Raw genomic sequence first — 44,542 nt, forward strand, 5'->3', positions numbered from 1 at the left:
CGCTAATTTTTTTTATAATACACAGTTCCCCAACACCCACACCCCGGGTCGGGGGCGGGGCCCGGACACCACTGGTGTCCGGGCCCCTCCTCGTACCGTGCGTGACGCGTGGTTACGCGGTCTGCTCCTGCTGCTTGCGCCAGCGGATGCCGGCCTCCAGGAAGCCGTCGATCTCGCCGTCGAGCACCGCCTGCGGGTTGCCGACCTCGAACTCCGTGCGCAGGTCCTTGACCATCTGGTACGGGTGCAGGACGTAGGACCGCATCTGGTTGCCCCAGGAGCTGCCGCCGTCCTTGAGGGCGTCCATCCTGGCCTGCTCCTCCTGGCGGCGCCGCTCCAGCAGCTTGGCCTGGAGGACGTTCATGGCGCTGGCCTTGTTCTGGATCTGCGAGCGCTCGTTCTGGCAGGAGACGACGATGCCGGTCGGCAGGTGCGTGATGCGCACCGCCGAGTCGGTGGTGTTGACGCCCTGGCCGCCGGGGCCGGAGGCGCGGTAGACGTCCACGCGCAGCTCGGTCTCGTCGATCTCGACGTGGTCGCTGGTCTCGACGACCGGCAGCACCTCGACGCCCGCGAAGGAGGTCTGGCGGCGGCCCTGGTTGTCGAAGGGGGAGATGCGCACCAGGCGGTGCGTGCCCTGCTCGACGGAGAGGGTGCCGTAGGCGTACGGGGCCTTGACGACGAAGGTGGTCGACTTGATGCCGGCCTCTTCCGCGTACGAGGTCTCGTACACCTCCGTGGGGTAGCCGTGCCGCTCGGCCCAGCGCAGGTACATGCGCTGCAGGCGCTCGGCGAAGTCGGAGGCGTCGACGCCGCCGGCCTCGGCGCGGATGTTGACGAGGGCCTCGCGCTCGGCGTACTCGCCGGACAGGAGGGTCCGGACCTCCATCTCCTCCAGCGCCTTGCGGACGGCGACCAGCTCGGTCTCCGCCTCCGCGAGGGTGTCCGCGTCCTCCATCTCCTGCGCGAGCTCGAAGAGGACCGCGAGGTCGTCGATGCGGCTGCGCAGGCTCTCGGTCTTGCGGACCTCGGCCTGGAGGTGCGAAAGCTTGCTCGTGATCTTCTGAGCGGCGTCCGGGTCGTCCCACAGGGACGGCGCGGCGGCCTGCTCTTCGAGCACGGCGATTTCCCCCCTCAGCTTGTCGAGGTCCAGGACGGCCTCGATCGACCCCATGGTCGAGGAGAGGGACTTCAGCTCTTCGGAAACATCGACGACTGCCACGGGTCCAGCGTAGCCGGTCCCCGGACGGCGCCGTCCGGGGCGGCCGGTTCACCCGTACTGATGGACGGTCGTACGGGCGTACCCTCGCCGTATGACTGTTCGCCTCGTCAAGCGCCGCCATGTGGACCACATGCGTGTCACGACGACGAGCTGTCGGCCGCCGGACCATCCCCAAGCCTGATCCACCCCGATCCGACTTGGTCCTGTACGCGGCTCATCCGGTCCCGGCGCCATCCCTGCCGGCGGCCCCTCCCACCCGCGTCCCCGCCATCTCAGGGGAACAGGACCCCGTGACATCCGAAACGGAGCCGTCATGCCGTCCGCGCACTCCCTCCCCGTCCTGGACCTCTCCCAGGCCGACGACCCGGCCCAGCGGGCCGACTTCCTGAAGAAGCTGCACGCGGCAGCCCGGGACACCGGTTTCCTGCACCTCACCGGCCACGGCGTCAGCCCGGCCGAGACCGCCCGCATCCTGGATCTGACCAGGGCTTTCTTCGCCCTCCCGGAGGCCGACCGGCTGGCCGTGAGCAACCTGAACTCGCCGCACTTCCGCGGCTACACCCGGATAGGCCACGAGCTGACCGGCGGGGCCACCGACTGGCGGGACCAGCTGGACGTCGGCGCCGAGCGGCCCGCGCCGGAGCTGGGGCCGGACGACCCGGCCTACCTCTGGCTGGAGGGCCCCAACCAGTGGCCCGAGGCCCTTCCGGAGCTGCGGACGGCGGTCCTGGAGTGGCAGTCGCGGCTGGCGGCGGTGGCCCACCGGCTCCTCCAGGAGCTGCTGGCCTCGATCGGCGCCCCTGCGGACTTCTTCGACGAGGCCTTCGCGGACCGGCCCCACCTGCACACCAAGCTGATCCGCTACCCCGGGTCCGCCCCCTCCGGCGCGGACCAGGGGGTCGGCGCGCACAAGGACTACGGCTTCCTGACGCTCCTGCTCCAGGACTCGGTGGGCGGGCTCCAGGTGGTCCGGGACGACGGGTACGTGGACGTGCCGCCGATGCCGGGGGCCTTCGTGGTGAACCTGGGCGAGCTGCTGGAGATCGCGACCGAGGGCTACCTGACGGCGACCGACCACCGGGTGGTCAGCCCGCCGGGGTCGGTGGAGCGGTACTCGGTCCCGTTCTTCTACAACCCGCGGCTCGACGCGGTGGTGGAGACCGTCCCGGGCGACTACCTGCGGTCCGCGCCGGGCGTCGCGCACGACGCGACGAACCCGCTGCACGCGGAGTACGGGCGCAACGAGCTGAAGGGCTGGGTCCGCGCCCACCCCGCGGTGGCGCGGCGCTGGCATCCGGAGCTGGTGGGCGCGTAGCCCGGCCGGGGAAGGCGGGGCCGAGCCGCACCGGGCCGCGCCCGCCAGGGCGTGGCCGAAGCGGCGGCGGGGTCCGGGGCGGAGCCACAGCAGCGGCGCCGCAGGGCAGATGCGCGGTCCCGGCAGGGGCTACGGGGTGCGGGGGCTCGACTGTTTGGTGTCCTGGGGGGTGGCAGGGGTGTCGCCGCCGGACACGGCGAGCCACGTGCCCACCCCGGCCGCAGCGGCCAGCGCCACGGCGGAGACGGACAGGACCAGTCTCCGCTTGCGCGCGGCCTCGGCCCGGTGCCGGGCGGAGCCCGGGCGGTGGCCGCCGGCCGGCCGGGGCACCCGCGCGGTGCCCAGCGCGCCGCCCGCCAGCTCGTCCGGCGCCGGCACCCGCATGGAGGTGTGGGTGTCCCGGTTGGAGTCGGTCGCGGAGCCCGGCACCAGCGGGACCACGCCCCGCCGCCGGACCGGATCGGCGGCCGTCTCCTCCGCCGGCTCGGGCTCCGGCTCGGCGTCGTCCGGCTCGTCGACGTCCAGCGGCGGCATCCCCGCCAGCAGCGGCAGCAGGTCCCGCAGGCGGGCCGACAGCTCGGAGGCCCGCAGCCGTGACGCGGGAGCCTTGGCCAGGCACTGCACGATCAGCTGCCACAGCTCGTCGGGGATCCCGGGCAGCGGGACGACGGTCTCCGTGACGTGCCGGCGCAGCACCGCACCCGGGTGGCCGCCGCCGAAGGGGGTGAAACCGGCCAGCAGCTCGTACAGGACGGTGGCCAGGGCATATATGTCCACCGCCGCCCGCGGCGGGAGCCCCTCCACGATCTCGGGGGCCAGGTAGTCCGGCGTGCCGATGATCCGGGTCGTCGGGGCGGAGGCCCGGCCGGCCGAGGCCCGGCGCGGGGAGTCGATCAGCTTGGCCACGCCGAAGTCGGTCAGCAGCGCCGGGTGTGCGCCGCCGGGGCCGAGCGGTCCCTGCATGTCCAGCAGGACGTTCTCGGGCTTGACGTCCCGGTGCACGACCCCCGCCGCGTGGGCCGCCGCGAGCGCGTCGGCCACGTCCGCGACGATCGCCACGGCCGCCTCGGGGGCCAGCCGCCGCTCGCGGTCCAGGCGCGTGCGCAGGTCCGTACCGCGGACGAGGTCCATGACGAGGGCGAGGTCGTTGCCGTCGACGACGAGGTCGCGGACGGAGACCACGTGCGGATGGTCCAGGCCGAGCAGCGCGCTGCGCTCCTGGACGAACCGCCCGACCAGCTCCTGGTCGGACGCGAGGTCCTCGCGCAGCAGTTTGACGGCGACGGGCCCGTCCGGCCCCTCACCCAGCCACACCGTGCCCGCGCTGCCGCGCCCCAGGATCTGGTGCGCGGTGTACCGGCTGCCGATCTTCCGTGCCACGACTGCTCCCTCAGCGGCTGGCGTACGCACCAAAGCTACGCGGCCGGGTCGGGGTTGGCGGCCAGTAGGGGGCCCGATTCGCGGCGACCTTCACTTCTGCGGGCGAAATCACGTCCCAGAAGTCGACAAATCCACGAACTCGCCGCTACGGGAGCCGGTTCAGGGCTGTGTCCCGCCCGTCGAGTCGCCGACGGAACCGATCCAGTCGGCGACGCCGGTGCCCCAGCTCCACACCTGGTCCCACCAGCCCTTGCCGGTGCCGACCCATTCCTGGAGCGGGGTCAGCTCCCAGATCAGCCAGCCCGCCACGAAGAACAGCAGGATCATGACCAGGCAGCCCTTCAGGCAGCCGAGGCCGGGGATGCGCACCGGGTTGGCGCTGCGGCGGCGCGGCTCGCGCGGCGGCCGGGGAGCCTGCTGCTGCGGCGGCGGACCCTGCGGGGGCTGCTGCTGCTGCGGCTGGGACTGCTGCCGGTACTGGGGCTGCTGCGGCTGCTGGTACTGCTGCGGCTGATGCTGCTGGTGCTGCGGCTGGTAGTGCTGCGGCGGCGGGGGCGCGTACTGCTGCGGGTACGGGGGCTGCTGCGGCTGCTGGTACTGCTGCGGCGGCGGTCCCTGCCGGTACGGCTGCTGCTGCTGGGGGCGCTGCTGGGGCCGGCGCGGCTGCTGCTGCGGCGGCGGGGGCGCCTGGCGCTGCGGACGGCGGCGCAGCGGGTCCTCGTCCGGGTCGAGGTACTGGATCTGCGTCTGCTCGTTGCGGTCGCGGACGGCCCGCATCTGCGACTGCCACGGGTGCGGGGAGTCCGGCTGCTGCACGGGCGGCAGGACCGAGGTCGGGTCGGCCCCGGGGGCCCCCGTACTCGGCAGCACCGAGGTGGCGTCGGCCGCGCCCACCGGCGGCATGACGCTGGTCATGGCGTTCGGGTCGTAGGCACCCATCGGCGACGGGCCCTGGCCCGCGCGACCGGGCAGCACCTGGGTGGGGTCCGCGACGCCCGGGGTCTCGGGGACCGGGGCGGGCGAGGGGTCGGGGGCGAGCAGGGCGCCGACCCCGAACGCGGCCTCCACCTCGGCGGACGTGGAGTGCACGCCGATGCCGGAGGCGACCACGCGCAGCCCGCGGGCCAGGCTCACGGCGCTGGGGCGCTCGCCGGGCTCCTTGCGCAGGCAGCGCTCGATGACGGTCCACAGCGGCTCGGGCACGGTCGAGGGGCGCTGCGGCTCCTCGCTGAGGTGGCGGTGGAGCACTTCGAGCGCGGTGCCGCCGGCGAACGGGGGCCGGCCGGTGAGCAGTTCGTAGAGCAGGATGCCCGCGCCGTAGATGTCGACGGCGGAGGTCTGCGGGCGGCCCTCGGCGGACTCGGGGGCGACGTAGGCCGGGGTGCCGACGAACTCGTGGGTGCGGGTCAGGCCCGGGGAGTCGGCGAGGCGGGCGATGCCGAAGTCGGTGAGCATCGGCTTCATCTGGCCGCCGCGCTCGTCGAGCAGCACGTTGGCGGGCTTCAGGTCGCGGTGGACCACGCCGTCGGCGTGGCTGGCGGCGAGCGCGTCCGCGATCTGGGCGGTCAGCAGGCTCGCGGCGACCGGGGTGAAGGGCCCGTTCTGGCGGAGGTACTTGTGCAGGTCCGGGCCCTCGATCAGGTCCATGACCAGGGCCAGCAGGTCGCCCTCGACGACGAGGTCGCGGGTGCGGACGATGTTGGGGTGCGTCAGGCGCAGCAGCACCGAGCGCTCGCGCAGGAAGCGCATGACGATGTCCGCGTCCTGGGCCAGCTCCTCCTTGAGGACCTTGATGGCCACGGTCTCGCCGGGCTGCCCGGCGACGGCTGCCTCCGCGCCGGCGGTCTCCCGCTGGCGGGCACGCCAGACGGTGCCCGTGGCGCCGCGACCGAGCGGCTCCTCGAGCAGATATTTGCTGCCGACTGGCCGCACGTCCCGCGCTCCCCTGCTGTCGCTTCCGCTGCCAAAATGCATCGTTCGTTTCCGGCCCACTCTAGGGGGTGTCCCGAGGGAAGACGCCGGACGCCGGAGGTTGGTTGCCGCACACGTGTACGCAGGGTGATGTCCGTCGGGTATGCCGGAGGCGATTTTCCCCGGCTTCCCCCGCCCTTCGCCACGTCGCTGTCCGGATCCGTACGGAGCCGCGGCCGATCAAGATCAATTGTTGGCGGGTGCCGGGCGTGTTGTCGGCGACAGGTGCGAGGATGCACCCGTACGGAACGGCACGGGACGGGAGCCCCGCCTTCCGGCAGACCTGACCGGACGACGCGTCCGTGCCGGGCGGGGGGCGATCGGGCGGGCACGTCCCGGACCTTCCCTGCGCGGCGCACACACCGCGCACCGCGCAGAAGGGACCGCTGACGGCGATGCAGATCCGGCTGACCGTCCTTGGGTCGCGCAGCGGCCACCAGCCCGCGACCGCACCCGCGAGTTGTGACGTACTCGTCACGGCGCCCGCCGGTACCGTCCTCGCCGCGGTCGCCTCCGGGCTCGCGGCCACCGTGGGCGGACCCGACACCGGGGGCACGGTCGTGCTGTACGCCGGTGCCGAGCGGCTGGACCTCCAGCGCCGGGTGCTGGGCGAGCCCCCGCTGGTGGACGGCGCCGTGCTGGCGCTGCACGGTCCGGTGCCGGACGTCCTGCCCGAGGAGGGCCCCGGCGCGCCCCAGCTGCACGTGGTGGCCGGACCCGACGCGGGCGGCGTGCACCTGCTGCACAGCGGCCAGATCCGGGTGGGCCGCTCCGCCGACGCCGACGTCCCGCTCGACGACCCCGACGTGTCCCGGCTGCACTGCGCGGTGACGGTGATGCGGGACGGCCGGGTCGCGGTGGCCGACCTGGACTCGACCAACGGCACCACCCTGGACGGCGCCCCCGTGGGCCCCCAGCCGGTCCCCCTGCCGCCGGGGGCGCTGCTGCGCGTCGGCGAATCGACCCTCCGCCTGGCGCCCGCCGGCTCCGCCGCGCCCCTGTCCGTGACCCCCGACCTGGAGGGCCACCTCGCCCTCCCGGGCCGCGCCCCCGGCGAGGACGCGTCCGCCACCACCGCGCCGCCGCGGACCCCGGCCGGACCGGGCCGACCCGGCGGCGGTCCCGGCGCGCCTGCCGGAACACGCCCCGCGATGCCCGGCGCCGGCTGGACCGGCACCCCCGGCTCGGCACCGGACGCCCACGGCACGGCCGCGGCCGACGCCGCCCGCGCCGCGGGCCCGGACGCCGCCCCGCCCGGCGCGGCCCCCGCCCCCGCGGGCCGCCGCAAGGGCCTCGGCGCCTGGGCCCGCAAGTGGGTCCGGGGCGAGGAGGCCGCGGAGCAGCCCCTGCCCGAGCCGGAGGCCCCGGTCACCACCGCCGCCCCGCCCGGGCCGGACGACCCCGCCACGCTGCTGCTGGCCGCCCTGGGACCCACCGAACGGCTCTGGTCCCGCGGTCCCGGGCACCCCGCGGTGCTCGACGTGGGCCTGGGCGCCGGGAGCCGGGTGGCCCTGCGCACCTCCGGCTCGCTCGGCGTCGCCGGGCCCCGGGCCAGGCTGGCCGGGGTCGCGCGCTGGCTGGTGGCCCAGGCGGCGGGCCTGCACGGGCCGGGCCGGCTGGAGATCGTGCTCGTCTCCACCGACCGGGCCCGCACCCTCGCCGAACGGCGCCGCGACTGGGGCTGGCTGGGCTGGCTCCCGCACGTCCGGCCCGGACACGGCCAGGACTGCCGGCTGCTCCTGGCCTACGACCGCGACCAGGCCGCCGCCCGGACCGGCGAGCTGACCCGGCGGCTGGACGAGGGGCCGCTCGGCATCCACTGGGCCGCCGCCGACCCCGAGGGCGTCCGGCAGGCGGCCCGGGTCCACGAGGGCCCGTACACCCTGCTCGTCGTCGACGGCGACCCCGGCACCGGGGCCCTGCGGGACGTCACCGGGCGGCTCGCCTCGCACGGTCCGGCCGCCGGCATCCACGTGCTCGCCCTCGCGGAGGCCCCGGCCGCCACCCCCGCCTCCCCCGTCACCGACACCTACGAGGCCGCCTGCGCGGCCAACCCGGCCTTCCGGGACTGCGGTGCGGCGGCCCTGCTCAGCGGCGACGTGGCCACGACCGTACGGACCTTCGCGGTCAGCGGCGGCCGTCCCGTCCCGTCCGGTGCCACCGCCACCGCCGACGCCGTGTCCGTGGCCTGGGCCGAGCGGTTCGCCCGGGCCCTGGCCCCGCTGCGCGCCGACGGGGGCCCCGCGGAGGCGCACCGCCCCACGGCCGCCGCGCTGCCGCCCACGGCGCGGCTGCTCGACGAGCTGGGGCTGGCCCGCGCCACCCCGGCCTCCCTGATGGCCCGCTGGGCCGCCGCCACCGACCACGGGCACGGCACGGGCGGCCTGGCCGAGGTCGTGCTGGGCAGCGGACGGCGCGGGGCCGTCGGGGCCGAGCTGGTCCACGACGGCCCGCACCTGCTCGTCCAGGGGCCGGCGGGCAGCGGCCGGACGGAGCTGCTGCGGTCGGTGGCGGCCTCCCTGTCCGCGGCGGCCCGGCCCGACCGGCTCGGGCTGCTCCTCCTCGACGGGGCCGGCGGCGAGCGCGGGGACGGGCTGGCGCCCTGTACCGAACTGCCCCACGTGTCCGCCCACCTCGTCGCCACCGATCCCGTACGCATGCGGGAGTTCGCCCAGGCGCTCGGCGCGGAGCTCAAGCGCCGCTCCGAACTGCTGGACGGGGTGCCCTTCGCCGAGTGGCACGGCAGCCACGAGGTCGCCGAGCGGCTGGTCTCGCCCCGCCGGCCCGGGCCCGGGGAGCAGCGCGGCGACGGCGACCCCTCCTCCGGCCCACCCGGCTGGGGGGAGCCCGTACGGTCGGGCACGCTGCGGCTGCGCGCCGCGGCGACCCGGACCCCTGCGGCGGGGCCCAGTCCGCTGCCCCGTCTGGTGGTCCTCGTCGACGACCTCGACGCGCTCGTCACGCCGGGGCTCGGCAACACGGGCCGCCCCGCCGCCGGCTCGGTGGTCCGGGCACTGGAGGCGGTGGCCCGCGACGGCGCCCGGCTCGGGGTGCACCTGGTGGCCGCCACCGCCCACCCGGACCGGACGGCCGACACCGGGCCGGCCCGGCTGGCCACGCTGCGGGTGGAACTCGCAGCCCCCGACCAGCCGGGCCCCGGCCGCGGCCTGCTCCGGTACGCCGACGGCCGGGCGGTGCCGTTCCAGGCCGGCCGGGTCACCGGCCGGATCCCGCGCACGGCGACCCTGAGGCCGACCGTGGTCCCGGTGGAGTGGGAGCGGATGGGCGACCCGCCGGCCCGCCGCCCCGTACGGGAGCTGGGCAACGGGCCCACCGACCTCGCGCTGCTGGCCAGCGCCCTGGAGCGGGCCTCCCACCTGGTCTCGGCGGTACCGGTGCTGTTCCCGCCGTCCCCCTGAACCGGCCCCCGCCGCGCGGCGTGTCCTGGGGGACGCGGTATTGCGGGGGCGGGCGGGTCGGGCGTAGACCTGTGGTCCGGGACACACCATGAACCTCGGGGGCACAGCCATGCGCAAGCACGGAACGAGCCGTACGACGATCAGCTGGGCGGCCCTGGCGGCCGCGGGCGCACTCGCACTCACCGCGTGCGGGGGTGACCCGGCGCCGGAGGCGGGCCCGGACCGGAGCGGGAGCCCGGCGGGGCCGACCGTCGAACTACCCCGGCTGACCGGCGAGAAGCTGGAGGTCGCGGCCGTCTGGACGGGCCCGGAGCAGGAGAACTTCACGAAGGTCCTCAAGGAGTTCGAGAAGCGGACGGGCGCCACCGTCACCTTCGTCCCGGCCCAGGACCCGATCGTCACCTTCCTCGGTTCGAAGATCGCGGGCGGCCAGCCGCCGGACGTGGCGCTGCTGCCGCAGGTCGGGGCGCTGGTCTCGGCCGTGCAGAACAAGTGGGCGCAGCCGGTCGGCCCGGAGGCCAAGGCCCAGCTCGACGCGAACTACTCGGCCGGCTGGAAGGAACTCGGCGCGGTCGACGGCACCCAGTACGGCGTGTACTACAAGGCCGCCAACAAGTCGCTGATCTGGTACAACGCCAAGGCCTTCGAGGCGGCGGGCGTCAAACCGCCCACCACGTGGAAGGAGTTGCTGACGGCGGCCGACACCCTCTCCGCCTCCGGCACCCCGGCGGTCTCGGTGGCCGGCGCGGACGGCTGGACCCTCACCGACTGGTTCGAGAACGTCTACCTCTCCCAGGCGGGCCCGGAGAAGTACGACCAGCTGGCCCGGCACGAGATCAAGTGGACGGACGACAGCGTCAAGCAGGCGCTGACCACGCTGGGCGAGCTGTTCGGGCGCAAGGACTTCCTGGCGGGCGGGCCCGACGGGGCACTGTCGACGGAGTTCCCCAAGTCGGTGACCCAGACCTTCACGGGCGGCGACCGGCCGGCCGCGGCGATGGTCTTCGAGGGCGACTTCGTGGCGGTGAACATCGCGCAGACCGAGGCGAAGGTGGGTGAGGACGCCCTCGTCTTCCCCTTCCCGGCGGTCGGCGCGAAGGCTCCGGTGGTCTCGGGCGGGGACGTGGCGGTCGCCCTGAAGCCCTCGAAGGGGGCGCAGGCGCTGCTGACCTTCCTGGCCTCGCCGGACGCGGCGGAGATCCAGGCCCGCGAGGGCGGTTTCATCTCCCCGAACAAGGCGGTCAGCCCGGCCGCCTATCCGAACGACATCCAGCGGGACATCGCCAAGGCGCTGATCGCGGCGGGCGACGACTTCCGCTTCGACATGTCCGACCAGGCCCCGGCCGCCTTCGGCGGAACCCCGGGCGCGGGCGAGTGGAAGGCGCTCCAGGACTTCCTGGCGAACCCGTCGGACGTGGCGGGCGCGCAGGCGAAACTGGAGGCGGACGCGGCCAAGGCCTACGGGAACTGATCCCGTGACGGCCACGGTCACCACCACCGGCCAGGGGAAGGCCGCACCGGGCCGGGGCGCGGCGCGCTCGGCCGAGGCCAGGCGCCGCCGTCTGATCGCGGCGGCCTTCCTGCTCCCGGCCCTCGTGCTGCTCGGCGCGCTCGTCGTGCAGCCGATCGGCTACTCGGTCTACCGCAGCTTCTTCGACCGCTCGGGCTCCGTCTTCGTCGGGGCCGGCAACTACCGGGAGATCCTGGCCGACGACACGATCCGCACGGCCCTGCAGAACACGGCCCTGTGGGTGGTGCTCGCCCCGACGACGGCGACCGCCCTGGGCCTGATCTTCGCGGTGCTCACCGAACGGGTGCGGTGGGGAACGGCGTTCAAGCTGCTGGTGTTCATGCCGATGGCGATCTCGATGCTGGCGGCGGGCATCATCTTCCGGCTCGTCTACGACCACGACCCCGACCGGGGCGTCGCCAACGCGGTCTGGGTCGGGGTCCACGACACCTTCGCGGAGTCCTCGGCCTTCCCCAAGGCCCGCCCGGGCCGGGACTCCCCGCTGGTGCCGGCCCAGGGCGGTGCGTTCGTGACCCGTGACCCCGTACGGGCGGGCACGCCGGTGCTGCTCCCGATGGTCGGCGTGGCCCCGGAGGACCTGCCCGGGGGGACCCGTACCGCCGCGGCGGCCGGCTCCGACCCGGGGAAGGTCACCGGCACCGTCTGGCAGGACTTCACGCGGGGCGGGGGCGGCACGACGAACACGGTGGACCCCGCCGAGTCGGCCTTCGCGGGAATGCGGGTCGAGGCGGTCCGGGACGGCAGGGTGGTGGAGACGGCGACGACGCGCGCCGACGGCACCTTCCTCCTGTCCGCGAAGGCCGACGGGGCGCAGATCCGCCTGCCCGCGTCGAACTTCCGGGAGGCGTATTCGGGAGTCCAGTGGCTGGGGCCGTCACTGGTGACCCCGGCCGTCATCGGGGCGTACGTGTGGATGTGGGCCGGGTTCGCGATGGTGCTGATCGGGGCCGGGCTGGCGGCCGTACCGCGCGAGCTGCTGGAGGCGGCGCGGGTGGACGGGGCGAACGAGTGGCAGGTGTTCCGCCGGATCACCGTACCGATGCTGGCACCGGTGCTGGTGGTCGTCCTCGTCACCCTCGTCATCAACGTGATGAAGATCTTCGACCTGGTCTTCGTGATCGCGCCGGGCGCGGTGCAGGACGACGCGAACGTGCTCGCGCTCCAGCTCTACCGGACCTCCTTCGGCACGGACGCCGATCCGGGCCTGGGCAGCGCCATCGCGGTGCTGCTGCTGGTGCTGGTGGTTCCGGTGATGCTGGTGAACATCCGCAGGCTCCGGAAGGAGGGTTCCCGATGAGCGGCTCCGCACGGGCGGCGGCCCCGGCCGCGGCCACCGGCTCCGCCCCGGCGAAACCGGCATCCGCGAAGCGGGCGGCGCGCCTCTTCGCGGGAGGGGCGCTGCGGGTGTTCCTGGTCCTCGCGGCCCTGTTCTGGCTGATGCCCACCCTCGGCCTGCTGATCTCCTCCTTCCTCTCCCCCACCGACCTCAACAGGGGCGGCTGGTGGCAGACGCTGTCCGCGCCCGCGCGGCTGACGTCCGACAACTACGAACGGCTGCTGGCCAACGACACGATCACCGGCTCCCTGCTGAACACGGTTGCGATCGCCGTGCCCGCGACCCTCCTGGTGCTCGTCCTGGGCGCGTTCGCCGGGTACGCCTTCGCCTGGCTGGAGTTCCCGGGCCGGGACTGGCTCTTCCTGGTGGTCGTCGGCCTGCTGGTGGTCCCCGTACAGGTGGCGCTCATCCCGGTGTCCGAACTCTTCGGCGCCGTCGGCCTGTTCGAGACCACGGCCGGGGTGGTCCTCTTCCACACCGCCTTCGGGCTGCCCTTCGCCGTGTTCCTGCTGCGCAATTTCTTCGCGGAGATCCCGCGCGAGCTGCTGGAGGCGGCCCGGCTCGACGGGGCGGGCGAACTGCGGCTGTTCACGCGGGTGGTGCTGCCGCTGGGCGGTCCGGCGATCGCCTCGCTGGGCATCTTCCAGTTCCTGTGGGTGTGGAACGACATGCTGGTCGCGCTGGTCTTCGCGGACTCGGCGAACCCGCCCGTCACGGTCGCGCTCCAGCAGCAGGTGCGGCAGTTCGGGAACAACATCGACGTACTGGCGCCCGGCGCGTTCCTGTCGATGCTGGTCCCGCTCCTCGTCTTCTTCGCCTTCCAGCGGCAGTTCGTCTCGGGGGTGATGGCCGGAGCGATCAAATAGCGGGCCCGCCCACCCCGTTGACGTGCATCCTTGACCCTCCGTAACCCGAATGCCACACCCTGCGTAACCCGATCGCCACGCCGGGGGTTCCTGGGCCACATGCCCGCGCCGACCCCTGGATGTGCCGTGCCCCGGTTCAGCGTCATCGTGCCCGCGTACAAGGTCCAGGCGTACCTCCAGGAGAGTCTGGACTCGGTCCTGACCCAGTCGTACCCGGATCTCGAACTGATCGCGGTCGACGACGCTTCCCCGGACGCCTGCGGCTCGATCATCGAGGAGTACGCGGCCCGGGACCCGCGGGTCATCGCCGTCCACCTGGCGCACAACCTGGGCCCGGGCCCGGCCCGCAACGCGGGTCTGGCCCGGGCCACCGGCGACTACCTGCTCTTCCTCGACGGCGACGACACCCTCGCCCCCGGCGCCCTGCAGGCCATCACCGACCGGCTGAAGGACACCGGCTCCCCGGACGTCCTGGTCTACGACTACGCGCGCACCTTCTGGACCGGCGAGCTGGTGCGCAACCGCCTCTCGGACCGGCTGTCCGAGGAGGGCCCGGCCAGCTTCCGCCTGGCCGACCGCCCCTCGCTGCTCGGCATGCTGATGGTGGTGTGGAACAAGGCGTACCGCCGCGAGTACGTGGAGCGCGAGGGCTTCGCCTTCCCGCCCGGCTTCTACGCGGACACCCCCTGGACCTACCCGTCGCTGCTGGCCGCGGAGTCCGTGGCCGTCCTGGACCGGGTCTGCGTCCACTACCGCCAGCGCCGGACGGGCTCGATCCTGACCACCACCAGCCGCCGCCACCTCGACGTCTTCGACCAGTACGACCGGGTCTTCGGCTACCTCGCCGGCCGCCCCGAGCTGGAACGCTGGCGGCCCGCCGTGCACCGGCGGATGGCCGAGCACTTCTGCGCCCTGTACGCCGACCCGCGCCGCCTGCCGCGCAGGAGCCGGGCCGAGTTCTTCAGCCGGGCCTCCGCCCTGCTGCGCCGCTACCGGGCCCCCGGCGGCGGGGGCGCGCTGCCGCTGTCCCGGACCGACCGGATCCGGCACACCCTGATGCGGCTGGGCACCCGGCGCACCTACCGGCTGCTGTCGGTGCTGCGGTCGGCCGGGCTGGCGGCGGGCCGCGGGACGGCGGCCGTGGGGCGGGGCCTGCGCGAGACGTGGCTGCGCCTGTACTACCGGATCCAGCGGCTGCTGCCGCTGCGCCCGGATCTGGCGGTCTTCTCCGCGTACTGGCACGGCGGCTACGCCTGCAATCCGGCGGCGATCGAGGCGAAGCTGCGGGAGCTGGCGCCCCGGATGCGGACGGCCTGGATCTGCGACCCGGCCCACGCCTCGACGCTGCCGAAGGAGACGCCGGCGCTGCGGCCCGGCTCGGCGGCCTACTGGGCGGCCCTGGCCCGGGCCACGTACCTCACCACGAACGTCAACTTCGACCGGGGCCTGGTCAAACGCCCGGGCCAGGTCCTGGTGCAGACCCAGCACGGCACCCCGCTCAAGCGGGTCGGCCTCGACCTGCAGGACCGGCCGGCCGCGACCCCGACGACCGACTTCGCGGGCCTGCTGCGCGGCGCCGACCAGTGGGACTACCTGCTCTCGGCGAACCGGCACTCCACCCTGGTGTGGGAGAAGGCCGTCCCGTCCTCGTACACCACCCTGGAGTACGGCTACCCGCGCAACGACGTCTTCCACACGGCGTCCCGGGCCGACGTGCTGGAGCTGCGCGAACGGCTCGGCATCCCGCCGGGCTCCACCGCGGTCCTGTACGCCCCCACGCACCGCGACTACCGGCGCAGCCGCCCGGACCACCTGGACTTCGAGCGGGTCCTGCGCGACCTGGGCCCCCGCTTCACCCTGCTGACCCGCGCCCACCTGACGTACGCGGACGCGGGCTCCGCCCCGGACGCCCACCCGCGCCTGATCGACGTCTCCGCCCACCCCTCGGTCGAGGAACTGTGCCTGGCCTCGGACGCGTTGGTGACGGACTACTCGTCCCTGATGTTCGACTACGCGGTACTGGACCGGCCGATCGTGATCCACGCCGGCGACTGGGAGGCGTACGAGGCCGCCCGCGGCACCTACTTCGATCTGCGGGCGTGCCCGCCGGGCGCGGTCGCCCGGACCGAGGACGAGCTGGTGGACATCTTCGCCACGGGCCACTGGCAGGGCTCCCGCTCCGCGCAGCTCCGCGCGGCGTTCCGCTCGCGCTTCTGCTCGTACGACGACGGGTACGCGGCGGAACGGGTGGTCCGCCGCGTCTTCCTGGGCCAGTCCACCCCGATCCCGGCGGTCGTCCCCCTGGAGGACCGCCGCCCCACCCCCGCAGCCCCCGCCCCCACCCCGGAACCCACCCTCACCCCGGCCACCGCATCCCGCTACCCGTTCTGAACCGAGCCCGGAGAGCCGCCCCACCGACGGCGGGATCAGCGCCGCCCGCAGGGTTCAGGCGGCCCGTACGGCAGGCGGCGCAGAGGGTCAGGCGGCGCGGAGGCCGGCCACCACCGACCGGGCCAGGTCGTCCAGGTACCCGGCGGGGACCTCGTCCCGGACGACCACCTGTCGCCAGTACAGCGGTCCGATCGCGAGATCGAGCGCCCGCCCCGGATCCGCCCCCTCCGCCAGCTCGCCCCGCGCGACCGCCCCGGCCACGATCCCCTCCGCCATCCGCCGCTGCCCGTCGACCAGCGTCCCCCGCACCGCATCGGCCATCTCAGGGTGGCGCGCGGCCTCGACCAGCAGGTCGGGAATCACCGCCGAGGCCACCGGATGGCGCAGCACGTGCGACACGACCTCCAGCAGCGCCCGGACGTCCCCGTACAGCGACCCGGTCTCGGGAACCGGCAGGCCGTCCACCGCGAAGGCGCCCACGAGGTCCAGTACCAGGTGCAGCTTCGACTTCCAGCGCCGGTACACCGCGGTCTTGCCGACGCCCGCCCGCCGGGCGACCCCCTCGATCGACATCCGCGAGAACCCGACCGCGGCCAGCTCCTCCACGACCGCCTCGCGGATCGCCTCGGTGACGTCCTCGCGCAGGACGGCCGCCCCGGCGGGGGCCCGGCGGACCGGAGCGGGAGCAGAAGCGGGAGCGGCGGAGGCGGCAGGGTCCTTGGTCATGCACAGAGCATAGCGGCGCACGCCATACCCGTACCGTCACGACGATACGGTTGCGTTCCGACGCCACACGTCCTACTGTCACCGTAGCGACGATACGGACCCGTCCCATCGTCGTATGCGCCCTGACCCCGGCGAAAGCGACCCTCGTGACCACCACGACCGCACCCCCGACCGCACCCCCGCAGCAGCGGCCCCCACAGCCCGCGACCTCCGCCGAGCGCGCGGCCCTCGCCGCCGCCCACGGCCTGACTCTGAGCGGCGCCCGCCCCACGCTCCCCCGCTACGTCGCGCAGCTCTGGGACCGCCGCCACTTCGTGACCGCGTACGCCACCGCGCGCATGCAGGCCACCTACAGCACGGCGAAGCTCGGCCAGGTCTGGCACCTGGTGACCCCGCTGCTCAACGCGGCCGTCTACTACTTCATCTTCGGCATCGTGATGAAGGCCAGCCACGACGTGCCGGACTACGTCCCCTTCCTGATCACCGGGGTCTTCGTCTGGGACTTCATCGGCAGCTCGGTCAACGCCGGCACCCGGGCCGTCCACAGCAATCTCGGCCTCGTCCGCGCCCTGCACTTCCCCCGGGCCGGCCTGCCCCTCTCCAGCGTCGTGCAGCTCTTCCAGCAACTGCTCGTCACCATGGGCGCCCTGGTCGTCCTGCTGCTCGCCTTCGGGCAGACCCCGAGCGCCTCCTGGCTGCTGGCCGTGCCCACCCTGTTCCTGATGGCCGTCTTCGCCGCCGGCTGCGCGATGGCCATGGCACGCATCGGCAGCAAGAACCCGGACGTCAGCCAGCTGATGCCCTTCGTCCTGCGCACCTGGATGTACTCCTCCGGGGTCATGTGGTCCATCGACCAGATCCTCAGGACGGACCACCTGCCGCACTGGGTCCTGGTGGTGCTCAAGCACAACCCCGCGGCCGTGTACATCGACCTGATGCGCTTCGCGCTGATCGACAGCTTCCCGGCGCATGCGCTCCCGGACCACGTCTGGCCCGTCGCCATCGGCTGGGCCCTGCTCGCCGGCATCGGCGGGTTCGTCTACTTCTGGAAGGCAGAGGAGGAGTACGGCCGTGGCTGACACCGTTGTCCGGACCCCCGTCAAGATCCCCACGGTGATCGCCGACGAGGTCCACGTCGTCTACAGGGTCCACGGTGGCGGCAGCCGCAAGGGCGGTGCCACCGCTGCCCTCAGCCGGGTCTTCTCCCGCGGGCCAGCCCCGGGCGTCCGCGAGGTGCACGCCGTGAAGGGCGTCAGCTTCACCGCGTACAAGGGCGAGGCGATCGGCCTCATCGGCTCCAACGGCTCGGGCAAGTCCACGCTGCTGGCCGCCATCGCCGGACTCCAGCCCGTGGCCCGCGGCAGGATCTACTCCCACGGCCGGCCGTCACTGCTCGGCGTGAACGCCGCCCTGATGAACGACCTGACCGGCGAGCGCAACGTCGTCCTCGGGGGCCTCGCGATGGGCATGACCCGGCAGCAGGTCCGCGAGCGCTACCAGGACATCGTCGACTTCTCCGGCATCGACGAGAAGGGCGACTTCATCTCCCTGCCCATGCGCACCTACTCCTCCGGCATGGGAGCCCGGCTGCGCTTCTCCATCGCCGCGGCCAAGGACCACGACGTCCTGATGATCGACGAAGCCCTGGCCACCGGCGACGCCGCCTTCCAGCGCCGCAGCCAGGCCCGCATCGAAGAACTCCGCGAGCGCGCGGGCACCGTCTTCCTCGTCAGCCACGGCATCAACACCGTCCGCGAGACCTGCGACCGCGCGATCTGGCTGGAGTCGGGCGTCCTGCGCATGGACGGCCCGTCCGACGAGGTCTGCGCCGCGTACGAGGCCTTCACCCGCCGCTAGGCCGGCGGCACCCCGCCCCGCCGGGCGGGGCCCCCACGCCCCCGTACCGACAGCAAGGCCCCGGCCCCCGGAACGTGTTCCGGGGGCCGGGGCCTTCGCTGCGAGCGGCCGAAGCGCAGCCGGAGCCGCAGGCGCGGGCTAGCTGTGCGTGCGCAGCAGGCTGCGCATCGTCCGCATCGCCACCGACAGGTTCGCCAGGTCGAAGTCGTCCGAGCCCCTGATCTCGTCCAGGGTCGTCCGGGCCCGGCCGATGATCGCCGCGTTCTTCTCCTCCCAGGCCTCGAAGCGCTCCTCGGGAGTCGAGCTGCCGTCGCCCACCGACAGCACGTCGGCGGTCAGGGCGGCGTGCGCCGCGAACAGGTCCTCGCGGATGGAGGCACGGGCCATCGACTGCCAGCGGTCGGCCCGCGGCAGCTCGATGATCCGGTCCATCAGCTGGGTGATGTCCAGGCGGTCGGCGAGGTCGTAGTACACCTCGGCGACGTCCAGCGGAGCCATGCCGGTGCGGTCCGCGATGGCCACGACGTCGAGCGTCGGGAAGGCGGAGGAGAAGCCGGCGACCTTGGCCGCCAGTTCCTCCGGCACGCCCTCGCCGATCAGCTCGTCCATGATCGACTGGTACCACTCCAGGTCCGCGCCCCGCACCAGCTTGGGCAGCTCGGCCCAGACGTGCCCGACCCGCTCCGCGAAGAAGTCGATGGTCCCGGTCATCTGGAGCGGCTGCGGCCGGTTGTTCAGCAGCCAGCGCGTACCGCGCTCGACCAGGCGCCGCGAGTGCAGCCGGATCCGGGTCTGGACACTGGCCGCGACCTTGTTGTCCAGCGCCTCGACCGCGTCCCACACCTCGGCCAGGCCGAAGATCTCGCGGGCCGCGAGCTGCGCCCGGACGATCTCCTCCGTGGAGGCTCCGGTCTCCTCGCGCAGGCGGTGCAGGAAGGTCGAACCACCGGTGTTGACGGTGTCGTTGACCAGGATGGTGGTGATGATCTCCCGGCGCAGCGCGTGCCCGTCGATCTGCTCGGGGAACTTCTCGCGCAGTGCGGACGGGAAGTACGCGAAGAGCAGGCGGCGCAGGTAGGGGTCGTCCGGGAGCCCGGTCGCGATCAGCTCGTCCGCCACCGTGATCTTGGTGTAGGCGAACAGGACGGCCAGCTCCGGCTGGGTCAGGCCCTTGCCGTTGCCGAGGAGTTCGCGGATCTGCCGGTCGGTGGGCAGGAACTCCAGCTGGCGGTCGAGCAGTCCGGCGCGCTCCAGGCGGCGCATGAAGCGCTGCTGGGCGTGGAGCAGGCTCGGGGCCTGGGCCGCACCGTTGGCGAGCGCGATGTTCTGCGCGTAGTTGTTGCGCAGCACCAGGTGTCCGACCTCGTCGGTCATCTCGGCGAGGAGCCGGTTGCGCTGCTTGAGGGTCATGTCGCCCTCGGTGACGAGCGCGTTGAGCAGGATCTTGATGTTCACCTCGTGGTCGGAGGTGTCCACGCCGGCGCTGTTGTCGATGGCGTCGGTGTTGACCTTGCCGCCCTCGCCGCCGGCGCCGGTCCGGGCGAACTCGATGCGGCCGAGCTGGGTCAGCCCCAGGTTGCCGCCCTCGCCGATGACCTTGGCCCGGACGTCCGAGCCGTTGACGCGGATGGCGTCGTTGGCCTTGTCGCCGACGTCGGCGTGCGTCTCGGCCGTCGCCTTGACGTACGTACCGATGCCGCCGTTCCACAGCAGGTCCACCGGGGCCTGGAGGATGGCCTTCATCAGGTCGGCGGGGGTCATCTTGGTGACGCCCGCCTCGATGCCGAGGGCCTCGCGGACGTGCGCGTTGACCGGGATGGCCTTCGCGCTGCGCGGGTGGATGCCGCCGCCCGCGGAGAGCAGCGAGGTGTCGTAGTCGGCCCACGAGGAACGCGGCAGCTCGAACAGCCGGCGGCGCTCGGCGTACGAGGTCGCCGCGTCCGGGGTCGGGTCGATGAAGATGTGCCGGTGGTCGAAGGCGGCGACGAGCCGGATGTGCTCGGAGAGCAGCATGCCGTTGCCGAAGACGTCACCGGACATGTCGCCGACACCGACGACCGTGAAGTCCTGGGTCTGGGTGTCGTGGCCGAGCTCGCGGAAGTGCCGCTTGACGGACTCCCAGGCGCCGCGGGCGGTGATGCCCATGCCCTTGTGGTCGTAGCCCGCGCTGCCGCCGGAGGCGAAGGCGTCGCCCAGCCAGAAGCCGTAGGCCTCGGCCACCCCGTTGGCGATGTCGGAGAAGGTCGCGGTGCCCTTGTCGGCGGCGACGACGAGGTAGGTGTCGTCCTCGTCGTGGCGGACCACGCCGGTGGGCGGCACGACCTCGCCCGCCACCAGGTTGTCGGTGATGTCGAGCAGCGCCGAGATGAAGATCTTGTACGAGGCGATGCCCTCGGCGAGCCAGGCGTCGCGGTCCACCGACGGGTCGGGCAGGTTCTTGGCGACGAAGCCGCCCTTGGCGCCGACCGGCACGATGACGGTGTTCTTGACCATCTGCGCCTTGACCAGGCCGAGGATCTCCGTACGGAAGTCCTCGCGGCGGTCGGACCAGCGCAGGCCGCCCCGGGCGACCTTGCCGAAGCGCAGGTGGACGCCCTCGACGCGCGGGGAGTACACCCAGATCTCGAAGGCCGGGCGCGGCGCCGGGAGGTCCGGGATGGCCTGCGGGTCGAACTTCATCGACACGTAGGAGTGCTGCTCGCCCGCCGAGTTCTGCTGGAAGAAGTTGGTGCGCAGCGTCGCCTTGATGAGGGTGAGGAAGGCCCGCAGGATGCGGTCCTCGTCGAGCGAGGCGACCTGGTCCAGGGCCCCGTCGAGCTCCTCCAGCATGGCGTCGACCAGTTCGCTGCCCGCGGCCTGGCGGCCGGGCGACATCCGCGCCTCGAAGAGCGAGATCAGCAGCCGGGTGGTGTGGACGTTGTTGCGGAGGGTGTCCTCCATGTAGTCCTGGCTGAAGGTGGAGCCGGCCTGGCGCATGTACTTGGCGTACGCGCGCAGGACGACGGCCTGGCGCCAGGTGAGGCCGGCGCTCAGCACCAGGCTGTTGAAGTTGTCGTTCTCCGCGTCGCCCTTCCAGACGGCGGCGAAGGCCTCCTGGAAGCGCTCGCGGGCGTCGTCGCCGAGGTAGTGGCTCGCCCCGGTGTCACCGTGCCCGGAGGAGACGGGCATCCGCAGGCCGAAGTCGTAGATCCAGGCGCTGACCCGGTCCGAGCGGCGCAGCTCGTACGGACGCTCGTCGGTGACCTCGACGCCGAGGCGCTGGAGCACCGGCAGGACCGCGGACAGCGAGACCTGCTCGCCGGTGCGGTAGATCTTGAACCGGCGCTCGCCGGGGGCCGCGCCGACCGGCTCGTACAGCGAGAGCGCGAACTCGCGGTCGCTGGCGGAGAGCCGCTCCAGGTGCACGAGGTCGGCCACGGCCGCGCGCGGCGAGTGGTCGGCCTTGTAGCCCTCGGGGAAGGAGTTGGAGTAGCGGCGCAGCAGCTCGGCGGCGCGCTCCTCGCCCAGTTCGGCGGTCAGGGCCTCTCCGAAGCCGTCGGCCCAGGAGCGGGCGGCCTCGACGAGGCGCCCCTCGATGCGCTCGACGTCCCGGTCGGTGAGGACGGGCAGTTCCTTGCCCTGCGGGACGCGGACGACGAAGTGGATGCGGGAGAGGATCGACTCGGTGTTCCAGGCGGTGAAGTCGACGCTGGTGCCGTCGAGCTCCTCCTTCAGGATGTCCATCAGGCGCAGCCGGACGCCGGTGGTGAACCGGTCGCGCGGCAGGTAGACGAGGGCCGAGTAGTAGCGGCCGTACTCGTCCTGGCGCAGGTACAGCCGCAGCCGGCGGCGTTCCTGGAGGTAGAGCACCGAGGTGACGATGGACTGGAGCTGGTCGACGGGCGTCTGGAACAGCTCGTCGCGCGGGTAGGTCTCCAGGATCTGCAGCAGGTCGCGGCCGTCGTGGCTGGACGGCGCGAAACCGGCCCGCTCCAGGACCTCGGCGACCTTGCGGCGGACGACCGGGACGCGGCGCACCGACTCGGTGTACGCGGCGGAGGAGAACAGGCCGAGGAAGCGGCGCTCGCCGACGACGTTGCCCTCGGCGTCGAACTTCTTGACGCCGACGTAGTCGAGGTAGGAGGGCCGGTGCACGGTGGAGCGGCTGTTGGCCTTCGTCAGCACCAGCAGGCGGTGCTCGCGGGCCTTGGCGCGGGCGTCGGCGGGCAGCCGGTTGAAGGACGGGGAGACCGGGTGGCCGTCGTCCTTGCCGCTGTGGTGCGGGTCGGAGCGCAGGATGCCGAGTCCGGTGCCGGGTACGGCCGCGAGGGCGTCTCCGTCGACGAGGTTGTACTCGCGGTAACCGAGGAAGGTGAAGTGGTCGTCGGCGAGCCAGCGCAGCAGCTCACGGGCCTCTTCGAGCTCGTACTCGCGCAGGTCGGGGGCGGTGGGCTCGTCCGGCAGCCCCTCGGCGATGCGCAGCGCGGCCTCGCGCATCTTCTCCCAGTCCTCGACGGACTCGCGCACGTCGGACAGGACGCGCTGGAGGTCGAAGGTGATCTGCTTGAGGTCGGCCTTGTCGGTCTCGCGGTCGATCTCGACGTGGATCCAGGACTCGACGAGGGAGTCGTGGGGGCGCGCGGTGACGGGGCCGTGCGCATCGCAGTCGGGGCCGAGGATCTCGATCAGCTTGCCGGTGATGTCACGGCGGACCACGACCTGCGGGTGGATCACGACGTGGATGCCGCGGCCCTGGCGGGACAGCTCGTTGGTGACGGAGTCCACGAGGAAGGGCATGTCGTCGGTGACCACCTCGACGACGGAGTGGCTGGAGGTCCAGCCGTTCTCCTCCACCGTGGGGGTGTGCACGCGCACCTTGGCGGTGCCCTGCGGCCGCTTCTCGGCGAGCCGGTAGTGCGAGAGCGCCCCACCGAACACGTCGACCGGGTCCCGGTCGAGGAGGTCCTCGGCGGCGGTGTGCAGGTAGTAGCGCTGGAGGTAGGCGAGCACCGTGTCCCGGTCGGGACGCTCCCCCTGCTCGGACCCAGTCGGAAGTAGCCCCCCGGCCGGGCTGTGCTCAGCTACCCGGGCCGCCCGTGCGAGCAGCTCGGCCTTTGCTTCGTCCAGCTTGGTCTGCATGTCCTCTGGCTCCTGTCGCGCGCCATTGCGTGACGTAGGTGAAGGAAGGAATGGCATATCGCCGCGATGCGGGGTGCGCGTTCGGAATCGACGCTATGCCGTCGAGTGAGCCGACCGGGAGGGAATCAGCCATGATCGGCAGGAGGTCCCGGCGGCAGGGATCAGCAAAAGCCCGGGCACGTCCGTGCGCCGGGCGCAGGCCGGGGGCTTCGGTGCCCCCGATGACTATCGCGCTGATCACGGGTACAAGGCTATCTCCCCGCACCCCCAGCCCGTCATGAGCTGTATGTGTACAAAACCGGGGGTGGAAGTTTGACACTCTGGACAGCGACGGGGCCGGGGTTCCGTGCCCGCCGCTATCCCGCCAGCTCGCGGGCCGTGCGGACGGCTTCGGCCAGGGAGTCCACGACGGGCACACCGGCTGATTCCAGACTGCTGCGGCTGTGCGAACCGCCCGTGTAGAGAACGGCCCGCGCGCCCACGTGCGCGGCGGCGAGCGCGTCGTCCACGGCGTCCCCGATGAGCACGGTACGGGCCGCGGACACCCCCGTCCCGTCCAGGGCGGCCATGTGACGCACGAGGTGCCCGGCCTTGGAGGTGTGCGAGGGGCCGGTCCGGCCGTCCACGCGCAGGAAGTACCGGTCGATGCCGTGGGTCCGCACCAGGGGTACGAGCTTGTCGTGGGGCGCCAGGGACAGCAGGGACTGGGTGAGCCCGTCCCGATCCCACCCCTGGAGCAGCTCCAGGGCGCCCTCGGCGAGTCCGGAGGCCTCGGCGGCGGCCCAGTAGTGGCGGTGGAAGGCCTCGTCCATGACGAGCCATTCCTCGTCGGTGGGCAGCCTTCCCATGAGCCGCTCGTAGAACAGCGGCACCGGTACGACGTACAGGTCGCGGTAGGTCGCCAGGGTGATCGGCGGGAAGCCCAGCTCGGCGAAGGAGGCGTTGGTCGCGACGATGACGGCATCGATGTCGTGCAGCAGCGTGCCGTTCCAGTCCCAGACGATGTGGGTGGGGTGCGCCGCCGTCACGTCAGCAGCCCCGGGATCTCCTGGACGCCGAACCACAGCAGCTCGTGGTCGTCGGCGCCGTCGACGGTGAACCGGGCGTCGTCGTCCCCGGCGTCGGCGGCGGCGAGCGCGCCCGCCGCCGCGGCGACGTCCTGCTCGGCGTCGTCGGCGTCCACGTGCACGGCGGCGGCCCCGGAGAGCCGTAGGGCGTCGGCGAGGCTCACCTGGCCGAGGCCGGCCTCGTCGTCCCCGGGGGTGGCGGTGGCGGCCTCGTCGGCGACGTCGAGGGCGACGACCACGCGCCGGCGGGGCGCGGCCGGGTCCTCGGCGATCAGGCGCAGGGAGGCGGCTGCGGCGCGGCCGAGGGCCGCGTACTCCAGCTCCTCGAGGTCGTCGGACACGTACCACTCGCGGAGCCCGGGGGTCACCGCGTACGCACGCAGCGGGGCGGGGCCCAGCTCACCCGCCTTGTGCGCCTCGGCGAGACCGGGGAGGGTCAGGGGGACGTACACGCGCATGGCCGGCTGCTTTCGGTAGTCGGAAACGTCCTCAGGATACGACCGCCCGCCGCGGCCCGGGGCGCCGACGGAGTGACGGCCCGCGTACCCCATCGGGCTGCCGCCCCGGCTCCGCCGCCCGTCCACCCCCGTACGTCCGCAGGCGGCTCCCGCGGGGCCCCGGGGGCGGCGGAGGGCCCCAGGGGCACCCGGATAGGTGAACCGGGCCGCCGGCCGGTACGGGGCCGCGGGCGGTTGCGGAGCGTGTGCGGCGGCCGTAGAAGATCCCCATCAAGTTACCGCCCGGTACCGACCGGGCCCGGCCTGTTCGGGGGCAGATCGCACATGGACACCACGACGCGCGGCACGATCGGCGGCGGCGCCGCACGCCGCGGACCCGGGGGCCCGTCCCGGACCCGGCCCGCGGGCCGACAGGACTCCCGGCGCCCGGGCGGCCCGCCGCGCGCGGCCCGCACCGGCCCCCACCACTGGTTCGCCGAGCGCCTCCTCGCGGTGGTGAGCGGCCGCCGCCCGGTGCATTCGCTCCTCGGCCACACCGTCGGCCCGGCCTACCAGCAGCTGGTCACCCTGGCCCCGGCGGACCCCCTCCGCGACCGCCTGCGCCCGGTGGTGCGCCAGTGCGGCCGCTTCATCCCCGGCCCCGGCGTCATCGAGGCCTTCGCCCGCATCGCGACGGGCGACCGCGTGACGGCGATGGCCTTCCGCCTGGAACAGGGCCCCGACCTCCGCTGGCGCTGCGCAGCAGTGGAAATCCAGGGCCCCCGCCCATGACCGCCGTGAACCCCGGGGCCGAAGGCCCGGGGGCCCGGCAACGGCGCCGCACGGGGCCCCACCCGCCAGCCCCAGCCCCCGAACCCGCCCTGTCCGGGCCCGCCGGCGTTCGAGGCGCGGGGGCCCGGGGGCGGCGCCCCCGGGCAACGGCGCCGCACGGGCGGCCCGCCCCGCCCCGCGCAACGGCCGGGGCCGGACACCGTGAAGGTGCCCGGCCCCGGCCGTGAGATAGACCCCAGCGGGGTCACTTCTTGCGGCGACGCCCGCCTGAGGCCTTCTGCGCCTTGCGGCGCTCCGCCCGCGTCATCCCGTCGCCGTCACCGGCGGAGCCGTTCTCGAAGTCGCCCTCGACCACACCGCCCTCACCGTCGACGGTCGGCGCCGAGAAGTGCAGCCGGTCCGGCCGCTGCGGAGCCTCCAGCCCCTTGGCCCGGATCTCCGGACGGGAGCCGGCCGGGGCGGGCTCCTTCGTCAGGGACGGCGCCGCGTCCTGCACCAGGACCTCCTCGACCTGCTGCTCGACCTGGACCTCCAGGTTGAACAGGTAGCCGACGGACTCCTCCTTGATGCCGTCCTGCATGGCGTTGAACATGTCGAAGCCCTCGCGCTGGTACTCGACCAGCGGGTCCTTCTGGGCCATCGCCCGCAGGCCGATGCCCTCCTGCAGGTAGTCCATCTCGTACAGGTGCTCACGCCACTTGCGGTCCAGCACCGACAGCACCACGCGCCGCTCCAGCTCGCGCATGATCTCCGAGCCGAGCGTCTTCTCGCGCGCCGCGTACTGCTCGTGGATGTCGTCCTTGACGGACTCCGCGATGAACTCGGCGGTGATGCCCGCCCGGTCGCCCGCGGCCTCCTCCAGCTCCTCGATGGTGACCTTCACCGGGTAGAGCTGCCGGAAGGCGCCCCACAGGCGCTCCAGGTCCCACTCCTCGGCGAAGCCCTCGACCGTCTCGGCCGCGATGTACGCGTCGATCGTGTCGTCCATCATGTGGCGCACCTGGTCCTGCAGGTCCTCGCCCTCGAGCACCCGGCGGCGCTCGCTGTAGATGACCTCGCGCTGGCGGCTGAGGACCTCGTCGTACTTCAGGACGTTCTTGCGCGTCTCGAAGTTCTGGGTCTCCACCTGCGACTGGGCCGACGCGATCGCACGCGTCACCATCTTGTTCTCGATCGGCACGTCGTCGGGCACGTTGGCCATCGCCATGACGCGCTCCACCATCTGCGCCTTGAACAGCCGCATCAGGTCGTCGCCCAGCGACAGGTAGAACCGGGACTCGCCCGGGTCGCCCTGTCGGCCGGAACGGCCGCGCAGCTGGTTGTCGATACGGCGCGACTCGTGGCGCTCGGTGCCCAGCACGTACAGCCCGCCGAGCTCCTTGACCTCCTCGAACTCGGCCTTCACGGCCGCCTCGGCCCGGGTGAGCGCCTCGGGCAGGGCGTGCGCCCACTCCTCGATGTGCTCCTCCGGGTCCAGGCCGCGCTGGCGCAGCTCGGCCTCGGCGAGGTCGTCCGGGTTGCCGCCGAGCTTGATGTCGGTACCGCGGCCGGCCATGTTGGTGGCGACGGTGACGGCGCCGCGGCGGCCGGCCTGGGCGACGATCGTCGCCTCACGGTCGTGCTGCTTGGCGTTGAGGACCTCGTGCGGGATGCCGCGCTTGGAGAGCTGCTGGGAGAGGTACTCGGACTTCTCGACCGACGTCGTACCGACGAGGATCGGCTGGCCCTTCTCGTGCTTCTCCGCGATGTCGTCGACGACGGCGGCGAACTTCGCGACCTCGGTCCGGTAGATCAGGTCCGGCTGGTCCTTGCGGACCATGTCGCGGTTGGTCGGGATCGGGACGACACCGAGCTTGTAGATCTGGTGGAACTCGGCGGCCTCGGTCATGGCCGTACCGGTCATGCCCGACAGCTTCGAGTAGAGGCGGAAGAAGTTCTGCAGGGTGATCGTGGCGAGGGTCTGGTTCTCGTCCTTGATGTCCACCCCTTCCTTCGCCTCGATCGCCTGGTGCATGCCCTCGTTGTAGCGGCGGCCGGCGAGGATACGGCCGGTGTGCTCGTCGACGATCATGACTTCGCCGTCGATGACGACGTAGTCCTTGTCGGCCTTGAACAGTTCCTTCGCCTTGATGGCGTTGTTCAGGTAGCCGACGAGCGGGGTGTTCACCGACTCGTAGAGGTTCTCGATGCCGAGCCAGTCCTCGACCTTCGCGACACCCGACTCGTGGATGGCGACGGTCCGCTTCTTCTCGTCGACCTCGTAGTCGCCGGTCTCCTCGATGCCCTTGAGCGGCTGGCCGGCCTCGCCCTTGGTCAGGCGGGTGACCAGCTTCGCGAAGTCGCCGTACCACTTGGTGGCCTGGTCGGCCGGGCCGGAGATGATCAGCGGCGTACGGGCCTCGTCGACGAGGATCGAGTCGACCTCGTCGACCACGGCGAAGTTGTGGCCGCGCTGGACGAGCTCGTCCTGGGACCACGCCATGTTGTCGCGCAGGTAGTCGAAGCCGAACTCGTTGTTCGTTCCGTACGTGATGTCGCAGTTGTACTGCTCGCGGCGCTGCGCCGGCGACATGTTCGCCAGGATGCAGCCGACCTCCAGGCCGAGGAACTTGTGCACCCGGCCCATCAGCTCGGAGTCGCGCTCGGCGAGGTAGTCGTTCACCGTGATCAGGTGGACGCCCTTGCCGGACAGCGCGTTCAGGTACGCCGGGAGCGTGCCGACGAGGGTCTTGCCCTCACCGGTCTTCATCTCGGCGACGTACCCGAGGTGCAGCGCGGCGCCACCCATGATCTGGACGTCGTAGTGCCGCTGGCCGAGGACGCGCTTCGCGGCCTCGCGCGTGGTCGCGAAGGCCTCGGGCAGCAGGTCGTCCAGGCTCTCGCCGTCCTGGAAGCGCTGCTTGTACTCGTCCGTGAGCGCACGCAACTCGGCGTCGGAGAGGTTGACGAAGTCCTCTTCGATGGAGTTGACCTGGTCCGCGATGCGGTGCAGTTTGCGCAGGATCTTGCCTTCGCCTGCACGCATGAGCTTGTTGAAGACGGACACCGAGGTTTGTCTCCTTGCCGGTCGGGCCTGAGCACTGTACGTACACGGGCACGGCAGGTGGGCCCCACCGCAACGGCCATCGTAAGCGAGGACGTGGTCGCGTCGGGAGGTCCGCCGTACCGCCGGGGCACGCGCGCCCGGAATGAGAACGTACGGGGGACCGGGAAGGTGCCGCGCTTCAGCTCCGCGATTCCGGAAAACCCCTCGCCCCGGCCGCGGACCGCCACCAGAATCCGTTCATGGAGCCCACCACCCTGAGCACGGAACGCCTGGACATGCGGCCTTTCGGCCCGCCGGACGAGGACGAGGTCCACGCCGCCGCGCAGGACCCCGGCATCCAGCGCTGGACCACGGTCCCGTCCCCGTACGAGCGCTCGCACGCCCGCGCCTTCGTCAGCGAGGCCGTCCCCGGCGGCTGGCGCGACGACACCGCGTACAGCTTCGCCGTGCGCCTGGGGCCCGGCGGCCCGCTGGTCGCGGCCCTCGGCGTGCACCGGCGCGACGCCGGGGCGTTCGAGATCGGCTACTGGACGGTCCGCGAACACCGCGGCCAGGGGTACATGACCGAGGCCGTGGAGGCCGTCGCCCGCTGGGCCTTCACCGAGCTGGGCGCCGTACGGCTGGAATGGCGGGCCGAGGTCGGCAACACCGGCTCGCGGGCCGTCGCCGAGAAGGCCGGCTTCCGCATGGAGGGCCTGCTGCGCGCGGCCGTGCTCAGGAACGGCACCGTCCGGGACTCCTGGGTGGGCGGCCTGCTCCCCTCGGACCTCGGCCTGACGCCCGCCCTGGCGTACCTGCCCGCTGTCGGTGGCGGGCTCTAGGCTGCCGGGCATGACCGAGCCCGTGCCCAGCCTGCCGCAGTCGGCCCTCTCCCTGTCCGCCGACGAGGCCCGGCGCATCGCCCTGCGCGCCCAGGGGTTCATCGGGGCTCCCGACCGGCGCGCGGGGGTCCGCGGGGTGCTGCGCCACCTGGGCGCCGTACAGCTGGACACGATCTCGGTCCTGGCCCGGTCGCACGAGCTGATCCCGTACGCCCGCCTCGGCGCGGTCGGCCGCGGCGCGGTGGAGTCGGCGTACTGGTCGGACCGCCACGCCTTCGAGTACTGGTCGCACGCGGCCTGCATCCTCCCCGTCGAGGAGTGGCCGCACTTCGCCTTCCGCCGCCGCGCCCGCCGGGCGCGCGGCCACCGCTGGCACGTCCTGCAGGACAAGGACCGCTCCACGCGGGCCGTCCTGGACCGCCTGAGGGCCGACGGCCCGCTGACCTCCACCGAGCTGGGCGGCGCCAAGAACGGCGGCGAGTGGTTCGAATGGTCCGAGACCAAGATCGCCGTGGAGTGGCTGCTCGACACCGGCGAGGTGGTGTGCGGCGAGCGGCGCGGCTGGAAGCGGGTGTACGACCTGCCCGAGCGAGCCGTTCCGGACGCGCTGCTCCACGACGACCTGGACGACCGCGAGTGCCTGCGCCGTCTCGTCACCCTGGCCGGCCGCTCCCTCGGCGTCGGCACCCGCGCCGACATCGCCGACTACCACCGCCTGGCCGGCGCGCAGGTCGACTCGGTGATCGCGGACTCCGGGCTGGTCCCGGTCGAGGTCGAGGGCTGGTCCAAGCCCGCGTGGGCGGATCCGGCGGCGCTGGCGACGGTCCCCCGGGGACGCCACCGCACCACGCTGCTCTCGCCGTTCGACTCGCTCGTCTGGGACCGGCCGCGCACGGAGCGGATCTTCGGCTTCACGCACCGGCTGGAGGCGTACGTCCCCAAGCCCAGGCGGATACACGGGTACTTCGCGATGCCGCTGCTGGCGGGCGGGCACCTCCAGGGCCGCGTCGATCCGGGCCGCGAGGGCAGCACGCTGGTCGCCCGTCAGCTCTCCCTGGAGACTCCCCGGGCCGCCGCCGCCATGGCCGAGGCCCTGTGGGAGGCCGCCCGCTGGGTGGGGTGCGAGGAGGTGCGGGTGGAGCGCGCCGGTTCCGCCGCGGAGGCGGCGGCCGTCACGGCGGAACTCCGCGCCCGGCGCCCCTGAAGGCGCTCCCGGCGGACCCGAGCCGTCAGCGGATCTCCAGGATCTTCTCCCGCATCGCGTAGACCACGGCCTCCATCCTGGAGTGCAGCTGGAGCTTCTCCAGGATGTTGCGCACGTGGTTCTTCACGGTGTTCTCGGAGATGAACAACTGCTTGGCGATGTCACGGTTGTTCATGCCCGTCGCCACCAGCTTCAGGACCTCCAGCTCCCGGTCCGTCAGCCTCGGCGCCGGCACCAGTCGCCGCTCGTCCGTGCGCTGGATCATCGACTTGAACTCGGTGAGCAGCTTCGACGCCATCGAGGGGCTGATCTGCGACTGGCCGTCGGCCACCGCCCGGATCGCCGTGGCCACCTCGTCCGTGGAGATCTCCTTGAGCAGGTATCCGGTCGCGCCCGCCTTGATCGCGTCGTAGAGGTCGGCCTCCTCGTCGCTGATCGTCAACATGATGATCTTCGCGGAGGGTGCCACCTCCTTGATCGAGGTGCACGCTTCGATACCGCCGCGCCGTGGCATCCGCACGTCCATCAGGACGATGTCCGGCAGCAGGTCCGCCGCCTTGTCGACCGCCTCCGCGCCGTCCCCCGCCTCGCCGACGACCTGGATGTCCTCCTCCTGCGCGAGGACGATCTCCAGTCCTCGCCGGAAGAGCGCGTGGTCGTCGACCACGAGCACCCGGATGGGTTCCCCGGCGGGTGCCTCCGCGGGCCCGGCCGCCGGGTCCGCCTCACGGGAGCCCGCGCCGCCGTCACCGCGTACCGGCCCGAAGCTGTCCGCCATGGTTCCTCCCCCTGCATGTGCCGAACTGCCGGGCCAACCGGAAGGAACTCGCCGCCGGTTGACTGCCCGCCATGATTCCATGCCCGCACCACGGCGCGGGGGCCCGCCGGTCACCGGCTGGCGCATACCCGCTCATGCAGGTGCCCCTGCGGGCGCCTCGGCGTCCCGCAGGGGCAACGAAACGGCGTGCTCAGCCGCCGAGCGCCCCGCCGGCACCACCGCGCGGTTCCTCAGAGCTGGAGGCCCCGTCCGGATTCACATGGATGACGCCGTAGTCGTAGGCGTGACGCCGGTAGACGACGCTGGGCAGCTTCGTGTCGGAGTCGACGAACAGGTAGAAGTCGTGGCCGACCAGTTCCATTTCGTAGAGGGCCTGGTCGAGCGACATGGGTGCGGCCGAGTGGGTCTTCTCGCGGACGATGAGCGGGCCTTCGCCCTGCACTTCCAGCGATCCGATCCTCGTGGTCGGAACCGCGTCCGCCTTCTCCTCGGAGACCACCTCTCCGCTGCCGTTCAGATGCGCGGCGTCCGGGACCACGTCGGCGACCTCCGCCGCCGGGATGCGTCCGCTGCCACGCCGCGTGTGGCGCTTGTCGTGCTGCTTGCGCAGCCGGGCCTCCAGCTTGTCCTGTGCCAGGTCGAGCGCCGCGTAGGGGTCCGCGGCGGCGGCCTCGGCACGGATGACCGGGCCCCGCGAATGCAAGGTGATCTCCACGCGGTCGGAACGGTCGGCCTGGCGCGGGTTGTGCTCCTTGGACACCTCGACGTCCAAGCTGATCACCTTGGCGTCGAGCTTCTGGATCCGCTCCGGATTCAGCTTCTCGGCCACGTGCTTGCGGAACCGGTCGGGCACCTCGGTCTTGCGGCCCTTGACGACGATGTCCACGCAGATCTCCGTTCCCGGATAGCTCCGCCCCACGGGCGAAGCGTCTCCCTTTCGCACCAGACTCCGATGAACACCGGAGCCCCGGACTTGGCGACTTCCACCTCCTCCTCCCCCATCGGCAAGATCTGCACCCCACCGACTTCGGAGTCGAGAGACAGCCTCCTGACACGAAGATTTCCAAAAACTGCGATCCGATGCGTGGGGCCCAAGGTTCGCCAGTTCCTCACAACCGAACATATCTCTCAATGACGGTTGACGGCACCCGCTACCGGAACGTACCTCCGTTCAGGTGGCTGTTCCCTCTTACTACCTGCAACGATGGGCCTTCCCCTCAAGTTCCGAACCTATTCACAAGATTTCTGCCCTCTGCTTGTCGCCGACCGGATCTGTACGAACGAGCCTGCCGCCGCGGCCACCACCGCCGCGCGCACCGGGGCGCCCCGCGCCAGCCCCGCGGCCCGCACCGCCCGCGCCGCCTCCGCGAGCGTGGCTCCGGTGGTCATCACGTCGTCCACCAGCACGATCCGGGCCCCGGCCGTCACCCGCGTCCCGTCCCGGCACACCTCCAGCGCCCCCGCGAGGTTCTCCCGGCGCTGTCTCGCCCCCAGTCCCGCCTGGTCGGCCACCGCCCGCCGCTGCCGCAGGACGGGCGCCACCCGGGCGGGCACACCGGCCCGCCGCAGCCGCGCCGCGGCGGCCAGCGCGATCCTGCGCGCCGGATCGTGCCCGCGCGCCCGGACCTGCCGCCGCGCCGAGGGCACCGGCACCAGCGCCACCTCCCCGCCCGCCCCCGCCAGGGCCGGGCGGACCGCGGCCGCCAGCGCCGTGCCCAGCCGTCCGGCCAGCGGCAGCGCCCCGCGCTCCTTGTGCGCCAGTACGACGGCCCGCACGGCCCCCTCGTACACGGCGGCCGCATGCACCGCGGGCAGCCCCCGGGGCGGCGGAGAGGGCCGCACCGGGCCCGCGGACGCCCCGCTCAGCGCATCCCGGCAGACGGCGCACAGCAGCACCCGGGCGGCCCCGCACCCGGCGCAGTCGACCGGCAGCACCAGCCCGGCGAGCTCCTGCCACCACCCCCGCATGGCTCCACTCTCCCGGGCCGGGCCAAGGCCCGCCACCCCTGTGGACGACGGCGCGCGACCCCCGCCGGGGCAGGAGCCCCGGCCGGCGCACCGGCCACCGCCGGGCCGCGACCACCGGCGGCGCGACCGTCGGCCACGCGCCGCCGCAGGCCTCCGCGCCTCAGCCCGGATAGACCGGAGCCCGCCCGTCCGCCGCCACCGTGCGCCACTGCGCCCCCGGCGGCAGCCACACGATCCCGTCGTCCTCCAGGTACGCCACCACCGGCCCGGGCTTCGCCTCGTCCTCCGAGGCCGCGACCTCGATGAGCCCGGTGGCTCCGGGCAGGCTCCCCGCGACCATCGAGCCGTCCGCCAGCATGTAGCGGGCCTGACGGACCCCGCGGCTCTCCCGGCCCACCACCAGCAGCCGCCCCCGGGGCGCCCAGCTCATCGCGGTCACCTCGGCCATCTGGGGGGCCGCCGGGCGCAGCTCGCGCACGGACACCGCCGAGAGGTCCCCCTTCACGTCGGGCCGTTCGATCCGCCCGATGAAGAGGTTCTTGCGGCTGCCGTCGCGTTCCACCAGCAGCGCGATCCGCACCCCGTCGGAGGAGACCCTCAGCGAGGTGATCCGCCCGCCGTCGAGCCCGGCCACCTGCACCTTCTGGGCGATCCCGGTCGCCGCCGGCACCCGCCACAGCCCCGCGTGCTGCGGATCCCGGTCCGCGACCCACACGTCACCCGCCGCGTCGAAGCTGGGCGAGCTCAGCCCGTTCAGCTTGCTGCCCTTGCTGGTCACCGCCACCGGCGGCATGGCCCCGCTGGCCGACAGCGGGACGACGTACAGGCCGCGCCCCTCGTCGGAGACGACCGCGGCCCGCCGCTCGTCGTGCGACACGGCCGCCGCTTCCGTCTTGAAACCGGCGGGCAGCGGCATCGGCACCCGTTCGGCCTGCGCCTGCTGGTCCTCGCTGGTGACGTCGAGCTTCATCCGGACCAGCCGGCTCTCGCTGTCGACGTAGTACTGGTACTCGGGCCCGCGGACCCGGTTCGCGATCCCCGCCGCGGCTGCCTCGGTCACCACGCACAGCGAGGAGGACTTGGCGTCGGAGCGCAGCAGTTCGACCCGCTCCAGCCGGGAGGCCGTCAGCTCCTTGACCGTGTACAGGAGTTGGGTGGCCATCTTCTGGCACTGCGGCTGCGTGACGTTGTCGGCCTTGTCGTTCAGCGGCACCCGCAGCGTGTTCTGGCCGTCGTACGAAAGGGACTTGGTGCCCGGGCGCAGCTCCGTCCCGGTGGGGAAGCTGGAGGCCACGACGGGTCCGAGCCACTTGGACGGCCCGGCGAGCAGCGACTGCACGGTCTGCGTGGTGGGGTCCATCCGCGACTCGGGATCGCTGCGCTGACGCACGTACACCTGGTCGGCGACGAGCGTGCCGCCCGCGAAGTAGTACTTGTTGACCGGCATGTAGATGCGCTGGAAGTCGGACTCGCTGAGCACGAGGCTGTTCGGCGGGGACGCGATCCGCCACTGCTTGTTCTCCTGGACGAGCTGGAGGTACTCCTCGTACTGCCCGCCGCCGGTCTCCGGCTGGTAGGCGCTGCGCTCGTCCACCGTCGCGAGCTTCCTGCCCGTCACCTTCCAGCGGGGGCCCGACGGGTCCTTCTCACCCTGCACCGACCGCCGGTCGAGGCCGGCGGAGAGCACGGTGACGGCCGAGCCGGGCTTCCAGCTCTCCGCGGCCTCCTCGGTGAGGTACTGGCGTGCCGTCTCCAGCTGCGGGTCGTCGCTGGTCATGGCTTCCAGGAAGCCGTCGACGATCTCGGCCGCGCTGGCCTTGTCGGCCGGCGGCACGCTGAACACCCGCACCTGGGAGTCCACGCCCTGCGAGGCCTCCAGCGGGCGGATCTCGCCGTGGTCGGGCATGGAGGCGCAGCCGGCCAGCAGCATGCCGGCCAGCCCGAAGACGGACGCCCGCACGGTCCGCGGGCGCCTCCCCCGCGGACGCGGTTCCGCCCGTCGGCCCCGCCCGGTCCCCGCCCGCGAACTCCCCGCCCGCACGCCCATGGGCTCAGCCTCCATCGGCTCCTCGGTCCTCCTGTGCTGACTGCTCGGCCGGCCGGGCCACCACCCGGGCCCCGCTGCCCGGCAGGGCCGTGGGGTCGGCGGGTACGGGCGGCGCCTGGGCCGCCGGCGGCCGGGGCGGTATCGGCGGTATCGGCGACCGGTCGCCGCCCTCCGCCGGCCCGCGGCCCGCCGCGCTGCCCGCGGCCTCCGCGGCGGCCCGGGCCCGGTTGCCCCGCGAGTCCTCGGGCTCCAGCGGGATGGGCGAGCCCCGCAGCGGCTCGTCGGCGGTGCGCGGCAGGGTGAGGCGGAACTGCGAGCCGCCGCCGGGCTCCCCCCAGGCCTGGAGCCAGCCGCCGTGCAGCCGGGCGTCCTCGACGGCGATGGACAGGCCCAGGCCGGTCCCGCCGGTGGTGCGGGCCCGCGCCGGGTCGGCCCGCCAGAAACGGTTGAAGACGCGGGTGGCCTCACCGGGCTTGAGGCCCACGCCGTAGTCCCGTACGGCGATGGCGACGGCCCCGCCCGCGGAGGCGAGGCGGACCACCACGTCGCGGCCCTCTCCGTGCTCCACGGCGTTGACGACGAGGTTGCGCAGCACCCGCTCCACGCGCCGCGAGTCCGCCTCGGCGATGACGGGCTGGGTGTCGCCCAGCACACGGATCCGGGTGCCCTTGTGCTCGGCGAGGGGCTCGGCCCCGTCGATGACGCGGTGCACGACGTCGCGCAGGTCGATGGGCTCGGCCTCCAGGGCGGCGGCGCCCGCGTCGAAGCGGCTGATCTCCAGCAGGTCGGAGAGCAGCGACTCGAACCGGTCGAGCTGCCCGGCGAGCAGTTCGGCGGAGCGCGCGGTGACCGGGTCGAAGTCGACCCGGGCGTCGTGGATGACGTCCGCGGCCATCCGTACGGTCGTCAGCGGGGTCCGCAGCTCGTGCGAGACGTCCGAGACGAAGCGGCGCTGCATCCGCGACAGCTCCTCCAGCTGCTGGATCTTGTTCTGGAGGTTCTGCGCCATCTTGTTGAAGGCTTCGCCCAGCCGTGCGATGTCGTCCTCGCCGGTGACCTTCATCCGCTCCTGGAGCCGCCCGTCGGAGAGCCGCTCGGCGATCCCGGCGGCCATCCGTACGGGGGTGACGACCTGGCGCACGACCAGCCAGGCGATGCCTCCGAGCAGGACGACGACGAACAGGCCGGCGGTGGAGATGGTGACCTTGACCAGGTTGAGGGACTCCTCCTCCTGGGTCAGCGGGAAGAGGTAGTACAGGTCGTACGGTTCCCCGTTGATGTCGGTGAGCCGCTTGCCCACGACCAGTGCGGGCTCGGGCGCCTTCTCCCCGGCCCCGGCGGTGTACCGGATCTGCGAGAACGTCTTGAAGGCCCCGGTGGCGTGGTTCACGGCCTGGCGCAGCTCGACCGGGACGCTCGCGGTCGGGTCGACGTTGCCGGACGCACGGGCTCCGCGGACGCCCAGGGCATTGGGACCGAGCTGCTCCACCCCGGTGCCCGCGCCGAGCGCCACCACCTCGAAGGCCGTCTGGCCACCACTGGCGAGCTGCTTGACGAGCGAGTTCATCCAGGTGCTCGCGTCGCGGCCGACCTTGTTGTCGGTGGCGTCGGGCCCGTCGGCCGTCGCCGGGGTGTTGGCCTTCTCCTGTGCGACCGCGAACCCGCCCGCGGCCTGGCTCTGCGCGGCCTCCTCCTTGGCGTCGAGGAGGCCCTCGCTGACCTGGGCGATGACGACGAAGCCGAGCGCGAGGACCACGGCCAGCGATATCAGCAGCGTGGCGGCGACCACCCGGAGCTGGATGTTGCGCCGCCACAGCCGGACAGCCGGAAGCAGCGGCCGGCGCCCGAGGCGCACGAACAGCCGCAGCACACGGCCGGCGGGAGCCCCCTCCTGGAGCAGCCGGCCGCCCCGCAGGAGAGCCCGGCGCGAACCGCCCCGGTCCCGGCCGTGCTGCACGTCAGCTGGGTCCGGCCTTGTAGCCGACACCGCGCACCGTCACGACGATCTCGGGGCGCTCCGGGTCCTTCTCGACCTTGGAGCGCAGGCGCTGCACGTGCACGTTCACCAGGCGGGTGTCCGCGGCGTGCCGGTAGCCCCAGACCTGCTCCAGCAGCACCTCACGGGTGAAGACCTGCCAGGGCTTGCGCGCGAGGGCGACCAGCAGGTCGAACTCGAGCGGCGTCAGGGCGATGGAGGCACCGTCCCGCTTGACCGAGTGCCCGGCCACGTCGATGACGAGGTCACCGATGGCCAGCTGCTCGGGGGCGGGCTCCTCCGACCGGCGCAGGCGGGCCCGGATGCGGGCCACCAGCTCCTTCGGCTTGAACGGCTTGACGATGTAGTCGTCGGCACCGGACTCCAGACCCACCACGACGTCCACCGTGTCGCTCTTGGCCGTGAGCATGACGATGGGCACCCCGGACTCGGCCCTGATCAGCCTGCACACCTCTATGCCGTCCCTTCCGGGCAGCATGAGGTCGAGCAGTACCAGATCCGGCTTCGCCTCCCGGAAGGCAGCCAGTGCCTTGTCACCGTCCGCTACGAACGACGGCTCAAAACCTTCTCCACGCAGCACAATGCCGAGCATCTCGGCCAGCGCGAGGTCGTCGTCGACGACAAGGACGCGTCCCTTCATGGTTGACATCATCCCATTAGCTAATCGTTACCTGGCGGTGAGCTGCCCCACAGCCAAAAGGGCTGGAAATCGCCCCTCGGACCTGCGTGGAGATCAGGTCGACCAGTCTGCCCCGGATCCGGGTGACAATTGAAGGTACGGGCTGCCGGGGATCCGGGGGGACGGCCAGGGGGTACGCGGCCGACCGGGCCCGTACCCAGCCCCTCACCCCCTACGCCGTTCGGGGGTCCCACGTGGCACGATGTCAGCGACCAGCGCCCCCGCCGCAGCAGATGCACGTGAAGGAGCGACGATGAACGACTCTCCGGGCTGGGCTACGCCCGGACCCGCGTCCGACGGCGAGCGGCCGGGGGCACCTGCCGACCAGTCCGGCGACGGCACCACGCAGCCGCCCGCGCAGCCCGCAGGCGACCAGAAGTGGTCGGCCCAGCAGCCCCCGCCCGGCCAGTGGTCGAGCCCGGGCACCGACGCACCCGGCACCCCCGGCCAGAACGCCCCCCAGGCCCCCCAGGGCCAGGGCTGGGGCTCGTACGGCCAGCCGTACGGCCAACACCCCGGCGGACAGCCCGGCGCCCCGTACGGAGGCCAGTACGGCCACCCCGGCGGCCCCGGCCAGTGGGGCAAGCCCCCCGCCGCCAAGCCCGGCGTCATCCCGCTGCGCCCCCTGGGCCTCGGCGAGATCCTCGACGGCACGGTCAGCACCCTGCGCGCCCACTGGCGCGCGGTGCTCTCCTTCAGCATCGTCGTCGCCGCCGTATTCCAGGTGATCCTGGTCCTCGTCCAGCGCTACGCGGCGAACGACATCGCCACCTTCAGCCCCGACGAGCGGACCACCCCGTCCGAGGCGCTCGCCGTCATGGGCGACGCCATGCTCTTCTACGCGTTCAGCTACTACGCCGAGATCCTCGGCCTGTTCCTCGTCACCGCGCTCCTCGCCCCCGTCGTCAGCGCCGCCGTCCTCGGCCAGAAGTCCTCGGCCTCCTCCACCCTGAACGCCCTGCGCCCGCTGTGGGGCCGCCTGCTCGGCCTGACCCTCGTCCTGTTCGCGGGCGCGGTCGCCGCCGGCATGCTGCCGATGCTGCCCGGCATCCTGACCGGCAGCCCCGCACTGATCGCCCTCGGCCTCCCCGTCGGCCTCGTGCTGCTGGCCTGGTTCTACGTGGTCTTCCTGCTGGCCCCGCCCGCCCTGATGCTGGAGCGCGGCAGCGTCGGCGACGCCCTCAAGCGCTCCGCCAAGCTCGTCAAGGGCTCCTGGTGGCGCGTCTTCGGCATCAGCCTGCTCACCGCCCTCATCGCCAAGATCACGGCCGCGGTCATCGTGACGCCCTTCGCGATCGTCGCCATGGTCGTGTCCCCCGGCGGCTTCGCGGGCTTCCTCGACGGATCCAGCACCCAGAACTGGACCTTCCTGATCATCACCGCGATCGGCTCGGTCATCGCCGCCGCCGTCACCCTGCCGATGCAGACGGGCGTCACCAGCCTCCTGTACATCGACCAGCGCATCCGCCGCGAAGCCCTCGACCTGGAGCTCGCCCGGGCCGCCGGCCTCGACCACTACGGCACGACCGCCACCCAGCCCGGCGGCGGACCGGTGACCGGAGGCTGATGCACCCATGATGAGCACGGGGGGCCTCATCAACCGCACCGGAACGCTCCTGCCGCGAGCGGAGACGCCACCGGTGACGACACCGCGCGACCCCGCCCGGGAGGCGGCCGAGCACGAGCTGTCGAAGCGGATGTACCACCAGAACGACCCGAGCCTGCTGGACCGCGCCCTGGACCGGTTCTGGGAATGGGTCGGCGCTCTCTTCGACCGGGCCTCCGGGGCGACCCCCGGCGGCCCGGTCGGCCTCCTGGTGATCCTCGTCCTCGTCGTCCTCGCCGTCGCCGCCCTGTGGTGGCGGCTCGGCTCCCCCCGCCGGGCCACCAGCGACGCGGGCACCCTCTTCGACGACCGGATCCGCAGCGCCGCCGACCACCGCAGGGCCGCCGACGCCCACGCGGCCGCCGGCCGCTGGACCGAAGCCGTCCAGGAACGCATGCGCGCCGTCGTCCGCTCCCTGGAGGAACGCACCCTCCTCGACCCGCGCCCGGGCCGCACCGCGGACGAGGCCGCGGCCGAAGCCGCCGTCTCCCTCCCCGACCACGCGCAGGACCTGCGTGCCGCCGCCCGCGCCTTCGACGACGTCACCTACGGCGGCCGCACCGGCGACGCCGAGACCTACGACCGGCTGCGCACCCTCGACCTCACCCTCGACCGCGCCAAGCCGCTCCTGACGGGACCCGCCGCATGACCGGCCCCACCCCGGCCCCGGGGTCCACCTCCACCGCCCCCAGCCGCGCCGCGCTCTGGCGCCGGACCCGCGGCACCGTGGCCGTCGCCGGCATCCTCCTCGCCTCCGCGATCGCCCTGGCCGCCGTCGGCACCGGCACCCGCCACGGCCACCTCGACCCCCGCTCCGCCGACCCCACGGGCAGCCGGGCCGTGGCCGAACTCCTCACGGAACGCGGCGTCACCACCCGCGTCGTCACCACCGCCCGCGAGGCCGCCGCCGCCTCCGGACCCGGCACCACCCTCCTGGTCACCGGCCCCGACATGCTCGGCGAGTCCCAGCGCCGCACCCTCCGCTCCGCCATGGACCTCTCCGGCGGCCGTACGGTCCTCCTCGGCCCCGGCAGCCCGAGCCTGACCGGCCTGGCCCCCGGCGTGCGCACCGCAGGCCACCCCTCCGCCGACGACCTCGCCCCGGCCTGCGCCCTGCCCGCCGCCACCACGGCCGGCCGCGCCACCACCGGCACCGGCCTGCGCTACAGCACCACCCTCCCCGGGGCCACCGCCTGCTACCCCAGCGACGGCCACCCCACGCTCCTCGTCCTGCCCACCGGCACCACCGGGGGCGACACCGTCGTCCTGGGATCCGAGACGATCCTCCTCAACGAGAGCCTCGCCGAGGAGGGCAACGCCTCCCTCGCCCTCCAGCTCCTCGGCTCCCGCCCGGACCTCGTCTGGTACCTCCCCACCCTCGCCGACACCGACCCGGAGGCCGCCCCCGCGGAGGAGAAGAGCCTCTTCGACCTCATCCCCGCCGGCTGGTCCTGGGCCCTCCTCCAGCTGTTCGTCGCCGCCGCCCTCGCCGCCCTCTGGCGCGCCCGCCGCCTCGGCCCGCTCGTCACGGAGCACCTGCCCGTCGCCATCCGCGCCTCCGAGGCCACCGAGGGCCGCGCCCGCCTCTACCGCAAGGCGAACGCCCGCGACCGCGCCGCGACCGTGCTGCGCGCCGCCACCCGCGAACGCCTCGCCGCACTGGTCGGCGTACCGCACACCCGGGCCCACGACCCCGCGGCGCTCGTCCCCGCGGTCTCCGCCCGCCTCGCGGACGGACCCCGGGACGTCACCGCCCTCCTCTTCGGCCCCACCCCTTCCGGCGACGCGGCACTCGTCGCGCTCGCCGACCACCTCGACGCCCTCGAAAGAGAGGTCCGTACGTCATGACGTACCCGGCCACCGAGTCCGCCGCCGCGGACAGCGCCCGCGCTTCCCTCGAAGCGCTCCGCACCGAGATCGGCAAGGCCGTGGTCGGTCAGGACTCCGCCGTCACCGGTCTCGTCGTCGCCCTCCTGTGCCGCGGCCACGTCCTCCTCGAAGGCGTCCCCGGCGTCGCGAAGACCCTCCTCGTACGGGCCCTCGCCGCGTCCCTCGAACTCGACACCAAGCGCGTCCAGTTCACCCCGGACCTGATGCCCAGCGACGTCACCGGCTCGCTCGTCTACGACGCCCGCACCGCCGAGTTCTCCTTCCAGAACGGCCCGGTCTTCACCAACCTCCTCCTCGCGGACGAGATCAACCGCACGCCCCCCAAGACCCAGTCCTCCCTCCTCGAAGCGATGGAGGAGCGCCAGGTCACGGTCGACGGAACCCCCCGCCCGCTCCCCGAGCCCTTCCTCGTCGCCGCCACCATGAACCCGCTCGAGTACGAGGGCACGTACCCCCTCCCCGAAGCCCAGCTCGACCGCTTCCTGCTCAAGCTCACCGTGCCGCTGCCCTCCCGCGAGGACGAGATCGGCGTCCTGACCCGCCACGCCGCCGGCTTCGACCCCCGCGACCTGCACGCGGCCGGCGTCCGCCCCGTCGCCGGCCCGGAGCAGCTCGAAGCCGCCCGGGAAGCCGTCGCCAAGGTCTCCGTCTCCCCGGAGATCGCCGGGTACGTCGTCGACGTCTGCCGCGCCACCCGCGAATCGCCGTCCCTGACCCTCGGCGTCTCCCCCCGCGGCGCGACCGCCCTGCTGGCCACTGCCCGCGCCTGGGCCTGGCTCACCGGCCGCGACTACGTGACCCCCGACGACGTCAAGGCCCTCGCCCTGCCCACCCTCCGCCACCGGGTCCAGCTGCGCCCCGAAGCGGAGATGGAGGGGGTCAAGGCGGACGCGGTCATCACCGCGATCCTCTCCCACGTCCCCGTACCGCGCTGATGGCCCTCACCGGACGCGCCGCCCTGCTGGCAGCCCTCGGCAGCATCCCCGTCGGGATCCTCGAACCGAGCCTGGCGGGGCTCGTCGCGGTCAACGGCCCGCTCGTACTGGCCTGCGCGATCGACCACGCCCTCGCGGCTCCGGTCCGCACCCTCGGCCTGTCCCGCACGGGCGACACCTCGGTCCGCCTCGGCGAGACCGCGGACGTCCACCTCACGGTGACCAACCCCGGCGGCCGCAAGCTGCGCGCCCGGATCCGCGACGCGTGGCCGCCGAGCAGCTGGCAGCCCGGGACGGAGACCGCGGCCTCCCGGCACGAGGTCACCGTCCCGGCGGGCGAGCGGCGGCGCCTGACCACCCGTCTGCACCCGACCCGCCGGGGCGACCGCACGGCCGACCGCGTCACGATCCGCTCGTACGGCCCGCTGGGCCTGTGGGCCCGCCAGGGCACCCATGCCGTCCCCTGGACGGTCCGCGTCCTGCCGCCCTTCACCAGCCGCAAGCACCTGCCCTCCCGGCTCGCCCGGCTGCGCGAACTGGACGGCCGCACCAGCCTCCTGACGCGTGGTGAGGGCACCGAGTTCGACAGCCTCCGCGACTACGTCCCCGGCGACGACACCCGCTCCATCGACTGGCGGGCCACGGCCCGCCAGGACAAGGTGGCCGTCCGCACCTGGCGACCCGAACGTGACCGGCACATCCTGATCTGCCTGGACACCGGCCGCACCTCGGCCGGCCGCGTCGGGGACGCCCCCCGCCTGGACTCCGCGATGGACGCCGCCCTGCTCCTGGCCGCCCTGGCCACCCGCGCGGGCGACCGCGTGGACCTGCTGGCCCACGACCGCCGTGCCCGCGCCCAGGTCCGGGGCCGCCCCGCCGCGGACGTCCTGCCGTCCTTCGTGAACGCGATGGCCCCGCTGGAAGCGGAACTGGTCGAGACGGACTCCCGCACCCTGGTCTCCACCATCCTGCGCAGCGCCCCGCGCCGCTCCCTGGTGGTCCTCCTGACGAGCCTGGACCAGGCCCCGATCGAAGAGGGCCTGCTCCCCGTCCTCCCCCGCCTCACCAAGCGCCACACGGTCCTCGTGGCCTCCGTGGCCGACCCGCACGTCGCTGACATGACCACCTCGCGGGGCACCGTGGACGCGGTCTACGAGGCCGCCGCGGGCACCCGGTCCCAGAGCGAACGCCGCCGTACGGCCGACCAGCTCACCCGCCACGGGGTCCACGTGGTCGACGCCACCCCGGACACCCTGGCTCCGGCACTGGCCGACGCCTACCTCGCCCTGAAGGCGGCCGGCCGCCTCTAGAGCACCTCTAGTACTGCCACCGCGGCTGGCTGCCGTCCAGGCGGCAGTGGATCGTGCGACCGTTGCCCGCGCGCGTGGACCGGCCCACGTCGGCCTTGCGGCAGAACTGACCCGCGTTGTAGCAGTTCCCCGCGTTGGAGACGATCTCGCACTCGGCCGTCACGGGCCGGGTCGGCGCCTTCGTCGCGGGCGGCGCCGCCGACGTGGTCGCGGGCCTGGTCGCGGGCTTCGGCGCCTGCGTGACGGGCGGTTTCGGGTCGGCGGTACGGACGGCCACCGGAGCCGAGGGGCTCGGCAGGGCCGAAGGGGACGCCGAGGGGCTCGGCGTCGGGGACGGGGACGGGGACGGTATCTCCGACGTCGGCGACGGGACCGCCGAGGAGGCGGCCGGCGGTACGGAGACGGCCGGGCTGTTGCCTTCCGCGGGACCGCAGGCGACGGTGACGCCCGCCACCATCAGACCGACCAGCACCCGCCGGACGACCCCTCCCCTTCGTCTTCCACCTCTGTCGTCGCCGCCGTTGACCTCACGCATGTGTACCCCCACCCGAAACGGTTTCGAAGAAGGCACATCATAGGAACGGACGTACGTCTGCGATGGGTTTCCGCCACATCGTGACCTAAGAGCACCGCTACCCCATGTCGGCGATCTCCATCGCCCACACCCGGAAGGCCGCGCACACCCCTCATCCACGGTGCACTCGGTGTCGAGGAAGGGTTTGAGGACATCACCAACCGTCCCGGAACGCAGAAAAGCCCCGCACCGAACCCTGAAAAGGGCTGGTGCGGGGCTTCCGCAATGATTGTTCGGCGGCGTCCTACTCTCCCACAGGG

General features: G+C 73.2%; 31 protein-coding genes. 16 read left to right on the plus strand and 15 right to left on the minus strand.

All coding sequences use genetic code 11. The annotated features are described in order from the left end of the window. Positions 1–112: 112 nt before the first annotated feature. Complete coding sequence (gene prfB, locus ACFWUZ_RS14030; RefSeq protein ID WP_384371712.1) at positions 113–1,222, minus strand: peptide chain release factor 2; 1,110 nt, start codon at positions 1,220–1,222, stop codon at positions 113–115. 313 nt (positions 1,223–1,535) lie between these two features. Here prfB and ACFWUZ_RS14035 point away from each other — a divergent pair, with 313 nt between their 5' ends. Then, positions 1,536–2,537, plus strand: a complete 1,002-nt coding sequence (locus tag ACFWUZ_RS14035; protein WP_384371714.1) for an isopenicillin N synthase family dioxygenase — start codon at positions 1,536–1,538, stop codon at positions 2,535–2,537. A gap of 129 nt (positions 2,538–2,666) precedes the next feature. Here the strand turns inward: ACFWUZ_RS14035 and ACFWUZ_RS14040 are convergent, their stop codons facing one another. Both ACFWUZ_RS14040 and ACFWUZ_RS14045 read right to left on the minus strand, forming a co-directional pair. Further along, positions 2,667–3,917, minus strand: a complete 1,251-nt coding sequence (locus ACFWUZ_RS14040) for a serine/threonine-protein kinase (RefSeq protein ID WP_384371716.1) — start codon at positions 3,915–3,917, stop codon at positions 2,667–2,669. Between the two features lie 159 nt (positions 3,918–4,076). Then, positions 4,077–5,849 (minus strand): protein kinase, encoded by a 1,773-nt coding sequence (locus tag ACFWUZ_RS14045; protein ID WP_384371718.1) that lies wholly within the window; start codon positions 5,847–5,849, stop codon positions 4,077–4,079. Positions 5,850–6,283: 434 nt separating this feature from the next. Between ACFWUZ_RS14045 and ACFWUZ_RS14050 the strand changes: the two genes are divergently transcribed. The 5 genes from ACFWUZ_RS14050 to ACFWUZ_RS14070 all read left to right on the plus strand — a co-directional run bounded on the left by ACFWUZ_RS14050 (position 6,284) and on the right by ACFWUZ_RS14070 (position 15,431). Then, positions 6,284–9,307, plus strand: coding sequence for an FHA domain-containing protein (locus ACFWUZ_RS14050; RefSeq protein WP_384371720.1), 3,024 nt, complete (start codon positions 6,284–6,286; stop codon positions 9,305–9,307). A 109-nt stretch (positions 9,308–9,416) separates the two neighbouring features. Further along, on the plus strand, positions 9,417–10,778 hold the full coding sequence (locus ACFWUZ_RS14055) for an ABC transporter substrate-binding protein (protein WP_384371722.1): 1,362 nt from the start codon (positions 9,417–9,419) through the stop codon (positions 10,776–10,778). A gap of 91 nt (positions 10,779–10,869) precedes the next feature. Continuing rightward, the gene (locus tag ACFWUZ_RS14060; protein WP_384371794.1) at positions 10,870–12,135 is read left to right on the plus strand and encodes a carbohydrate ABC transporter permease; all 1,266 of its coding nucleotides are present in this window, start codon (positions 10,870–10,872) and stop codon (positions 12,133–12,135) included. Further along, the gene (locus ACFWUZ_RS14065) at positions 12,132–13,040 is read left to right on the plus strand and encodes a carbohydrate ABC transporter permease (protein ID WP_384371724.1); all 909 of its coding nucleotides are present in this window, start codon (positions 12,132–12,134) and stop codon (positions 13,038–13,040) included. Before ACFWUZ_RS14060 ends, ACFWUZ_RS14065 begins: the two co-directional genes overlap by 4 nt. Positions 13,041–13,166: 126 nt before the next feature. Continuing rightward, on the plus strand, positions 13,167–15,431 hold the full coding sequence (locus ACFWUZ_RS14070; protein ID WP_384371726.1) for a CDP-glycerol glycerophosphotransferase family protein: 2,265 nt from the start codon (positions 13,167–13,169) through the stop codon (positions 15,429–15,431). Positions 15,432–15,518: 87 nt separating this feature from the next. Here ACFWUZ_RS14070 and ACFWUZ_RS14075 read toward each other — a convergent pair whose 3' ends face one another. Next, positions 15,519–16,157 carry a TetR/AcrR family transcriptional regulator gene (locus tag ACFWUZ_RS14075; protein WP_384371728.1) on the minus strand — a complete coding sequence of 213 codons (639 nt, stop codon included), beginning with the start codon at positions 16,155–16,157 and terminating at the stop codon, positions 15,519–15,521. Between the two features lie 146 nt (positions 16,158–16,303). Here ACFWUZ_RS14075 and ACFWUZ_RS14080 point away from each other — a divergent pair, with 146 nt between their 5' ends. Continuing rightward, positions 16,304–17,236: an ABC transporter permease gene (locus tag ACFWUZ_RS14080; RefSeq protein ID WP_384371730.1), complete on the plus strand. Its 933-nt coding sequence runs from the start codon at positions 16,304–16,306 to the stop codon at positions 17,234–17,236. Beyond that, a complete protein-coding gene (locus ACFWUZ_RS14085) occupies positions 17,229–18,014 on the plus strand; it encodes an ABC transporter ATP-binding protein (protein WP_384371732.1) in 786 nt (261 codons plus the stop codon). Before ACFWUZ_RS14080 ends, ACFWUZ_RS14085 begins: the two co-directional genes overlap by 8 nt. 138 nt (positions 18,015–18,152) lie before the next feature. Here the strand turns inward: ACFWUZ_RS14085 and ACFWUZ_RS14090 are convergent, their stop codons facing one another. The 3 genes from ACFWUZ_RS14090 to ACFWUZ_RS14100 form a co-directional block, all read right to left on the minus strand. Continuing rightward, entirely contained in the window at positions 18,153–23,132 is a 4,980-nt protein-coding gene (locus ACFWUZ_RS14090; RefSeq protein ID WP_384371734.1) for an NAD-glutamate dehydrogenase, read from the minus strand. A gap of 356 nt (positions 23,133–23,488) precedes the next feature. Next, the gene (locus tag ACFWUZ_RS14095) at positions 23,489–24,160 is read right to left on the minus strand and encodes an HAD family hydrolase (protein ID WP_384371736.1); all 672 of its coding nucleotides are present in this window, start codon (positions 24,158–24,160) and stop codon (positions 23,489–23,491) included. Next, positions 24,157–24,657, minus strand: coding sequence for a DUF6912 family protein (locus ACFWUZ_RS14100; RefSeq protein ID WP_384371738.1), 501 nt, complete (start codon positions 24,655–24,657; stop codon positions 24,157–24,159). Before ACFWUZ_RS14100 ends, ACFWUZ_RS14095 begins: the two co-directional genes overlap by 4 nt. Before the next feature lie 324 nt (positions 24,658–24,981). On the opposite strand from ACFWUZ_RS14100, the gene ACFWUZ_RS14105 reads away from it, so the two are divergent. Continuing rightward, positions 24,982–25,428, plus strand: a complete 447-nt coding sequence (locus ACFWUZ_RS14105) for an Rv3235 family protein (RefSeq protein WP_384371740.1) — start codon at positions 24,982–24,984, stop codon at positions 25,426–25,428. 244 nt (positions 25,429–25,672) lie between these two features. On the opposite strand, the gene secA is transcribed toward ACFWUZ_RS14105, so the two are convergent. After that, entirely contained in the window at positions 25,673–28,474 is a 2,802-nt protein-coding gene (gene secA / locus ACFWUZ_RS14110) for a preprotein translocase subunit SecA (protein ID WP_384371742.1), read from the minus strand. Between the two features lie 239 nt (positions 28,475–28,713). Between secA and ACFWUZ_RS14115 the strand changes: the two genes are divergently transcribed. Together ACFWUZ_RS14115 and ACFWUZ_RS14120 are read left to right on the plus strand one after the other, a co-directional pair. Continuing rightward, positions 28,714–29,295: a GNAT family N-acetyltransferase gene (locus ACFWUZ_RS14115; RefSeq protein ID WP_384371744.1), complete on the plus strand. Its 582-nt coding sequence runs from the start codon at positions 28,714–28,716 to the stop codon at positions 29,293–29,295. 10 nt (positions 29,296–29,305) lie between these two features. Then, a complete protein-coding gene (locus tag ACFWUZ_RS14120; protein ID WP_384371746.1) occupies positions 29,306–30,499 on the plus strand; it encodes a winged helix-turn-helix domain-containing protein in 1,194 nt (397 codons plus the stop codon). Positions 30,500–30,524: 25 nt separating this feature from the next. Here ACFWUZ_RS14120 and ACFWUZ_RS14125 read toward each other — a convergent pair whose 3' ends face one another. The 6 genes from ACFWUZ_RS14125 to mtrA form a co-directional block, all read right to left on the minus strand. Then, on the minus strand, positions 30,525–31,277 hold the full coding sequence (locus ACFWUZ_RS14125; protein ID WP_384371748.1) for a response regulator: 753 nt from the start codon (positions 31,275–31,277) through the stop codon (positions 30,525–30,527). A gap of 190 nt (positions 31,278–31,467) precedes the next feature. Continuing rightward, positions 31,468–32,163: a ribosome hibernation-promoting factor, HPF/YfiA family gene (hpf, locus tag ACFWUZ_RS14130; protein WP_384371751.1), complete on the minus strand. Its 696-nt coding sequence runs from the start codon at positions 32,161–32,163 to the stop codon at positions 31,468–31,470. A 344-nt stretch (positions 32,164–32,507) separates the two neighbouring features. After that, entirely contained in the window at positions 32,508–33,245 is a 738-nt protein-coding gene (locus tag ACFWUZ_RS14135; RefSeq protein ID WP_384371753.1) for a ComF family protein, read from the minus strand. 160 nt (positions 33,246–33,405) lie between these two features. After that, positions 33,406–35,205 (minus strand): LpqB family beta-propeller domain-containing protein, encoded by a 1,800-nt coding sequence (locus tag ACFWUZ_RS14140; RefSeq protein WP_384371755.1) that lies wholly within the window; start codon positions 35,203–35,205, stop codon positions 33,406–33,408. A gap of 91 nt (positions 35,206–35,296) precedes the next feature. Further along, on the minus strand, positions 35,297–37,249 hold the full coding sequence (mtrB, locus tag ACFWUZ_RS14145; RefSeq protein ID WP_384371757.1) for an MtrAB system histidine kinase MtrB: 1,953 nt from the start codon (positions 37,247–37,249) through the stop codon (positions 35,297–35,299). Between the two features lies 1 nt (position 37,250). Next, the gene (gene mtrA / locus ACFWUZ_RS14150; protein ID WP_384371759.1) at positions 37,251–37,940 is read right to left on the minus strand and encodes a two-component system response regulator MtrA; all 690 of its coding nucleotides are present in this window, start codon (positions 37,938–37,940) and stop codon (positions 37,251–37,253) included. 280 nt (positions 37,941–38,220) lie between these two features. Here mtrA and ACFWUZ_RS14155 point away from each other — a divergent pair, with 280 nt between their 5' ends. Genes ACFWUZ_RS14155 through ACFWUZ_RS14175 form a run of 5 tightly spaced genes read left to right on the plus strand, consistent with a single transcriptional unit; the run spans position 38,221 to position 43,708 of the window. After that, a complete protein-coding gene (locus ACFWUZ_RS14155) occupies positions 38,221–39,534 on the plus strand; it encodes a hypothetical protein (protein ID WP_384371761.1) in 1,314 nt (437 codons plus the stop codon). 7 nt (positions 39,535–39,541) lie between these two features. Then, positions 39,542–40,222, plus strand: coding sequence for a DUF4129 domain-containing protein (locus ACFWUZ_RS14160; RefSeq protein WP_384371763.1), 681 nt, complete (start codon positions 39,542–39,544; stop codon positions 40,220–40,222). Further along, complete coding sequence (locus ACFWUZ_RS14165) at positions 40,219–41,421, plus strand: DUF4350 domain-containing protein (RefSeq protein ID WP_384371765.1); 1,203 nt, start codon at positions 40,219–40,221, stop codon at positions 41,419–41,421. Before ACFWUZ_RS14160 ends, ACFWUZ_RS14165 begins: the two co-directional genes overlap by 4 nt. Continuing rightward, on the plus strand, positions 41,418–42,398 hold the full coding sequence (locus ACFWUZ_RS14170; protein WP_384371767.1) for an AAA family ATPase: 981 nt from the start codon (positions 41,418–41,420) through the stop codon (positions 42,396–42,398). Before ACFWUZ_RS14165 ends, ACFWUZ_RS14170 begins: the two co-directional genes overlap by 4 nt. Beyond that, positions 42,398–43,708, plus strand: a complete 1,311-nt coding sequence (locus ACFWUZ_RS14175; protein WP_384371769.1) for a DUF58 domain-containing protein — start codon at positions 42,398–42,400, stop codon at positions 43,706–43,708. Before ACFWUZ_RS14170 ends, ACFWUZ_RS14175 begins: the two co-directional genes overlap by 1 nt. Before the next feature lie 7 nt (positions 43,709–43,715). Here ACFWUZ_RS14175 and ACFWUZ_RS14180 read toward each other — a convergent pair whose 3' ends face one another. Further along, on the minus strand, positions 43,716–44,243 hold the full coding sequence (locus ACFWUZ_RS14180) for a hypothetical protein (protein ID WP_384371771.1): 528 nt from the start codon (positions 44,241–44,243) through the stop codon (positions 43,716–43,718). Positions 44,244–44,542: the final 299 nt, after the last annotated feature.

Origin of the sequence: Streptomyces sp. NPDC058646 (genome assembly GCF_042716875.1) — a bacterium.
In the GTDB taxonomy this organism is placed as follows: Bacteria; Actinomycetota; Actinomycetes; order Streptomycetales; family Streptomycetaceae; genus Streptomyces.

Excerpts from the sequence above, each read along its gene's own strand:
- ACFWUZ_RS14035 (WP_384371714.1), top strand. The coding sequence starts at position 1,536 with ATGCCGTCCGCGCACTCCCTCCCCGTCCTGGACCTCTCCCAGGCCGAC.
- ACFWUZ_RS14050 (WP_384371720.1), top strand. The coding sequence starts at position 6,284 with ATGCAGATCCGGCTGACCGTCCTTGGGTCGCGCAGCGGCCACCAGCCC.
- ACFWUZ_RS14055 (WP_384371722.1), top strand. The coding sequence starts at position 9,417 with ATGCGCAAGCACGGAACGAGCCGTACGACGATCAGCTGGGCGGCCCTG.
- ACFWUZ_RS14065 (WP_384371724.1), top strand. The coding sequence starts at position 12,132 with ATGAGCGGCTCCGCACGGGCGGCGGCCCCGGCCGCGGCCACCGGCTCC.
- ACFWUZ_RS14075 (WP_384371728.1), bottom strand. The coding sequence starts at position 16,157 with ATGACCAAGGACCCTGCCGCCTCCGCCGCTCCCGCTTCTGCTCCCGCT.
- ACFWUZ_RS14090 (WP_384371734.1), bottom strand. The coding sequence starts at position 23,132 with ATGCAGACCAAGCTGGACGAAGCAAAGGCCGAGCTGCTCGCACGGGCG.
- ACFWUZ_RS14100 (WP_384371738.1), bottom strand. The coding sequence starts at position 24,657 with ATGCGCGTGTACGTCCCCCTGACCCTCCCCGGTCTCGCCGAGGCGCAC.
- ACFWUZ_RS14105 (WP_384371740.1), top strand. The coding sequence starts at position 24,982 with ATGGACACCACGACGCGCGGCACGATCGGCGGCGGCGCCGCACGCCGC.
- ACFWUZ_RS14115 (WP_384371744.1), top strand. The coding sequence starts at position 28,714 with ATGGAGCCCACCACCCTGAGCACGGAACGCCTGGACATGCGGCCTTTC.
- ACFWUZ_RS14120 (WP_384371746.1), top strand. The coding sequence starts at position 29,306 with ATGACCGAGCCCGTGCCCAGCCTGCCGCAGTCGGCCCTCTCCCTGTCC.
- ACFWUZ_RS14125 (WP_384371748.1), bottom strand. The coding sequence starts at position 31,277 with ATGGCGGACAGCTTCGGGCCGGTACGCGGTGACGGCGGCGCGGGCTCC.
- ACFWUZ_RS14135 (WP_384371753.1), bottom strand. The coding sequence starts at position 33,245 with ATGCGGGGGTGGTGGCAGGAGCTCGCCGGGCTGGTGCTGCCGGTCGAC.
- mtrA (WP_384371759.1), bottom strand. The coding sequence starts at position 37,940 with ATGATGTCAACCATGAAGGGACGCGTCCTTGTCGTCGACGACGACCTC.
- ACFWUZ_RS14155 (WP_384371761.1), top strand. The coding sequence starts at position 38,221 with ATGAACGACTCTCCGGGCTGGGCTACGCCCGGACCCGCGTCCGACGGC.
- ACFWUZ_RS14160 (WP_384371763.1), top strand. The coding sequence starts at position 39,542 with ATGATGAGCACGGGGGGCCTCATCAACCGCACCGGAACGCTCCTGCCG.
- ACFWUZ_RS14165 (WP_384371765.1), top strand. The coding sequence starts at position 40,219 with ATGACCGGCCCCACCCCGGCCCCGGGGTCCACCTCCACCGCCCCCAGC.
- ACFWUZ_RS14170 (WP_384371767.1), top strand. The coding sequence starts at position 41,418 with ATGACGTACCCGGCCACCGAGTCCGCCGCCGCGGACAGCGCCCGCGCT.
- ACFWUZ_RS14175 (WP_384371769.1), top strand. The coding sequence starts at position 42,398 with ATGGCCCTCACCGGACGCGCCGCCCTGCTGGCAGCCCTCGGCAGCATC.
- ACFWUZ_RS14180 (WP_384371771.1), bottom strand. The coding sequence starts at position 44,243 with ATGCGTGAGGTCAACGGCGGCGACGACAGAGGTGGAAGACGAAGGGGA.